Source organism: Streptomyces sp. PsTaAH-137, assembly GCF_003259365.1.
Lineage (GTDB): Bacteria > Actinomycetota > Actinomycetes > Streptomycetales > Streptomycetaceae > Streptomyces.
This window is the reverse complement of sequence record NZ_QLLY01000017.1, coordinates 167,709-214,610: the sequence shown is the minus strand read 5'-3', so window position 1 is coordinate 214,610 and position 46,902 is coordinate 167,709. Positions and strand designations below refer to the sequence as shown.

The window sequence follows — 46,902 nt, the reverse complement described above, 5'->3', positions numbered from 1 at the left end:
ACACCACGAGAGCGGAACCAGAAGAGGAATAATCTTCCGGTTCACAGCGTCCTCGCTGTGCGCCTGCCAGTCAGTGACCGGCAGGACTTTTTCAAAGGAACCTCGTCCCAGCCTGATGGCCGGAGACGGGGTATCAACATATCTGGCGTTGATTTTTGGCACGCTGTTGAGTTCTCAAGGAACGGACGCTTCCTTTGTACTCACCCTCTCGGGCTTTCCTCCGGGCGCTTCCCTTCGGTATTTCGTGTTTCCAACCTTACCAGATCCTTTTTCCGTTCCGTTTCCGGTTTCGGATTTTGTTTCCGGTGGCCGTTGGAGGGCCTTTGCCTTTCGGCGTGGTCACTACGTTAGCGGATTTCCTCGGTGACTCATAATCGAGATCCGAGGGCTTGAATTTCGACATGCAGGCACGCCGAAAAGACCCCGTCGAGGGAAATCGTAGTAGTGGTTTGGCCGCTCTCAGGTAGTGGCTGAACGCCCCACCCGGGTCAAGCGGCTCGGGCTACATTACGGATCCCGCAAGGGCGCGTCAAGTTCGTCGGCGCGGGGTATGCGGCCGATAAGGGCTCACCGTCGGGTCGTTGGGGATCCAGAAGCGCCACGGGTGGACGCCGCCGGGGCCGGAGACTCCGGTGCGCGGGCCGTTGAGTACTTGGTCGGCGGGTGTGGGGGTGCCGTGGAGCACGGTCAGGGGTGAGTCGGGGCCCGCGCAGGCGTCGGTACCGTTCAGGGAGCGGTCCACGCCCAGGGCCGTGGCCAGCCGGGCCGGGCCTTTAGCCAGCTCCTTGTCGTTGCGGGCCGAGAGCCGGCGCTCGCGGGTCAGCTCGGCGCCCTCGGTGATCTCACCGGCGCGGAGCAGCACGGCGCTCGCTCTGCCTTCCTCCCCGCAGACGAGGTTCATGCAGTGCCACATGCCGTACGTGAAGTAGACGTAGACGTGTCCGGGCTGACCGAACATCACGCTGTTGCGGGCCGTGCGGCCTCTGTAGGCGTGCGAGCCCGGATCGTTCGCGCCGTCGTACGCCTCGACCTCTGTGAGACGGAGTTCGATCGGACCGTCGGGGGTACGGCGTACCAAGGTGCGTCCGAGAAGGTCGGGAGCGACGTCCAGGACAGGGCGATCGAAGAAGTCACGGGGCAGGGGCGTACGGTCAGGGGCCGCGATCATGCCGCCCGAGGGTACTGGAGCGGTCGGGGCGGGCACTCGGACGCGGAACCGGGCACGGTTGTACCGCGTTTGTAGTCAGCAGTAACAAGCAGTGTTGTCGTCGTCTAGCGCGCTCGTTCGCGTACGGAGGGAATCGGGTCATGGGGTTCAAGCGGCTGTTGGCGAGTCTTGGTGCGGGCGGGGCGTCTGTGGAGACCGAGCTCATCGAGCCCAATGTCGTACCCGGCGGTGTCGTTCAGGGTGAGGTGCGGATCCAGGGCGGTTCCGTCGAGCAGGAGATCGAGGGGCTCTCCGTCGGGCTGCAGGCGCGGGTCGAGGTCGAGGGTGCGGACCAGGAGACCAAGCAGAACATCGAGTTCACCAAGACGCGGCTCGGCGGCGCCTTCACCCTTCAGGCCAACGCGGTGCACGCCGTGCCGTTCGGTCTGGAGATCCCGTGGGAGACGCCGGTCACCACCATCGACGGACAGCAGCTGCGCGGCATGAACATCGGGGTGACCACCGAGCTGGCGATCGCGCGGGCCGTCGACTCGGGTGACCTGGACCCGATCAGCGTGCACCCGCTGCCGTCGCAGCAGGCCATCCTGGACGCCTTCATCAGCCTCGGGTTCCGCTTCAAGAGCGCCGACATGGAGCGTGGCCACATCCGCGGCACCCGGCAGAAGCTGCCCTTCTACCAGGAGATCGAGTTCTACCCGCCGCAGCAGTACCGGGGGCTGAACCAGGTCGAGCTGAGCTTCGTCGCCGACGACCGCGAGATGGACGTCGTCCTGGAGATGGACAAGAAGCCGGGGCTGTTCAGCGAGGGCAGCGACACCTTCCGGTCGTTCGTCGTCGGGCACCACGACTTCCAGGGCACCGACTGGTCGGCGTACCTCCACCAGTGGCTGTCCGAGGTCGGCAGCAAGCGGAACTGGTTCTAGGGTTTGTCTGTCTCTGCAGACTTGTCCAACAAGGAGGTGTCGTTGTGACCGAGCAGCCCGGGCGTGCTCCGCTGCCTCACGACTTTCATCCGCAGGTGCCGTCCTTCAGCGTGGTGAGCGAGGACTTCGAGGCGGGTGGGGTACTCGACGACGCTCAGGTCTACGCGGCCGGGAACACCTCGCCGCACCTGCGGTGGGAGGGTTTCCCCGCCGGGACCAAGAGCTTCGCCGTGTCCTGCTTCGACCCGGACGCGCCGACCGGCAGCGGGTTCTGGCACTGGACCGTCTTCGACATCCCGGTCTCGGTGACCGAGCTGCCGACGGGTGCGGGCACCGAAAAGTTCGAAGGGCTTCCCGAGGGCGCCGTGCAGGTGCGCAACGACTACGGGAGCAAGGACTTCGGCGGTGCCGCGCCGCCGGCCGGGGACCCCGCCCACCGGTACGTGTTCACGGTGTACGCCGTGGACCAGGAGAAGCTGGGGCCCGACTCCGACGGTTCGCCCGCTTTCGTGGGATTCAATCTGCGGTTCCACACGCTCGCGCGTGCCCAGGTGATCGCCGAGTACGCGGCTCCCGCGGAGAGTTAGCGAGAGTCAGCGTTCACGGAACGTTTGCCCGCCTCTGGTCTTGGAATTGATCAGAGGCGGGCAGTTTTTATTGCGTTGTCCATCTCGGCGTGCACGGCCAGAGTTGACGCACGGACGCCGAGGGGTGATCCGGTGCGCACGGGAGGTGGGCAGGATGCGGGACACACTGGTGCTGAACGCGAGCTTCGAGCCGCTCTCGACGGTGACGCTCAATCGAGCGGTGGTGCTGGTACTGACGGACAAGGCCGTCGTCGAGCAGGCCCATCCCGAGCTGCGCATGCGCGGTGCCGCGATCGAGATGCCCGTACCGCGGGTGATCAGGTTGTGCAGATACGTACGGGTGCCGTTCCGAAGACGCGCGCCGTGGTCGAGGCGGGGCGTGCTCGTGCGGGACCAGCACCGGTGCGCGTACTGCGGAAAGCGGGCGACGACCGTGGACCACGTCGTGCCGCGCTCGCGGGGTGGCGCGGACTCGTGGCTCAATACCGTCGCTTCCTGCGCCGAGGACAATCACCGGAAGGCGGACCGGACGCCGGAGCAGGCCGGAATGCCGCTGCTGCGGGAGCCTTTCGAGCCGACGCCCGCCGACGCGATGCTGCTGTCGCTCGGGTCGGGTGCTGAGGTGCTGCCGGACTGGTTGAGCAGGGGGGCCGCCGCGTAGGCACTCCGTGCGGGGGCGGGTCCATCGGCCTTGGGGTCGATGGGCCCGTCTTTTGTCTTTGCGTCCGCCGCCTGGGGTGCTCGCGCAGTCCCCCGCGCCCCTAGTCGATCGGGGGTTGTTCGCGGCGTTCCTTGCTCATGGACGGGGTCGGGGCGCCCGCCATGGGGCCGAAGTTGCCGATCGCGCCCGAGAGGCCCTTCAGGGCGTCGCCGATCTCGCTGGGGACGATCCAGAGCTTGTTGGCGTCGCCCTCGGCGATCTTCGGGAGCATCTGGAGGTACTGGTACGAGAGCAGCTTCTGGTCCGGGTCACCGGCGTGGATGGACTCGAAGACCGTACGGATGGCCTGCGCCTCACCCTCGGCGCGCAGGGCCGCGGCCTTCGCCTCGCCCTCCGCGCGGAGGATGGCGGACTGCTTCTCGCCCTCGGCCGTGAGGATCTGGGACTGGCGGATGCCTTCGGCGGTGAGGATCGCGGCGCGCTTGTCACGGTCGGCGCGCATCTGCTTCTCCATCGAGTCCTGGATGGAGGTCGGCGGCTCGATCGCCTTCAGCTCGACGCGGTTGACGCGGATGCCCCACTTGCCGGTCGCCTCGTCGAGGACGCCGCGCAGGGCCGCGTTGATCTCCTCGCGGGAGGTGAGGGTCCGCTCCAGGTCCATGCCACCGATGATGTTGCGGAGCGTGGTGACCGTGAGCTGCTCGATGGCCTGGATGTAGCTGGCCACCTCGTAGGTCGCGGCGCGGGCGTCCGTCACCTGGTAGTAGATGACCGTGTCGATGTTGACCACCAGGTTGTCCTGGGTGATCACCGGCTGGGGCGGGAACGGCACGACCTGCTCGCGCAGGTCGATGCGGTTGCGGATGGAGTCGATGAAGGGGACGACGATGTTCAGCCCCGCGTTCAGCGTGCGGGTGTAGCGGCCGAAGCGCTCCACGATGGCCGCGCTGGCCTGCGGAATGACTTGGATGGTCTTGATCAGGGCGATGAAGACCAACACCACCAGAATGATCAGGACGATGATGATCGCTGACATCGCGTCTCCTGTGCCCTTCGTGCCGACTTCGTCCGGCGGCGTCCCGCCGGAAGATCATGGGATCTTGCTCGTCGAGTCTGTCAGAACAGCCCTGGTGTCGTGGCTGGTTCCGGCCACATCGCGGTGCGCTGAGACGTTCACATGACGATCGCCGTGGCCCCTTCGATGTCGACGACGTCGACCTGGCGGCCGGGTTCGAACTCGGCGTCGCTGTCGAGCGCGCGGGCCGACCAGATCTCACCGCCGAGCTTGATCCGTCCGCCGCCGCCGTCGACCCGTTCGAGGACGACGGCCTGTTTGCCCTTCAGGGCGTCCACGCCGCTGGCGAGTTCGGGCTGCTGGGCGCGGTGACGTGCGGCGACGGGACGTACGACGGCGATGAGCGCGCACGAGACGACGGCGAAGACCACGACCTGGAGAACGACACCGCCGCCCAGGCCCGCCGTCACGGCGCCGGCCACGGCGCCCACGGACAGCATGCCGAATTCGGGCATGGCGGTGAGAACGAGCGGGATTCCGAGTGCGGCCGCTGCGATCAGCCACCACACCCATGCGTCGATGTCTGCCACATGGTCATGGTAGATCCGCTGATGGCCGTGCGGACAGGGTGCGTCCGGCCCGCACGGCGGAACGGCGCGGTCAGCCGAGGGGAAGGCCGGTGGCGGTCCAGCGGTCGTTCTTCTGCTCGACGACCAGCGGGAGGCCGAAGCACTTGGAGAGATTGCGGGAGGTGAGCTCCAGCTCCAGCGGGCCCGCGGCGAGGACCTGGCCCTGGCGGATCATCAGGACGTGGGTGAAGCCGGGGGCGATCTCCTCGACGTGGTGCGTGACCATGATCATCGAGGGAGCGATCGGGTCGCGCGCGAGACGGCCGAGACGGCGGACCAGGTCCTCGCGGCCGCCGAGGTCGAGGCCCGCGGCGGGCTCGTCCAGAAGCAGCAGCTCGGGGTCGGTCATCAGGGCGCGGGCGATCAGGGTGCGCTTGCGCTCGCCCTCGGAGAGGGTGCCGAACCTGCGGTCCAGGTAGTCGCTCATGCCGAGGCGGTCGAGGAACGCGCGGGCGCGCTGCTCGTCGATGGCCTCGTACTCCTCCTGCCAGCCGGCGGTCATGCCGTACGCGGCCGTCAGGACGGTCTGCAGGACCGTCTGGCGCTTGGGGAGCTTCTCGGCGAGACCGTTGCCGGCGACGCCGATGCGCGGGCGCAGCTCGAAGACGTCGGTGCCGGGCTTGCCGAGGGTCTCGCCGAGGATCGTGGCGGAGCCGCTGCTCGGGAAGAGGTAGCTCGAGGCGATGTTCAGGAGGGTGGTCTTGCCCGCGCCGTTCGGCCCGAGGATGACCCAGCGCTCCCCCTCCTTCACCGACCAGGAGACCTGGTCCACCAGAGCCCGGCCCTCGCGGACCACGGATACGTCCTCCAGCTCCAGTACATCGCTCATGAGCGCGTTGTCTCCCATTGCAGTCTCGGCTGTCTCGTGCGTCCGCGGACGGTTCGGCTTGTTCACCACTGGACGCAGCCCCCAGATAAACCTACGCCACTGGTGCGCCGGTCCTTTCCCGCGGCTTCGGTTTTGGCGTCACGGAGGGCCTTGTGGGGCTTCTAAGGTGGTGCGCATGTTGTCGGAACCACGGTCTGGGCGCCTGGCGTCCTGGGGAAATGCCCTGTTGGGCGGATTTGTCGCACCTGATGACGCGGCGCTCGCCATTGTGGGCGAGGACGCCGTGCACCGGGTGGAGGGGATTCCCGGGGAGGCCGGTCCCGTCGGGCTGACGCTCGCCCTGGGACGGCTGCGGGCGCTTGGGGCGACCGGGCTGCGGGTCGCGCTGCCCGCTCCGGGGCATCCGCTGGGACTGAGCGGGCCGCCCGAGTTCAACGCGCGGGCGCTGGAGGCCGAGGAGGCCGTCGTCTGCCAAGGGGCCGCGCTGGGGCTCGTACCGGAGGTGTACGAGGCCGGGCCCGACGGTGATGTGCATGTCGAGGTGATGTGGCACTGCCTGCCCGTGCGGGAGGCGCCGCCGGCCGATGTGCCGTCCCTGGGCGAGGCCGAGCGGGAGCTGGCGGAGGCCCTTCGGGAGGCGACCGAGGTGCTCACGCGGCTCGACGTGGCCGGGTCGGGTCCGGTGGCCGATGCCGCGGTGGACGCGTACCGGGCGCGGGCCGAGCGGGGGCGGGAGGTGCTGGCTCCCGGGTATCCGCCGCGGGCCGTGCGCGTGCTGGAGCTGGCGCAGCGGGTCGGGCTGCTGGTCTCGGTGGCGTACGGGAGCGGGCACGGCGGGGCCGTGAGCGCCTCCGAGATGGGGGCGCGGGCGGTGGCGCTGCGGCCGGTCGAGCGAACGGCCCGGCGGGCCCAGGTGGCCGCGTACAACGCGTTCGTGGAGGAGCGGGAGCGGGGCTGAGGGCACCGGCGGCTCCGGAAGCGGGTGAGGCCCCCGCGGACCATGTCCGCGGGGGCCTCACCGTGCCTGCTGGGCGCGAGCGTCAGACGTTCGACGCGACGTTGCCGAAGGCGGGGTTCAGGACGCCGATGACGTTGGCCGAAAGGCCGGAGACGTTCACCGGGACGTGGACCGGGACCTCGGCGTGGTTGCCGGAGGCGATGCCCGGGGACATGGTGGCCGCGCCCTCGGCGTTCGCGTCGGCGAAAGCAGCTCCGGCGGACGCGCCCGAAGCGATACCGGCGACGGCGACGGCCAGAACAGCCTTCTTGGCGATGCTCATGAGAAAAATTCCTCCAGATGTACGGTCCGCCCCCGAACCGCGGAGGCGCACGCTGCGAAACGCGTGGGCCGCACGGATGACACGGGGCGGGACCGCGATGCGCCCGATCTGGTCAATAAGCAGACTGTGGGATCAGCGCATCGGTGCCGAATGGCGCGGGACGCCGTGTCAGTGGTTGACGCCGTGGTTGCCGAAGACCGGGTTCAGGACGCCGATGACGGACACGGTGTTGCCCACGACGTTGACCGGGATGTCGATCGGGGCCTGGATCACATTGCCCGAGACGACGCCCGGGGACTTCTCGGCCTTGCCGCAGGCGTGCGCACCGTCCGTGGCCGAGGCGAGGCCGGAACCGGCGGCGACGAGCCCGCCGGCGACGAGGGTGACAGCCGCGGCCTTCTTCAGGTTCTTCACTTCTAGCTCCTCATTGCGATCACCGCGGCCAGCCGCCGCAGCACGCCCTGAGAACGCGCCGGGGGCGCGCGAGGATGCGCCATTCGAATGACATCCACACGACGGTATGAATCTCATACCGGAAGGGAACCATTCGCCGGGCGGTCGGTAGGAGGCCCCGCTCGTGCGCCGGTGCGCGCGCCGTCAGCCCGCCACGCCGTGTCGTACGGCCCAGAGGGCGGCCTGGGTGCGGTCCGCGAGGTCGAGCTTCATCAGGATGTTCGACACGTGGGTCTTGACGGTCTTCTCGGAGAGGACCAGGGCGCGGGCGATCTCCCGGTTCGAACGGCCGTCGGCGATCAGGCCGAGCACCTCGCGCTCCCGCTCGGTGAGGGAACCGCCTCGGCCCTGTCCGGTGCCGGTCTCCTCCTGGGAGAGCAGGGCGCCCGCCACCTCGGGCTGGAGCAGGATGTGGCCCGCGTGGACGGAGCGGATGGCGCCGGCCAGGGCGTCGGGGTCCACGTCCTTGTACACGTAACCGGCGGCTCCGGCGCGCAGGGCGGGGACGACCGTGCGCTGCTCGGTGAAGCTGGTGACGATCAAGACCTTGGCCGGGTTGGCCAGTTCGCGCAGCTTGCGGAGGGCCTCCACGCCGTCCATGCCCGGCATCTTGACGTCCATGAGTACGACGTCGGGCCGCAGCTCCTCGGCGCGGGCGACTCCTTCCGTGCCGTCGGCCGCCTCGCCGACGACCTCGATGTCGTCCTGGATCTCCAGGAACGTGCGCAGGCCGCGCCGGACGACCTGGTGGTCGTCGACCAGCAGGACCTTGATCGCGTCAGCCACCGGGGACCTCCATCTCGATCGTGGTGCCCTTGCCGGGCTCCGATTCCACTGCGAGCCGGCCGCCGGCTCCGCTCGCCCTGTCCCGCATGGAGACCAGGCCGAGATGGCGGCCCGCGCTGCGGACCGTCCGCGGGTCGAAGCCCGAGCCGTCGTCGGTGACGCGGAGCACCGCGCCCGCGCCGCGCTTGTGGAGCGTGACCTCCACCTTTTCCGCTCCCGAGTGGCGCAGGGCGTTGTGCAGCGCCTCCTGGGCGACGCGCAGCAGCGCCTCCTCCTGGGCGGCGGGCAGGGCGCGGATGCCGCCGGTCTCAAAGGTGACGTGGGCGCCGTGGGCCCGGTCGAGGACCTGGATCTGGGTGCGGAGCGTGGCCACCAAGCCGTCCTCGTCGAGAGCGGCGGGGCGCAGCTCCACGACGGCCGCGCGCAGTTCGTCGGTCGCCTCCGCCGCCAGCTCCACGACGTGCTGAAGCTCTTCCTTGGCGCGGTCCGGGTCGCGGTCCACGAGCTTGGCCGCGGCCTGCGCGGTGAGGCGGAGCGAGAAGAGCTTCTGGCTGACCGCGTCGTGCAGTTCGTGGGCGAGGCGGGAGCGCTCCTCGGCGATGGTGAGCTCGCGGCTGCGCTCGTACAGGCGGGCGTTCGTGAGGGCGATCGCGGCGTGCTGGGCGAGGATGCCGAGCAGTTCCTCGTCCTCCTGCGTGAAGCCGCAGCCGCCCTGGGGCTTGGGGCATTTCTTGTTCGCGAGGAACAGGGCGCCGATCGTCTCGTCGCCGTCCTTGACGGGCAGGCCGAGGAAGTCGGACATGTCGGGGTGGGCCGCGGGCCAGCCCTCGAAGCGGGGGTCCTCGCGGACGTCGGCGAGGCGCTCGGTGCGGGCCTCGCGCAGCATCGCGGCGAGGATGCCGTGCTGGCGCGGCAGGGGGCCGATGGCCTTCCACTGCGCGTCGCTGACGCCGTCGACGACGAACTGGGCGAAGCCGCCGTGGTCGTCGGGCACGCCGAGCGCCGCGTACTCGGCGTCGAGCAGTTCGCGCGCCGAGGCGACGATCGTCTTGAGGACGTCGCGCACCTCGAGGTGCCTGCTCATGGCCAGAAGCGCGGCGCTCACCGCGGCCAGGCCAGTCCGTGGACCGTGACTCATGACCTCACCGTACCGGTGAGGTGTGACAGTCCGTATCGGACCGGTGGCGGGCTCCGCCTAGGGCTCCGGGCGTAGGGCGAAGGGCCCTGCGGCGTCGCGACCCGCGCCGGAGGTGCCTGGTCCCCGCCCGTTCCTAGGTTGAAGGCGTCGGAAGGCGTCGAGCTCAGGACGCGGGAACACCGGAGCAAGGGGACGGTTGTCATGGCGGTAGCGATCATCACGGGGGCGTCGCGGGGGTTCGGCCGGGCGCTGGCGGCCGGGCTGGCCGGGCGGGGCTGGGATCTCGTCCTGGACGCGCGGAACGCGGCCCCGTTGGAGGAGGCCGCGGCGCGGCTCGCCGGGCACGGCGGGAAGGTGCGGGTCGTGCCGGGCGATGTGACGGACGGCGGGCACCGGGCGGCGCTGGTCGCCGCGGCGCGGGAGCTGGGCGGGCTCGATCTGCTGGTGAACAACGCGGGGGTGCTGGGGGTGGAGCCGCTGGTGACGCTGGAGGAGCTGCCGGCCGACGCGTTCCGGCGGGCCCTGGAGGTGAATGTGGTGGCGCCGCTGGCGCTGGTCCAGGAGGCGCTGCCGCTGCTGCGGCGCGCGCCGGCCGGTGCGGTGGTGAACCTGACGTCGGACGCGGCCACGGAGGCGTACCGCACCTGGGGCGGCTACGGGGCGACGAAGGCGGCCCTCGACCAGGTGTCGGCGGTCCTCGCCGTGGAGGAGCCGGAGCTGCGGGTCTGGGCGGTCGATCCGGGTGGGATGCGTACGGAGATGCTGGCGGCGGCCGAGCCGGACGAGGATCTCAGTGAGGTGCCGCGGCCCGAGGACGTGGTGCCCGCCTTCGTGCGGCTGCTCGACGAGCGGCCCGCCAGTGGCCGGTACGCGGCGCCCGCTCTGCTGGAGGTGCGATGACTCTCGCGCTGCGGGTCCCGGAAGAACTGCTCGCGCGGGTCCCTGCCGAGCAGCGGGGGCCGGGCCTGGACAGATCGTCGGTGCGGATGCTGGTGTCGCGCGGGACCGCGGTGGCCCATCACCGGTTCACGGAGCTGTCGGACGTGCTGCGGGCCGGGGATCTGCTCGTCGTCAACACCTCCCCCACGCTGGCGGCCGCCGTGGACGGAACGCTCGGGCACGCGCGCGTGGTCGTGCACTTCTCGACGCGGGGCGACGGCGGGCGCTGGGCGGTCGAGCTGCGGGAGCCGGACGGGCGGGGCACCACGCGCCCGCGCGCGGGTGGGCCGCGGGGCTCGGTCGTGGCGCTCCCCGACGGCGTGCGCCTGGTGTACGAGGAGCCTCTGTCGGCGGACGGGGAGCGGCTGTGGTGGGTCCGGGCGAGCGGGGACGTGCCGGCTCTGCTGCGGGCGCACGGGCGGCCGATCCGCTACTCCTACACACAGCGGGACCAGCCGCTGTCGGCGTACCAGACGGTGTTCGCGCTGCACGGCCATGGATCGGACGACGGGGCGGGCAGCGCCGAGATGCCGAGTGCGGCGCGGCCGTTCACGGATCGGGTCGTGGCGGAGCTGGTGAGCCGGGGAGTGCAGTTCGCGCCGATCACGCTGCATACGGGGGTCGCGTCGGCGGAGTCGCACGAGCCTCCTTATGGGGAGCGGTTCGAGGTGCCCGAGGCGTCGGCCCGGCTGATCAACGCCGCGCGGGCCGGGGGCGGCCGGGTCGTCGCGGTGGGGACCACCGCGGTGCGCGCCGTCGAGTCGGCCGCCGGTGACGACGGAGTGGTGCGGGCGGCGCGCGGCTGGACGGAGCTGGTGGTGACGCCGGAGCGCGGGGTGCGGGTGGTGGACGGGCTGCTCACCGGGCTGCACGAGCCGGAGGCGTCCCATCTGCTGATGCTGGAGGCGATCGCGGGGCGGGAAGCCGTGAGCCGTACGTACGAGGAGGCGCTGCGGGGGCTCTACCTGTGGCACGAGTTCGGGGACGTGCACCTCATCCTTCCGGAGGAGAAGCCTGACCGTGCGCATTGCAGCAGCAACTTTGCGTGAGTCGGCAACGCTCCGGATGTGACCCCGCACATAGGGCACAGGTCACGTACGAAGGTCTTTAGTGGAACGAGGAAGGACTTAAGTCCCGAGGCGGGGCGGGGGCTGGGGGTCGGGAGCGGCCTCCCGGCCCCCGTTTTTCGCGCCCTGGTCCACTACCCGGCTTCGTACGTCACACCTTTGCCACGGTTTTTTGCGGCCGCTAAGAATGGCCACCGTCGCTCAGCGCCGCGGGGTTGTACCCGCGGCGTTCGTGTCCCAAACACGGCATCCGTATCCCGGACCGGTGGGCGGCTTCCGTTCTTCGAGAGGTCCCCGTCTCCATGTCCAGGCACCGCACCTTCGGTCATAGTCCGCTGACCCGCACCCACAAGCTCTCGGTCGCGGGTGTCGCCGCTCTCGGCGCCGCCGCCCTCGCGGCCACGCTGGTTCCGGGCCACGACACGCAGGCCTCCGCGAAGGACGAGACCGTCGCCGCCGCCCCGGTCGCCTTCACCTCGAACGCCGGTGCCCAGCAGATCAAGGCCGTGCAGGCCGGTGTCGCCCACCAGCAGGCCACCGCCGACGCGCAGGCCAAGGCCGCCGCGAAGAAGGCCGCCGAGGACAAGGCGAAGGCCGACGCCGCCGCGCAGGCCAAGGCCAAGGCCGACGCCGAGGCGAAGGCGAAGAAGGAGCGCGAGGCGAAGGCGGCCGCGAGCCGGTCCACGCAGCGCACCGCCACGGTGACGCAGGCGGCCGCTCCGACGTACGCCAACAACCTCGACGGCTGGATCCGTCAGTCCCTCGACATCATGAAGTCCAAGGGCATTCCGGGCAGCTACGACGGTCTGTACCGCAACATCATGCGGGAGTCGACGGGCAACCCGAACGCCGTGAACGGCTACGACATCAACGCGCAGAACGGCACGCCGTCGATCGGCCTGCTCCAGGTCATCCAGCCGACGTTCTCCGCGTACCACGTGTCCGGCACGTCGTCGAACATCTACGACCCGGTCGCCAACATCACGGCCGCCGCGAACTACGCGGCCGACAAGTACGGCTCGATCGACAACGTGAACAGCGCGTACTGAGACCCGTTGCCGGGACCTCCGGGTCCGGAACACGCTGACCCCCACGGCAGAGAAGGGCGGCACCCCCACGAGGGTGCCGCCCTTCTCTGTCGTTTCCGCCGCCCGGTTACTTGCGCATGACCTCGGGCTCGTGGCGGCGCAGCAGGCGCGCGACCGCGAAGCCGCAGATGACGCCGAGCACGATCAGGACCGTGAGGTCGATGCCCCACTGGGTGACCGAGTGCTCCCACAGCGGGTCGAGGTTGTTCGGGTTCTTCTCGTCCCAGGGCGGCATGACGTGCGAGAGGTCGAGCGTGGCTCCGGCGGCGCCGACCGCCCAGCGGGACGGCATCAGCCAGGCGAACTGCTCCAGGCCGATGGAACCGTAGATCTGGAACAGCACGCCGGTGAAGACGACCTGCACGATGGCGAACATCACGAGCAGCGGCATCGTCTTCTCGGAGGTCTTCACCAGCGAGGAGATGACCAGGCCGAACATCATCGAGGTGAAGCCGAGGGCGATGATCGAGACGGTCAGCTCGATCGCCGGCGGCATCAGCAGCCCCTCCTTGGGCAGCTCGCGCGGCGTGAAGGCGATGGCGCAGATGATGACGCCCTGGATGGCCGTGATGACGCCGAGGACGATCACCTTGGACATCAGGTACGCGGAGCGGGACAGGCCGGTCGCCCGTTCCCGTTCGTAGATGACGCGTTCCTTGATCAGTTCACGGACCGAGTTGGCCGCGGCCGAGAAGCACATGCCGACCGCGACGATGAGCATGATGGTGCCCGCGTCGCTGTTGAACTTCTTCGGCGGCTTGGGCGGGCCCAGGCCGAAGTCGGCCGGGATGACCACGGAGACGATGCCGAGGACCGCGGGCAGGATCACCATCAGGCCCATGAAGCCCTTGTCGGACGCGATGACCGACACATAGCGGCGGATCAGCGTGAACAGCTGGGCGCCCCAGGGCTGCGGCTTGGGCGGCCTGACGGCGGCGGGCGGCGGCATCTGTACGGACTGCGGGGCGACGGCGTCGATGTCGGCGGCGTACATCTGGTAGTGCTGCGAGCCCTTCCAGCGGCCCGCCCAGTCGTAGTCGCGGTAGTTCTCGAAGGCGGAGAAGACATCGGCCCAGGTGTCGTAGCCGAAGAAGTTGAGGGCTTCCTCCGGCGGGCCGAAGTACGCGACGGCGCCGCCCGGCGCCATCACGAGGAGCTTGTCGCACAGCGCCAGTTCGGCCACCGAGTGGGTGACGACCAGGACCGTACGGCCGTCGTCGGACAGTCCGCGCAGCAACTGCATGACATCGCGGTCCATGCCCGGGTCGAGGCCCGACGTGGGCTCGTCCAGGAAGATCAGCGACGGCTTGGTGAGCAGCTCCAGGGCCACCGAGACGCGCTTGCGCTGGCCGCCGGAGAGGGAGGTGACCTTCTTCTCCTTGTGGATGTCCAGCTTCAGCTCGCGCAGCACCTCGTCGATGCGCTGCTGGCGCTCCTGCTCGCTGGTGTCCGCGGGGAAGCGCAGCTTGGCGGCGTACTTGAGCGCCTTCTTGACGGTCAGCTCCTTGTGCAGGATGTCGTCCTGCGGGACCAGACCGATGCGCTGCCGCAACTCGGCGAACTGCTTGTACAGGTTGCGGTTGTCGTAGAGGACGTCGCCCTGGTCCGCGGGTCGGTAGCCGGTGAGCGCCTTCAGGAGCGTCGACTTGCCGGAGCCCGACGGGCCGATGACGGCTATCAGGGACTTCTCGGGGACGCCGAAGGAGACGTCCTTGAGGATCTGCTTGCCGCCGTCGACGGTGACGGTCAGGTGGCGCGCCGAGAAGGAGACGTCACCGGTGTCGACGAACTCCTCGAGGCGGTCGCCGACCAGGCGGAACGTGGAGTGGCCGACGCCGACGATGTCGTTCGGGCCGAGCAGGGCGGTGCCGCTCTTGGGGATCGGCTGGCCGTTGACGTACGTACCGTTGTGCGAGCCGAGGTCGTGGATCTCGAAGCGGCCGTCGGGCATCGCGTGGAACTCGGCGTGGTGGCGCGAGACCTGGAGGTCGGAGACGACCAGCTCGTTCTCCAGCGCGCGGCCGATGCGCATGACGCGGCCGAGGGACAGCTGGTGGAAGGTGGTGGGGCTGCGGTCGCCGTAGACCGGCGGCGCCCCCGCGACTCCGCCGGGTCCCTGCTGCTGCGGCATCCGCTGCGCCGGCGGCTGCGGCCACTGCTGATGCTGCGGCGGTGACTGCTGCTGCGACTGTTGCTGCGGAGGTGCCTGCTGCGGCGTCTGCTGTTGCCAGGCAGGCTGCTGGTACTGCTGGGGCGGTGGCTGCTGGGCGAGGCCCGCGGCCTGCTGCTGCGCCTGGTGCGGTGCGGCCTGGGCGGCTTGTTTCGCCTGCCCTGCCTGCGCCGTCTGTCCGCCCTGTGCCGAGACGGCGGCGGCCCGGGCGCTGCCCTGCACGTTCAGGCACGGCCCGTCCGTGGAGTTGCCCAGGTGCACCGACGAGCCGGGCCCGATCTCCATCTGATGGATCCGCTGCGCCTGCACGAACGTGCCGTTGGTCGAGCCGTGGTCTTCGATGACCCAACTGCGGCCGCCCCAGCTGATCGTGGCGTGCCGCCAGGACACCCGTGCGTCGTCCAGCACGATGTCACCCCCCGGATCGCGCCCGAGGGTGTACGACCGGGACGGATCGAGCGTCCAGGTCCTGCCATTCAGTTCCAGTACGAGTTCAGGCACTCCACGCCCCACTGAGTTGTCCCCCGAGTTTTCCCCCGACATGGGAAGTCTAGGGATGTCGAACATCCTGAGGAACTATTTCAGGAACGCCCCCGCGGCCGAAAGTTGGGCCTGGCACGAAGGGTGGTGAAGTCCCTTCCGCGCCTCCCGAGGAGCGCCGGTGACCGCCCCGTTGACGGGGTGCGGCCGACACCCGGAGAGTGGTGGGTGCCCACAGGGCGATGCCGTAAGGATCGGGGGGTCCTGATGGAGACCGGCCGGCAGGGGACACGAAGCGGCACCGCGCCCGCCGTGCGGTGGGGCGATGTGCTGCTGTCCGCCGTCGCCGCGGTGAGCTGGGCGTTCATCGGGATGGCGGGGGTCGCGGCGCTCGGGCTGCATCTGCTGGACGCGGACGCGGCGGGCTCGCTGGGGCCCATGACGGCGGCGGTCGTGGCGCTCGGTGTCGGCGGGCGGGTGACGCCCTCCGGGGACGTCTCGGCGTTCGGTCTGGACAGTGCGCAGGCCCACACCTCGATCGATGTCGCGCCGCTGGGCGTGGGTCTGGTGGGGGCGCTGTTGCTGAGTTGGTTCTTCCTGCGGTCCCTGCGGGCGGCGGGAGTTGAGATCTCGGCGGGCGAACTGCTCGCGCGCGTGGGTGCGGTGGTGCTGCTGTTCGTGGCGATGCTGGGCGGGCTCGCCTGGGCGGGTCACGACATCATCACGATTGACGGTTCGAAGCTGGGGCTGAACGACATTCCGGGCGCGGGGGGTCTGCCGGGCGGTATCGCGGACAAGCTTCCCGGCGGCCTCGGGGACGCGCTGCCGGACCGGCTCGGCGATCTGGTGAAGGCCGAGGCGAAGATCGGCTTCACGGTGCAGACCGGGGCGACGCTGCTCGGCGGTGCCGCCTTCGTGCTCGGGGTGCTCCTGATCGCGCTGCTCGCGTCCCGCCGCACGCCGTTGCCGCCCGCTCTGGGCGCGGTCCACCGGGTGGTGCGGCCCGCCGTGTCGGCGCTGGTGACCGTGCTCCTCGTGGCGGTTCTCGCGGGGCTGGCCGCGGCGGCGTACGCGATGACCGGCGACGACCACCCCGAGCGGATCGCGGGCGCCGCGCTGCTGGGGGCGCCGAACGGGGTGTGGATCGCCGTCCCCCTCGGCCTGTTCGTGCCGTGGGACGGCCACGCGACCGGCGCGCTGACCAAGGTGCTGCCACACCCGCTGGACGATCTGCTGCGGGTGTCGGCGGACCGGCCCGTCACGCCGGGCCGGCTCGCCGAACTCGACAGCAGGGTCTGGCTGCTGGCCGTCGCCATGGCGCTGATGATGCTGTTCGCCGGGGTGCTGACGGCGGTGCGCTCGCCGGTGGTCCGGGCTCCCTGGGGCTTCGCCGGGCGCTGCGCGCTGCGGCTCGGGGTCGTCACGGCGCTCGCGCTGCCGCTCCTGGTCTGGCTGACGGACATCTCGGCGAACGCCGCTCTGTCGGTACTGGGCTTCGACGCGTTCGGCGCGGGCCTCGATCTGCACGGCCGGCTCGGCATGGCGCTGCTGCTCGGGGCGGCCTGGGGCGCGGGGGCGGGGGCGCTCGGGGCGCTGCTCGCGTGTGCGGCCCGTGCCGCGGGCAGCCGGGTGGCGCCCCTGGCCCGGCCGACGGCGCCGGAGCGGCCGGGCGAGCCGACGGGCCCGTACTCGCCGAGCAGGCCGTACCGCCCGGCGAACCCCGACACGAACCCGTACCTGAAGAACCCCTACGACCGGCGCGCCGGGAACGGGGTGGACGCCGCCCCGACCGTGGCGAGCCCGGTGGCACCCGAGCCGCGCCCGCGCGGCCAGGGCTCCGACTGGCCGTCCCCTCCCCCGCCACCGCCGCCACCGGGCCCGGCCAGGGACCGCCGCCGGCCGCCGCCGGACCCGTCCGGCGGCTGAGCGACGGGGGCGCGGCGCAGGAGGCGTCCGGCACACACCCGGACCGCCTCGGAGACGCCCGCACCGCGCCCACCCGGAGGGCAGCCGCAGCGCAAGACCTGTCCGGCACTCGGACCACCCCCGCGCCCCCGTACAGAGGCCCGATACCGTAAGGGCATCATGAGCGCCTCGCAGCCCCAGCACCTCGCTGATGCCCCGACCGACACCCCGACCGTGCCGGCCGACGTCCCGACTCTTCTCGTCAAGATCTTCGGCAAGGACCGGCCCGGCATCACCGCCGGGCTCTTCGACACCCTCGCCGCCTACTCCGTGGACGTCGTCGACATCGAGCAGGTCGTCACCCGGGGGCGCATCGTGCTGTGCGCCCTGGTGACCGAACCGCCGGCCGGCCTCGCAGGCGACCTGCGGGCCACCGTCCACAGCTGGGCGGAGTCCATGAAGATGCAGGCGGAGATCATCTCCGGCATCGGTGACAACCGGCCGCGCGGCTCCGGCCGCTCCCTGGTCACCGTGCTCGGGCACCCGCTCACCGCGGAGTCGACAGCCGCGATCGCCGCGTCGATCACCGACACCGGCGGCAACATCGACCGTATCTTCCGGCTCGCCAAGTACCCGGTCACGGCCGTGGAGTTCGCCGTCTCCGGCACGGAGACGGAGGAGCTGCGCACGGCGCTCGCCATAGAGGCGGCGAAGCAGGGCGTGGACGTGGCCGTCGTCGCGGCCGGGCTGCACCGGCGCGCGCAGCGGCTCGTCGTGATGGACGTCGACTCGACGCTGATCCAGGACGAGGTCATCGAGCTGTTCGCGGCGCACGCGGGCTGCGAGGACAAGGTCGCCGAGGTGACGGCGGCGGCGATGCGCGGCGAGCTGGACTTCGAACAGTCGCTGCACGCGCGCGTGGCGCTGCTCGAAGGGCTCGACGCGTCGGTCGTCGACAAGGTCAGGAGCGAGGTGCGGCTCACGCCCGGCGCCCGCACCCTGATCCGTACGCTGAAGCGTCTCGGCTACCAAGTGGGCGTGGTGTCGGGCGGGTTCACGCAGGTCACTGATGATCTGCAGGAGCGGCTCGGCCTCGATTTCGCGCACGCCAACACGCTGGAGATCGTCGACGGGAAGCTGACCGGCCGGGTCACCGGCGAGATCGTGGACCGGGCGGGCAAGGCCCGGCTGCTGCGCCGGTTCGCCGAGGCGGCCGGGGTGCCGCTCGCGCAGACCGTGGCGATCGGCGACGGCGCCAACGATCTGGACATGCTGAACGCGGCGGGGCTCGGCGTCGCCTTCAACGCCAAGCCGGTGGTGCGCGAGGCGGCGCACACCGCGGTGAACGTGCCGTTCCTCGACACGGTCCTCTATCTGCTGGGCATCTCGCGCGAAGAGGTCGAGGCGGCGGACGCGCAGGGCGCGTAGCACTCGTACGCGGCACGAAGGGGGCCCGGCGCGACGCCGGGCCCCCTTTCCGTGTTCCTCGTGTCCGTGGACGTACGGGGATCTACTCGCTCGGCGCCCAGTAGTCGACGAGCGTGGCCGTACCGGGTTCCAGGCCCTTCCAGGGGCCGGAGAAGGTGAGCACGGAGAAGGCGGCGGTCGGGAAGCCGCGCTGGTCGAGCCGCTCACGCGCGTCGCCCTCGGCGTCCGCGGTGAGGATCTCGGTGAGGGCCTGCACACCGGGGTTGTGGCCGATCAGCACGATGTCGTTCACCTCGTCCGGCGTCTCGTTGAGCACGGCGATCAGCTCGCCCGGCGACGCCTCGTAGATCCGCTCCTCGTACACGGTCTTCGGGCGGTCGGGCAGCTCGGCGACGGCGAGCTTCCAGGTCTCGCGGGTGCGGGCGGCGGTCGAGCAGAGGGCCAGGTCGAAGGTGACTCCCGAGTCGGCCAGCCTGCGGCCGGCGACGGGGGCGTCCCTGCGACCGCGCTCGGCCAGCGGCCGCTCGTGGTCGGAGACCTGCGGCCAGTCCGCCTTGGCATGCCGGAAAAGGACAATCCTGCGGGGTTCTGCGACGCTCATGGGTCCCAGCTTCGCACGAAACCGGGCACGGGGCGCAGGGAGTTGACGGGCTCGCCCGGCAGGGGTGAACGGGCCTGGACACGGGCTCGGCGGTGTCCGCGGCCTACGGCAGCAGCAGGTCCTTGGCGCGGGCCAGGAGGTGGGCGACGGACGGGTCGCCGGTCGCGGCCCGGCCGTCGGCCGGGTTGAGGATCAGCAGGAGCAGCGTCACGAAGGCGATGGCCGGCAGGACGACCGCCCACCAGGGCAGCCGGATGTCGACGCCGCCCGAAGCTGCCGGGTGGGACCGGGTGTGCGAGGGGGCCGACATGAACGCCTCCGGGATCCGTGACGCCGTGCGCACGGACGACCGGCCCGGTCGCGTACGTCTTCGTCGTCTGCTGTGCCGCCGTCTCCCAGCGACACTTCGACGGTACGGATCGCGGGGCCCCGGGCCCATCCGGTGATCCACCCAGTTGACCCTGACCCTGGCCCCCTAGGGGATGGTGGAGTTAACCCCACCCTCCCCCGGCCGGCGGGTCACCCGGTCACGGTGAGGCGAGGGTGGCGATGACGGCGACGACGACGGTGACGAGCAGCATCAGGCCGAGGACTCCGAGGAGCTTCTTCTGGCCGTTCTGCGGATTGGGTTCGAGCACAGGCGACATGCGGCAAGTGTCGCACCCGTCCCCGAACGTCAGGACGCGGGGGCCAGTTCGTCCTCGACCGTCCGGTTGCGGCCCGCGAAGACGCCGATGACGATCTGCGGCACCATCAGCGCGGCCATGAGCGCGATCGGCACGCCCCAGCCGCCGCTGTGCTGGTAGAGGACGCCGACGAGGAGCGGTCCCGGGATCGAGATGAGGTACCCGGTGGACTGGGCGAACGCGGAGAGCTTGGCGACGCCGGCGCCGGTGCGGGCGCGCATGCCGACCATGGTGAGGGCCAGCGGGAAGGCGCAGTTGGAGATGCCGAGCAGGATCGCCCAGGCCCACGCGCCGGAGGCGGGGGCGAGGTAGAGCCCGGCGTATCCGGCGAGGCCGCACACGCCGAGGGCGATCACCATCGGGCCCTGGCTGGGCAGCCGGGCGGCGACGCGCGGGATGACGAAGCCGAGCGGCACGCCCATCACCATCGTGACGGCGAGCAGGATGCCCGCGGTGGACGCGGAGACCCCGGCGTCGCGGAAGATCTGCGCCATCCAACCCATCGTGATGTACGCGGCCGTGGCCTGGAGCCCGAAGAAGACGGCGAGCGCCCAGGCGGTGCGGCTGCGGGTGATGCGCAGGCCGTCCTCCGCGGCGTGGCCGGCCCGGGTCGGTGCGGCCGGCTCGGCGGGGCCTCGGTCGCGCACCAGCGGGATCCAGGCCAGCAGGGCGACGGCGCCGAGCGCGGCCCACACGGCGAGCCCGGTCTGCCAGCTGCCGCCGAGACCGTCGGTCATGGGCACGGTCGCGGCGGCGGCGAGCGAGGTGCCGGCGGCGAGTGCCATCGAGTAGAGGCCGGTCATGGAGCCGACGCGGTCGGGGAACCAGCGCTTGACGATGACGGGCATCAGGACGTTGCTGACCGCGATGCCCATGAGGGCGAGGGCGCTGGCGACCAGGAACCCGACGGTGTTGCCGGTGTAGGGGCGGATGATCAGGCCCGCGGTGATCGCGGCCATGCCGAAGCAGACGACGGCGCCCGCTCCGAACCGCTTGGCGAACCGCGGTGCCATGACGCCGAAGACGGCGAAGCAGAGCGGCGGTACGGAGGTGAGCAGTCCGGCGAGGCTGCCGCTCATGCCGAGCCCGTCGCGGACCTCTTCGAGGAGGGCGCCGAGGCTGGTGATGGCCGGCCGCAGGTTCAGGGCGGCGAGGACGATGCCGACGGTGACGAGGCGTATCGCCCACGCGCGCGGAGCCGCACCGTCGTCCTTCTGTTGAAGAACGTCCTTCCCTTGGAGATCGTCCTGTTCACGCAGGTCGCGGGAGATCGGGGAGTCGGTGCTCGGCGGCGCCATCGTCGGGGTGTCCTCACTAGCCATGAGACCCATCTTAGAATCATGGGATGATTGACTGTCCAATCGGTTCCGTCGGTTGTGCCGCCGGTTCGCTACTGTTCACAGTCCGTCCGCACGAAGGAACGCCATGCCGCTGACCTCCCCCAGGCGCTCGGCCCTCTCCGAGCAGGTCATCTCCGCCCTGCGCGCCCAGATCTCCTCGGGCGAGTGGCCGGTGGGCTCCCGGATCCCGACGGAGCCGGAGCTGGTGGAGCAGCTGGGTGTGGCGCGGAACACGGTGCGGGAGGCGGTGCGCGCCCTCGCGCACAACGGGCTGCTGGACATCCGGCAGGGCTCGGGCACGTACGTCGTGGCGACGAGCGAGCTGGCCGGGGTGATGCAGCGCCGGTTCGCCGAGGCCGATCCGCGGCACATCGCGGAGCTGCGCTCCACGCTGGAGTCCAGCGCGGCGAAGCTGGCCGCCGTGCGGCGCACGGAGCGCGATCTGAAGCAGCTGGACGCGCTGCTCGTACGCCGTGAGGAGGCGTGGGAGTCGGGCGACACGGAGGCGTTCGTGACGGCGGACGCGACGTTCCACATGGCCGTGGTGGCGGCGTCCCACAACGACGTGATGACGGCGATGTACGCGGACCTCGGCGAGGTGCTGCGGGACTGGCTGCGCGAGGACGTGGGCGAGCGGCTCACCGCGGAGAACCACATGGACCACGCGGGGCTCGTCGACGCGATCCGGGACGGCGACGCGGAGGCCGCGGCCACGGAGGCGGCGGGCTATCCGTTCCTGTGCCGCCCGGGGCGGTTCACCGCCCTGCCCTCCGGTGGCTGACCCACACGTCCCGCACCTTCTTCCAGCACCGCCCGTCGAGCCGCACCGTCTCGGCGGGGCCCACCTCCCGCGGCGCCGAGTCGGTGTCGATGTCCCACCACGGGGCGCACTCGATGTGCAGGGCGACGGCGTCGACACCGGGGTACGGGTTGTGGCAGTCGGCGCTCACGCGTGAGCCGTCGGTCTCGATACGGCACTGGGCACCGAAGAGTTCACGTTCGGGCTTGGCGGGCTGTTCGTCGGACGCGGCGTCGTACGGGAGTACGGCGATCAGGAGTACGACGGCGAGGGCTGGGGCTATGCGTCGGGGCAGGCGCACAAAGGGACCTCCTCGCACCCAGGGTGCGGTGAGGTCCCTCGTGTGTGCCCGGCCGGTGGGCCGAACGGGCTACGTGCTCGATCAGGCGCCGATGGCGTGCAGGCCGCCGTCCACGTGGACGATCTCGCCCGTGGTCTTCGGGAACCAGTCCGACAGCAGGGCCACGATGGCCTTGCCGGCCGGCTCCGGGTCGTCCAGCTTCCACTCCAGCGGGGAGCGCGAGTCCCAGACGGCGGCGAGGTCGCTGAAGCCCGGGATGGACTTGGCGGCCATCGAGCCGAGCGGGCCGGCCGACACCAGGTTGCTGCGGATGTCGTGCTTGCCGAGGTCGCGCGCCATGTAGCGGCTGGTGGCCTCCAGGGCGGCCTTGGCCGGGCCCATCCAGTCGTACTGCGGCCAGGCGAACTGGGCGTCGAAGGTGAGGCCGACGACGCTGCCGCCCTCCGTCATCAGCGGCAGCAGCGCCATCGTCAGCGACTTCAGGGAGAAGGCGGAGACGTGCATGGCGGTGGCCACGGACTCGAACGGCGTGTTCAGGAAGTTGCCGCCGAGCGCGTCCTGCGGCGCGAAGCCGATGGAGTGCACGACGCCGTCGAGACGGTCGCCGAGGTGCTCACGGACCTGGCCCTCCAGGCGGGCGAGGTGCTCGTCGTTCGAGACATCGAGCTCCAGCACCTTGACCTTGTCGGGCTGGGGCAGCTTCTTGGCGATGCGCTCGGTCAGCGTCGGCCGCGGCCAGGCGGTGAGGATGATCTCCGCGCCCTGCTCCTGCGCCAGCTTCGCGGCGTGGAAGGCGATGGAGGACTCCATCAGCACACCGGTGATGAGGATCCGCTTGCCCTCGAGGATTCCGCCAGTACTAGTCATCGTTCTCAGTGACCCATGCCCAATCCGCCGTCAACCGGGATGACGGCTCCAGTGATGTACGAGGCGTCGTCGGAGGTCAGGAACTTCACCACTCCGGCGATCTCCTCGACCTTCGCGTACCGGCCGAGCGGCACCTGCGACACGATGCCGGCGCGCTGCTCGTCGGTCAGGGCCTGGGTCATGTCGGTGTCGACAAAACCCGGGGCGACGACGTTGAAGGTGATGTTGCGCGACCCCAGCTCACGGGCGAGGGAACGCGCGAAACCGACCAGACCCGCCTTCGAGGCGGCGTAGTTCGCCTGCCCCGCGGAGCCGAGCAGGCCGACGACGGAGGAGATCAGCACGACGCGGCCCTTCTTGGCGCGCAGCATGCCGCGGTTGGCACGCTTCACGACCCGGAAGGTGCCGGTGAGGTTGGTGTCGAGGACGGACGTGAAGTCCTCCTCGGACATGCGCATGAGGAGCTGGTCCTTGGTGACGCCGGCGTTGGCGACGAGCACCTCGACGTTGCCGTGCTTCTCCTCGATCTCCTTGTAGGCCTGCTCCACCTGCTCGGTGTCGGTGATGTCGCACTTGACGGCGAGCGCCCCGGCGTCGATGAGCTCCTTGGGTGGCTCGCCCGAGCGGTAGGTGAACGCGACCTTGTCGCCTGCCTCGACGAAGGCACGGGCGATGGCGAGGCCGATGCCCCGGTTTCCTCCGGTGACGAGAACCGAGCGGCTCAACGGATCACCCTTTCGATAGCGGTGGTGGTCTTCGAAACCTATCGGTACGACCCTTGGTACGGAGAATCGACCACCGACAGTGGCGTACTCGACTCACTGTCGGGTCCCTACAGAAAGGTCTGGCCGCGCACCCCTGTCCCGCGACATGATCAGAGCCCGCCTGTGGCGAGGAAACGCGACAACCGCGATGAGCAGGGAGGCCCTGTGCCCCATACGATCGATGAAGCCTTCACGGCGCTGCCGCTGCGGGCCCTGGCCGACGCGGCGCTCGCCCGCGCCCGTGCTTTGGGCGCCGAGCACGCGGACTTCCGCTTCGAGCGGGTGCGCGGCGCCGCGGTCCGCCTGAGGGACGCCCGGCCGGCCGGGTCCTCCGACACCACCGACCTCGGGTACGCGGTGCGGGTGGTGCACGGCGGCACATGGGGCTTCGCCTCCGGGGTCGACCTGACGATGGACGCCGCGGCGAAGGTCGCCTCGCAGGCCGTGCAGATGGCCAAGCTGAGCGCGACGGTGCTGAAGGCGGCGGGCTCCGACGAGCGCGTCGAACTGGCCGCCGAGCCGGTCCACGACGACAGGACCTGGATCTCCTCGTACGAGGTCGATCCCTTCTCGGTGCCCGAGGAGGAGCGGGCCGGACTGCTCGCCGACTGGAGCGCGCGGCTGCTCGCGGCCGACGGGGTCAGCCATGTCGACGCCTCGCTGCTCGCCGTCCACGAGAACAAGTTCTACGCCGACACGGCCGGGACCGTGACGACCCAGCAGCGGGTCCGGCTGCACCCCCAGCTCACCGCGGTCGCCGTGGACGACTCCAGCGGCGAGTTCGACTCGATGCGCACCGTGGCGCCGCCGGTCGGCCGGGGCTGGGAGTACCTGACGGGGACGGGCTGGGACTGGGAGCGGGAGCTGGCCGAGATCCCGGAGCTGCTCGCCGAGAAGATGCGGGCGCCGAGTGTCAGAGCGGGCAGTTACGACCTGGTCGTGGACCCGTCCAATCTCTGGCTGACCATCCACGAGTCCATCGGGCACGCCACCGAGCTGGACCGCGCGCTCGGCTACGAGGCGGCGTACGCGGGCACCTCCTTCGCCACGTTCGACCAGCTCGGGAAGCTCAAGTACGGCTCCGAGATCATGAACGTGACGGGCGACAGGACCGCCGAGCACGGGCTCGCCACCATCGGCTACGACGACGAGGGCGTGGCCGGGCAGTCCTGGGACCTGGTGAAGGACGGGACGCTCGTCGGGTACCAGCTCGACCGCAGGATCGCGCGGCTCACCGGGTTCGACCGGTCCAACGGGTGCGCGTACGCCGACTCCCCCGGGCACGTGCCCGTACAGCGGATGGCGAACGTGTCGTTGCAGCCCGATCCCGGCGGCCTGTCGACCGAGGACCTGATCTCCGGGGTGGACAACGGGCTGTACCTGGTCGGCGACCGGTCCTGGTCGATCGACATGCAGCGGTACAACTTCCAGTTCACCGCGCAGCGGGCGTACGCGATCCGCGGCGGGCGGCTCGCCGGGCAGGTGCGGGACTTCGCCTACCAGGCGACGACGACCGACTTCTGGGGCTCCATGGCGGCGGTCGGCGGCCCGCAGACCTATGTCCTCGGCGGTGCCTTCAACTGCGGCAAGGCCCAGCCCGGCCAGGTCGCCGCCGTCTCGCACGGCTGTCCCAGCGCACTGTTCAAGGGCGTCAACATTCTCAATACGACGCAGGAGGCGGGTCGATGAGCCCTCGTAGCAGCAAGCCCCACGAGACCGTCGAGCGTGCCCTGGAGCTGTCGCGGGCCGACAGTTGCGTCGTCATCGCCGACGAGACCTCGACCGCCAATCTCCGCTGGGCGGGCAACGCGCTGACCACGAACGGCGTGACGCGCGGCCGCACCCTCACCGTCGTCGCGACCGTCGACGGCAAGGAGGGCACGGCGACGGGTGTCGTGTCCCGGTCCGCCGTGACCGCCGCCGACCTCGAACCGCTGGTCCGCGCCGCCGAGGAGGCCGCCGCCAAGGCCGGGCCCGCCGAGGACGCGCAGCCGCTGGTCGACGGCGTACCGCGGTCCTCCGGGTTCACGGAGGCCCCGGCCGAGACCTCGTCGGCCGTGTTCGAGGAGTTCGCGCCCGCGCTGGGCGAGGCGTTCGCGCGGGCCCGGGCGGGCGGGCGCGAGCTGTACGGCTTCGCCAACCACGAGCTGACCTCCAGCTACCTCGGTACGTCGACGGGGCTGCGGCTGCGCCACGACCAGCCGAACGGGACGCTGGAGCTGAACGCCAAGTCGCCGGACCGCCGGCGCTCCGCCTGGGCGGGGCGCTCCACGCGGGACTTCAAGGACGTCGACCCGGCCGCGATGGACGCCGAGCTGGCCACCCGGCTCGGCTGGGCCGAGCGCAGGATCGAGCTGCCCGCGGGCCGCTACGAGACGCTGCTGCCGCCCACCGCCGTCGCCGATCTGCTGATCTATCTGCTGTGGTCGGCGGGGGCGCGGGACGCCGCCGAGGGCAGGACCGTGTTCAGCAGGCCCGGCGGCGGCACCCGCGTCGGCGACCGGCTCAGCGAGCTGCCGCTGACGCTGCGCAGCGATCCGCACGCGCCGGGCCTGGAGTGCGCGCCGTTCGTCCTCGCCCACACCTCGGGGGACGACGCGTCCGTCTTCGACAACGGGCTGCCGGTCACCGCCACGGACTGGATCTCCGGCGGCGAGCTGAAGCACCTGACGACGACCCGGCACAGCGCCGCGCTGACCGGGCTGCCCGTCGCGCCCGCCGGGGACAACCTGATCCTGGACGGCGGCTCGGGCAGATCGCTGGAGGAGATGGTCGCCGCCACGGAGCGCGGGCTGCTGCTGACCTGCCTGTGGTACATCCGCGAGGTCGACCCGGCGACGCTGCTGCTGACCGGGCTGACCCGCGACGGCGTGTACCTGGTGGAGAACGGCGAGGTCGTGGGCGAGGTGAACAACTTCCGGTTCAACGAGTCGCCGGTCGACCTGCTGCGGCGGGCCACCGAGGCCGGGCGCACGGAAAAGACGCTGCCGCGCGAGTGGGGCGACTGGTTCACTAGGGCTGCGATGCCGGCCCTGCGGGTGCCGGACTTCAACATGAGCTCGGTCAGCCAGGGCGTCTGAGCGCTTTCCGATCGCCCATAGACTGGTCGGGCACCCATCAGAACTGTTCAAGGAGACCCGGAACCGTGACGGACATCGTCGACGAGCTGAAGTGGCGTGGGCTGTGGGCCCAGTCCACTGACGAGGACGCACTGCGCAAGGCGCTCGCGGACGGTCCGATCACGTTCTATTGCGGCTTCGACCCGACCGCGGCCTCCCTGCACGTCGGACACCTGGTGCAGGTGCTCACCATGCGCCGCCTCCAGCAGGCGGGCCTGCGCCCGCTGGCGCTGGTCGGCGGCGCCACGGGCCAGATCGGCGACCCGCGCCCGACGGCGGAGCGCACGCTGAACGACCCGGAGACCATCGCGAACTGGGTGACCCGGCTGCGCTCGCAGATCGAGCCCTTCCTCGACTTCGAGGGCGAGAACGCGGCGGTCATGGTGAACAACCTGGACTGGACCGCCGGGATGTCCGCGATCGAGTTCCTGCGCGACATCGGCAAGCACTTCCGGGTCAACAAGATGCTGACCAAGGACTCCGTGGCCCGGCGCCTGGAGTCGCAGGAGGGCATCAGCTACACGGAGTTCAGCTACCAGCTGCTCCAGGGCATGGACTTCCTGGAGCTGTACCGGCGCTACGGCTGCACGCTCCAGCAGGGCGGCTCCGACCAGTGGGGCAACCTCACGGCCGGTCTCGACCTGATCCACCGCCTGGAGCCGGAGGCGACGGCGCACTGCATCGCGACGCCGCTGATGGTGAAGGCCGACGGCACCAAGTTCGGCAAGACCGAGGGCGGCGCCGTCTGGCTGGACGCGGACATGACCACGCCGTACGCGTTCTACCAGTTCTGGCTGAACGTGGACGACCGTGACGTCTCGACGTACATGCGGATCCTGTCCTTCAAGTCCCGCGAGGAGCTGGAGGCGCTGGAGGCGCAGACCGAGGAGCGCCCGCAGGCCCGCGCGGCCCAGCGCGCGCTGGCCGAGGAGCTGACGACCCTGGTGCACGGCGCCGACCAGACGGCAGCCGTGATCTCCGCGTCGAAGGCGCTGTTCGGTCAGGGCGACGGCAATCTGGCGGATCTGGACGAGGCGACGCTCGCCGCCGCCCTGTCGGAGCTGCCGAAGGCCGAGGTCACCGAGCTCGGTCCGGTCGTCGACCTGTTCGCCGAGGTCGGCCTCGTGGCCAGCAAGTCGGCCGCGCGGCGGACCGTGAAGGAGGGCGGCGCCTACGTGAACAACGTCAAGGTCGCCGCCGAGGACCACGTACCGGCCACGGCGGATCTGCTGCACGGGCGCTGGCTGGTCCTGCGCCGCGGCAAGAAGAACCTCGCGGCCGTCGAGGTCAAGGGCGCCTAGCGTCCCAGCAGTACGGAGCAGCGCCGAGGGCGCTGTCGCTTCCGCCGGGCGGAAGGGGCAGCGCCCTCGGTCGTTCGGCGCGCGACCGGCGCTAGGCCCGTCGTTTGTTGCCCCGCAGTGCCGTCCACGCCATGTCGCCCACCGCGACGACGACGACGGCGCCGATCAGCTGGAGCAGATGGCGGATCCAGTCGATGCCCTTGGTGTCGTTGACGCCGAGGCCCGTGGCCGCCCAGTTGCCGAGAACGCTGCCGATGATGCCGAAGACCGTCGTCAGCCACAGCGGGATCTGCTGCTTGCCCGGCAGAATCGCCTTCGCGATCAGGCCCAGAACCAGACCCACGATGATCGCCCACAACCAACTCATGACATCGCCTCCTCAAGCGGCGCGGAGTGCGCGGCCTGCGCCACTCACGTGCGATCAGTCTCCGGCCGTACTCCGTACGGCGCATGTCGGGGCACCCCATACGTGGTACGGCGCAGTGGCCGCGCCCAGGTCAGGGCTGCCCCGGTCTCGTAGCGGACGCAGCCCCGGCGTAACGTGGTTGCGGTCCGGACCGGGGAGCGTCCGGCGAAGCCGGCGGGTGGTGGAATGTGATGCGGAAGCGCAGTGACAGCGGCGGAGCACAGGTTTTCCGGATCACCGGAGCCCGGCAGGGGCTCGCGGAGGACGTGCGCGGGCGGCAGCGCCGGTACGTCATCTCGATGGGGATCCGCACGCTCGCGGTGATCGCCACGGCGGTGCTGTGGGACATCGAGCGGCCCGTCGCCATCGTGACCCTGGTGCTCGGCGCCTTCCTTCCCTACGTGGCCGTGGTGATCGCCAACGCCGGCCGGGAGAACGCGCCGAACCTGCCGTCGACCTTCGTACCGGCGCCCTCGCGGCCGATGATCGCGCCGACGCCCGCGGCGGGTCCGGCGGAATCCGTCCCGGAAGACCGGGCATAGCCCTCGGCACTGTCCGCGGCCCTCTCGGGGGCGCGGTACGACTGGTCGACAAAGCTCAAGAAAAGCTCAGATCAATCATGTGGTTCCGGTGCCGGGTACGGGGTCGCGCGTGACATACTGCGTACGCGCTCCGCATCCCCCGTCGGAGCGACGGACCGACGCCGGGCAGCTCCCCCCGTGGCTGCTCGGCGTCGCCTTTTCCCGGAGCTTTTCGACGGCCTGCCCGACGGGCTTTCCTGCGGGTTTTCCGGGCCCTTTAAGGTTGAGGCGTGAATCTCGCGAACCTGTCCGGGCCGACCCCGCCCTCCCCCACGACCCCGCAGTGCTCGGCCAAGGGCTGCCGTGCCGACGCGGTGTGGGTGCTGGCGTGGAACAACCCGAAGCTGCACACGCCGGAGCGCCGCAAGACCTGGCTCGCGTGCGACGAGCACCGCGAGCACCTCTCCCAGTTCCTCGGCGTGCGCGGGTTCCTCAAGGACGTCGTGACACTGGCCGAGTGGGAGTCCGCCGAGCGGCAGGACTGACCCACCGGTCAGCAGTCGGTACTCGGCCGGTCAGCCGCCGATCGCCGACATCGGGCGGTCGGGCTGCAGGAACGTCGGGTCGTCGAGGCCCGAGCCTGCCTTCTTGCCCCACATCGCGAGCTTCCAGATGCGGGCGATGTCCTCGTCCGGCGCCTCGGAGCGCAGGGCCGCGCGCAGATCCGTCTCCTCCCGGGCGAACAGGCAGGTGCGGACCTGGCCGTCGGCGGTGAGGCGGGTGCGGTCGCAGGCCGCGCAGAAGGGGCGGGTCACCGAGGCGATGACCCCGACGCGGTGCGGCCCGCCGTCGACGGTCCAGCGCTCGGCCGGGGCGGAGCCGCGCTCCCCCGACTCCTCGGCTGTCAGCTCGAAGCGGGTGCGCAGGGAGGCCAGGATGTCACCGGCGGTGACCATGCCCTCGCGCTTCCAGCCGTGCTGGGCGTCCAGCGGCATCTGCTCGATGAACCGCAGCTCGTAGTCGTGCTCGACGGCCCAGGCGAGGAGGTCGGGCGCCTCCTCCTCGTTCAGCCCCGGCATCAGGACCGAATTGATCTTCACCGGGGTCAGGCCCGCCTCGTGCGCGGCGGCGAGTCCCTCGATGACGTCCTTGTGGCGGTCGCGGCGGGTCAGCGTCTTGAAGACGTCGGGGCGCAGCGTGTCCAGCGACACGTTCACCCGGTCCAGGCCCGCCTGCTTCAGGGCGGCGGCGGTGCGCTTCAGCCCGATGCCGTTCGTCGTCAGGGACATCTGGGGGCGGGGCTCCAGGGCGGCGACCCGCTCGACGATGCCGACCAGACCGGGCCGCAGCAGGGGCTCGCCGCCGGTGAAGCGGACCTCGGTGATGCCCAGATGCGTGACGGCGATCCGGATGAGACGGACGATCTCGTCGTCGGTCAGCAGATCCGACTTGCCCAGCCACTGCAGCCCCTCTTCGGGCATGCAGTAGGTGCACCGGAGATTGCAGCGGTCGGTCAGCGAGACCCGCAGGTCGGTGGCCACCCGGCCGTAGGTGTCGATGAGCACGTGGGCCCCCTCCCTCTTGTCGTGCGTGTAAGGCCTGACAGTCTCCGAGCCTACGTGACGGGTCCGACACGGACCCTCCGGTGATCCCACGAGCGTGCCGTGCCCCCGTCGTAGAGAGCTACCAGCTCGCTGCGACGGGGGCACGGGAGGAACCGCCGGATCAGTGGGCGCCGGTACCCGTGAGGGAGCGCACCTCCAGCTCCGCGTACTTGCCCGCGTCGGCCTTGTCCTTGGCCAGGTAGGTGCCGATGATGCCGAGCAGGAAACCGACGGGGATCGAGATGAGGCCCGGGTTCTCCAGCGGGAACCAGTCGAAGTCGGCCCCCTTGAACATCGACGTCTCCTTGCCGGAGACGACCGGCGAGAAGAGCACCAGGAAGACGGCGGTGAACAGGCCGCCGTAGATCGACCACAGCGCGCCGTTGGTGTTGAAGCGCTTCCAGAAGAGGCTGTAGAGGATCGTCGGCAGGTTCGCGGAGGCGGCCACGGCGAAGGCCAGGGCGACCAGGCCCGCCACGTTCAGGTCGCGGGAGAGCGCGCCGAGGGCGATCGAGACGATGCCGATGAAGACCGTGGCCCAGCGGGCGGCCCGCATCTCCTGCTTCTCGGTCGCCTGGCCCTTCTTGATGACGTTGGCGTAGATGTCGTGCGCGAAGGACGACGACGAGGCCAGGGTCAGGCCCGCGACGACCGCGAGGATCGTGGCGAAGGCGACGGCCGAGATGGACGCCAGCAGGATCGCGCCCCAGCTGGAGTCGACGCCGCCCAGATGGAGGGCGAGCAGCGGAGCCGCGGTGTTGCCCGCCTTGTTCGAGGCGATGATCTCGTCCGGCTTGATGAGCGCGGCGGCGCCGAAGCCGAGCGCGAGGGTCATCAGGTAGAAGACGCCGATGATGCCGATGGCCCAGTTGACCGACTTACGGGCGGCCTTGGCGGTCGGCACCGTGTAGAAGCGGATCAGGATGTGCGGCAGTCCGGCGGTGCCGAGGACGAGCGCGATGCCGAGCGACAGGAAGTCGATCTTCGAGGTGGCCGTGGCGCCGTACTTCAGGCCCGGCTCCAGGAAGGGCGAGCCCTTGCCGCTGTTCTCGGCGGCGGTGCCCAGCAGGTCCGAGATGTTGAAGTTGAACTTCAGCAGGACCAGGAAGGTGAGCAGGATGGCGCCGGCGATGAGCAGCACGGCCTTGACCATCTGCACCCAGGTGGTGCCCTTCATGCCGCCGATGGTGACGTACACGATCATCAGGACGCCGACGAGCGCGACGATGCCGACCTTGCCCGCGTCGGTGGTGATGCCGAGCAGCAGCGAGACCAGGACGCCCGCGCCCGCCATCTGCGCGAGCAGATAGAAGATGGAGACGACGATGGTGGAGGTGCCGGCGGCGGTACGGACCGGGCGCTGGCGCATCCGGTAGGCGAGCACGTCGCCCATCGTGTAGCGGCCGGAGTTGCGCAGCGGTTCGGCGACCAGGAGCAGGGCGACGAGCCATGCGACCAGGAAGCCGATGGAGTAGAGGAAGCCGTCGTAGCCGAAGAGGGCGATGGCGCCCGCGATGCCGAGGAAGGACGCGGCGGACATGTAGTCGCCGGAGACCGCGAGGCCGTTCTGGAAGGCGGTGAACTGCCGTCCGCCCGCGTAGAAGTCGGAGGCGCTCTTGGTCTGGCGGCCCGCCCATACGGTGATGACGAGGGTGGCCACGACGAAGACCGAGAACAGGGTGATGATCAGCGGACGGTGCTCGCTCGCGTCGGCGGCGGCGGCCAGCGTGAACTGAGACGTGACGGGGCTCATGCGCCGCCCTCCATACGGGACTTGATGGCGTCGGCCTTGGGGTCGAGCTTCGTCGCGGCGTGCCGCGAGTACCACCAGGCGATGAGGAACGTGGTGAGGAACTGGGCGAGGCCGAGGACGAGGGCGACGTTGATGTTGCCGACGACCTTGGTGCCCATGAAGTCGCCCGCGTAGTTGGACAGCAGGACGTACACGAGATACCAGGCGATGAACGCGATGGTGAGCGGGAAGGCGAACGAGCGGTGCGCGTGGCGCAGTTCGCCGAACTCCGCGCTCTGCTGCACCTCGGTGAACTCCTCGGTGGAGGGCAGCGCGCGGGGCTCGTCCGGACTGCCCTTCTGCGGTGGTGGTGCGTCGGTGGCCACGGAGTCTCCTCGTGGTGCGGGTGCTTTCGGGAACTGATCAGGGGGAGTTGCGGGAGTCGCGGGCGACTCTTGCTGTGCGGGCATACGTGTTCTCGGACCTCATGGTGACGTGGATCACGTGGGCCGGGTCGCGATGGTAGAGCGAGCCGACGTGATCCGACAGGGGGGTGGATCGTGCTCCTTGCCCCCTGCACAACGGCACGGCGGCGCGTACGGAGCGGTTCAACTCCCTTGATTTCTTTCGGAACTCGTTGATGACCTGCGGCGACCAGCGATACGTTCGCTCCGCACCACGCGTCATGTACCTGCCCGGGCACCACTTGTGTTCGGGCTTTCCGCATATGCCCCCAGATATGCCCCCATTCGCCCTTGAACGACGGATGATGTGGAGATCCCATGGCTCATCTTCGTGCCAGACGACGTACGGCCCTCGCACTGCCGATCGGCATCGCGCTCACGGCGTCCTTCGGCTTCCTGCCGTCCGCGGTCGCCGCGCCGGCCGACTCCCCCGTGGTGAACGCCGGTTCGGCCTCCGACAGCTCGCTCGCGTACGTCGTCAACACACGGAGCACGGACGCGCGCACGATCGCTTCCGTACGCAAGGCGATATCCGCGGCCGGTGGTTCCGTCGTGGAGACGTACGCCAGGATCGGCGTCTTCGTCGTCCACTCCGCCAACCCGGACTTCGGCAAGCTGCTCCGCGCCACGAAGGGCGTCGCCTCGGCGGGCGCCACCCGCACCACGCCGCTCACCGCGGCCGGCACCACCGACGAGGGCCGGGTCCAGAAGCTGACGGCTGCCGAGGTCAAGTCCGCCTCCGCGAAGGCGGCTTCGGGCGAGGAGCCGCTGGAGGCCAACCAGTGGGACCTCAGGGCGATCGGCGCCGACAAGGCGGCGAAGATCAACCCGGGCAGCAGAAACGTCACGGTCGGAGTGATCGACACCGGCGTCGACGACACCCACCCCGATCTCACGGCGAACTTCTCCGCCTCCCAGTCGGCCAGTTGCGTCGGCGGCAAGGCGGACACCTCGTACGGTGCCTGGCGGCCTGCGACCCCGGACCACTACCACGGCACGCATGTCGCCGGTGAGATAGCGGCCGCCCGCAACGGAGTCGGCGTCGCGGGCGTCGCGCCCGGCGTGAAGGTCGCGGGCATCCGGGTGGCCGATCCGCAGACCGAGCTGTTCTACCCGGAGAGCGTCGTCTGCGCCTTCGTCTTCGCCGCCGACCACGGCGTCGAGGTCACCAACAGCAGCTACTACGTGGACCCGTGGCTGTACAACTGCCTCGACGACCCCGACCAGCGGGCCATCGTCGACGCGGTGAACCGGGCCCAGCTCTACGCCACCCACAAGGGCACCCTGAACCTGGCCTCGGCGGGCAACTCGTCGGACGACCTCGACTCGGACGCGATCGTCGACGACTCGAGCCCCGACGACTCGACGCCGGTCACCCGCACGATCGACCCGCACAAGTGCTTCGACATCCCGACCCAGCTGCCGGGTGTCGTCACGGTCAGCGCGACCGGTGTGAACAAGGCCAAGTCGTACTACTCCAGCTACGGCAAGGGCGTCATCGACATCGCGGCGCCGGGCGGCGACAAGCTCCAGATCCCCGCCACCCCGGACGCCAACGGCCGGATCCTGTCGACGCTGCCGGGCGGCGCGTACGGCTATCTCCAGGGCACCTCGATGGCCTCCCCGCACGCGGCCGCCGTCGCCGCGCTGATCAAGTCCCGCCACCCGTGGGCGAGTCCGGCGCAGGTGCAGGCGCTGCTCAAGGCGCAGGCGGACCCGCAGGCCTGCCCGGCCTCGTACGACCCCGACGGCACCGGCACGTACAAGGCGACCTGCACCGGCAGTGTGCGGAACAACAGCTTCTACGGCCACGGCATCGTCGACGCGCTCGATGCGGTCAAGTAGCCGCTCGCGGGCCCTGGTCGCCGCACCCATGACGTACGTACTCGGCTCGACCACCGACCGAACGGAGACTTCATGACGCCGCCCCACTCCCGTCCGCGTCCGCGCGGCGCCCGCCGCCCGCTGGCCCTGCCGCTCGGCATCGCGGCGGTCACCGCGCTGGCCTTCCTGCCGAACGCGACCGCGTCGGCGGCCGACACGGAGGGCAGCACCCACGCGAGCGCGCCCGTCGCCACCGACGGACCCGACCTCAGCTATGTCGTCAACGTCCGCCCGGGCAAGGGCGATCCCGCGGTGAAGAAGGCCATCGGCAAGGCCGGCGGCACCGTCGTCATCGCGTACGACAAGATCGGCGTCATCGTCGCCCACTCCAAGAACCCGGACTTCGCGCGGACGATCCGCACCGCGCGCGGGGTCCAGTCGGCCGGGGCCACGCGCACCGCGCCGCTGGCCGCGCAGTCCAGCGACGACCTCGCCACCCGGCAGACGCTGACCGCGGCGGAGGCGAAGAAGGCGGCCGCCTCGGCCACGGCGGACCAGGACCCGCTGGAGCCGTTGCAGTGGGACCTGCCCGCGATGAAGGCGGACCAGGCCCACAAGGTGTCCCTCGGCAGCCCCGAGGTGACGGTCGGCGTGCTCGACTCCGGCATCGACGACACCCACCCGGACCTGGCCCCCAACTTCGACAGGAAGGCGTCGGCCAACTGCCTGGGCGGGGTGCCCGTGCAGAAGGACAACGCGTGGCGCCCGGTCGAGGGCGAGTCCGGGCACGGCACGCACGTGGCCGGTGAGATCGCCGCCGCCAAGAACGGCGTCGGCGTCACCGGGGTCGCACCGGGCGTGAAGGTCGCGAGCCTGAAGGTGGCCGAGCCCGCCACCGGCATGTACTACACGGAGGCCGTCGTCTGCGGCTTCGTGTGGGCGGCCGACCACGGGGTGGACGTCACCAACTCCAGCTACTACACCGATCCCTGGCTGTTCAACTGCGTGACGGACGCCGACCAGAAGGCGCTCGTCACGGCCGTCACCCGCGCCTCGCAGTACGCCGAGCGCAAGGGCGCGGTGAACGTCGCGGCGGCCGGCAACGCGGCCACCGATCTCGCCCAGGACGAGATCGTCGACGACTCCTCGCCGGACGACTCGACGCCGACGCACCGGGTGATCAGGACCAAGGACTGCTTCGACATCCCGTCGCAGCTGCCCGGCGTGGTCACCGTCGCGGCGACCGGCGCCAAGGGCCTCAAGTCCTCGTTCTCGAACTACGGCAAGGGCGTCATCGACATCGCCGCCCCCGGCGGCGACAGCACGGCGTACCAGACGCCCGCTCCCCCGGCAACCAGCGGACTGATCCTGTCCACGGTGCCGGGCGGCAAGTGGCAGTACATGGCCGGTACGTCGATGGCGTCGCCGCATGTCGCGGGTGTCGCCGCGCTCATCAAGTCGACGCACCCGAAGGCCTCGGCGGCGCAGGTGAAGGCGCTGCTGTACAAGGAGGCCGACGCGACGGCGTGCACCGATCCGTACGACATCGACGGTGACGGCACGGTCGACGCGGTGTGCGTGGGCGGCAAGAACAAGAACAGTTTCTACGGTGCCGGTGCGGCGGACGCGCTGGACGCCGTGACCAAGTAACGCCACTCAGAAGGCCGGAAGGGTGGGGGCGGGGCCCGGTCGGGTCCCGCCCCCACCGCTGCGGCACACTGCCCGTATGACCCACGCGACCGGCCCCTCCCCGGCCACCGCCGCCGCCTGGGACGCGCTCGGCGGCGACCCCGCCCTGCTGTCCCGTATCGCGCACCTCACGCGCGCGGGCGCGCTGCCCGCCCGTCTCCCGGTGCGTGAACTGGCCGCCGCCTGCGTCGGCGTGTGCTCCCTCGCGGCCGCCGAACTGGCCGCCACGCGCGCGGGGCGCGCCGTGGGCGCCGTACAGGTCGACGACGGCGCGGTGGCGACGGCCTTCACCAGTGAGCGGCACCTGCTCGTCGACGGGCGCGCCCCGGTCAACTTCGCCCCGCTGTCGCGCTTCTGGCGCACCCGGGACGGCCGGCTGCGCACCCACGCGAACTATCCGCACCACCGGGCCCGGCTGCGCGCGGCGCTCGGGGCCGGTGCGGACGCCGACGTCGCGGAGGTGGCGGCGCTGCTCGCCGAGCGGTCGGCGTACGAGGTCGAGGAGACCGTGTACGCGGCCGGCGGTCTGGCCGTCGCGCTGCGCACCCCGGACCAGTGGGCCGCGCATCCGCAGGGCGCCGAGGTGGCCGCCCGCCCGCTGCTGACGCGGGAACGGCTCGACGCCGCGCCACCGCGCGACCTGCGCCGCCCGCTCCGGGTCCTCGATCTCACCCGGGTCATCGCGGGCCCGGTCGCCACCCGCACCCTGGCGCTGCTCGGCGCGGACGTGCTGCGGGTGGACGCGCCGCAGTTGCCGGAGGACCCGGACGCGCACGCCGACACCGGCTTCGGCAAGCGCTCGACACGGCTCGACCTGGGCGCGGGGGCGGACCGACGCGTCTTCGAGGAGCTGCTGACCGGCGCGGACGTGGTGGTCACGGGGTACCGGCCGGGCGCGCTCGACCGGTTCGGGCTCGCTCCCGAAGCCCTGGCGGAGCGGCACCCCGGCCTGGTGGTCGCCTCACTGTCGGCGTGGGGCGCGTACGGGCCGTGGGGCGGCCGGCGCGGCTTCGACAGCCTCGTCCAGGTCGCCACGGGGATCGCGGCGATCGAGGGCGACACGGGTGAAGAGGGCAGTCCCGGGGCGCTGCCCGCGCAGGCGCTCGACCACGGCACGGGCTATCTGCTGGCGGCGGCCGTACTGCGCTCGCTCACCGAGCAGGCGGCGGAGGGCGGTTCGCGGGTGGTCCGGCTCGCGCTCGCGCAGACGGCGCACTGGCTGGTGCACGGGGTGCGGCCGGAGCCCGCCGAGACCGGCGGGGCGCCGGACCCGGCCGCCCGGCTCGCGGAGACGGACAGCCCGCTGGGCCGGCTGCGGTACGCGCTGCCCCCGGTGTCGTTCGACGGCGGTCCCACCGACTGGCGGCGGCCACCCGGGTCCCTGGGCGCGGACGCGCCGGAGTGGCCGGCACCGTGACGCACCGGCGGCCGCGGCGAACCGGGGCCGCCTCCGGTGCGTCTTCCTGGCCATGGGTGACCGTGTCCACCGGCCGCACCTGGACTTGCCCGCGCGCCGAACCGCTGGTCAAGATCGCTGGGTGAGTTCCATGCCGCCGACCACCGAACTGTCCGCTCCGGCGGACGCGCCCGTCCGCAGACCCTCCGGTGCCGGGCGCGCCGTCGCCGTCGTCGTGCTCGTCGCCGCGGCGGCCCTGATCCCGATGTTCGGGCCACGGGCCGCCCTCGACGGCACGGGTGAGGCCGCCGCGCCCGGCACCGGAGGGATCGCGCTGCTGCGGACCGTGCTGTTCGCCGCGCTGTGCGTCCAGGCCGGGGAGATCTTCGCCGGTCTCCTCGCCCGCCGGGTGGCGCCCGCCGCGCCGTCGCCGCGCCGCTGGTCGGCGTACGCGCCGTGGGCGGGGTTCGTGGCGGCCCTGGGGCTCGCCTCCGTGGTGGCCTCCGGGAATCTGGTCCCCGACAGTCTCGCGGCGCTCGACATCGGCGGCCTGTACGGGACGCGGGACGGCACCCTGGCCCTCGTCGAGGTGAATGCCTTCCTGGTGGCGGCCCTGTGCGCGCGGACCCGGCGGCCCGGTACGGCGCTGCTGCCGCTGGCCGCGGTGGCGGTCGCGGAGGCGCTGCGCGCCCATCCGCCGGCCGAGGACTCCGCGCTCGTCGGCTCGGGGCTGACCCTGGTCCACGTCACGGCTGCGGCGCTGTGGGTGGGCGGCCTGCTGTACGTTCTGCGCACCACGCACGCGTGGCGGACGCTCGCTCCCGAGGCGGGCGCGGCGCTTCTGGGCCTCTACGCGCGCGTGGCGGCGGTGCTGCTCGCCGCGATCACCGCGACCGGCGTGTGCAGCACGCTGCGCCGGATGCCGTCGAGCACGGTGCTCGACCAGTTGACCTCGACGGCGTACGGGCGCACGCTGCTCGCGAAGGTGCCGCTCGTGGTGGTCGTCGCCGTGCTGGCCCTGGTGGCGCGGCTGCGGCTGTCCCGCGCGCGGGACCGTACGCGGGCGTACGTTCCCGCGCGCGCGGAGGTCGTGGTGCTGGGGATCGTGGTCGTGGTGTCGGCGGTCCTGACGGCGCTGCCGCTGCCGATCCGCTGGAGCTGATCCCCGGGCGTCAGTTGGTGACGAGCACCTTCAGGGCGGTGCGCTCGTCCATCGCCTTGTAGCCGCCCGGCACGCCCTCGATGTCGACGGTCATGTCGAAGACGGGCGAGGGGTCGATCGTGCCGTCCAGGACGTCGGGCAGCAGGTCGGGGATGTAGCTGCGGACGGGGGCGACCCCGCCGCGCAGCGCGATGTTCCGGTTGAACATGTCGCTCAGGTCGAGGCCGGTGCCGCTGCCGTGCGGGACGCCGACGAAGCCGATGGCGCCGCCGTCGCGGGTGATGTTCACCGCGGTCCGCATGGACTGCTCGGTGCCGACGGCCTCGATCACGGCGTGCGCGCCCTGGCCGCCGGTGAGCTCGCGGACGGCCGCGACGGCCGCGTCGCCGCGCTCGGCGACGACGTCGGTGGCGCCGAAGGTGCGGGCGATGTCGGTACGGACCTCGTGGCGCCCGAGCGCGATGATCCGCTCGGCGCCGAGCCGCTTGGCCGCGAGGACACCGCACAGGCCGACCGCGCCGTCGCCGACGACGGCGACCGTGGCGCCCTTGCGGACGCCCGCGCCGAGGGCCGCGTGGTGGCCGGTGCCCATGACGTCGGAGAGGGTCAGGAGGGCGGAGAGCAGGTGGTCGTCGGAGGCGGCGTCCGACGGCAGCCGGACGAGGGTGCCGTCGGCGTACGGGACGCGGACGGCCTCGCCCTGTCCGCCGTCGTAGCCGACCGAGCCCCAGAAGCCGCCGTGCTCGCACGAGGTGGTCAGGCCCTCGCGGCAGTAGTCGCACACGCCGTCGGACCACATGAAGGGCGCGACCACCAGGTCACCGCGCCGGACGCCCGCCACCTCGCCGCCGGTCTCCTCGACGATGCCGAGGAACTCGTGCCCGATGCGCTGTCCCGGCTGCCGGGCGGCCTCGCCGCGGTAGGCCCACAGGTCGCTGCCGCAGATGCAGGCGCGCAGGACGCGTACGACGGCGTCCGTGGGCAGCACGACGACGGGCTCGGGGACGTCCTCCACACGCATGTCGTACGGGGCGTGGATGGTGGTGGCGCGCATAGGGGGGTGTTCCTTTGTGCAGGTCAGTGAGGGGTGCGCCGGGTCACGGCGCTCTCTTCACGGTACGCCGCACGGGGCGCGGGCCGCGCATCGAGGACTCCCTGGGCCAGCAGGAACTGGGCGGCCACGTAGGTGAGCATGATCCAGAAGTCGGGGCGCGGCAGGGCCGGCCAGTCGGCGAGGCCCATGGCGATGAGCGAGTCGGACAGCAGGAACAGGGCGCCGCCGACGCCCGCCGTCACGCCGAGCCGCGAGGCGCCGTAGGCCATCGCGGTCAGCAGCAGGCTGTATCCGGCGACGGGTCCGCGCAGGCCGGCCGGCAGGTCGGGCCAGAGCGCGACGACGGTGACGGCCAGGACGACGCCGTATCCGGCCGCGAGCAGCCCACTGCGCGCGCGTGCCGTTCCGTGCTGCTTGAAGAGCAGCAGATAGCAGACGTGTCCCGCGGCGAAGCAGCCCATCCCGGCGAGGAACGCGGCGTCCGCGTCGAACAGCAGCAGGACGTCGCCGCCCCACCCGAACAGCAGCGCGCCCCACAGCAGCCGGGGTCCGCCGCGCGCGACGACGTACGCGAGCAGGGCAGGTATGAGCAGCGGCTTGAGGACGACGTGGACGGTGTGCGCCCCGGCGAGGAGCGCGACGAGATCGGCGGCGCACACCGCGAGGAAACCGGTGCGCAGGGCCACGGGCAGGGTCACGCGGCGCCCTCGACGGGCTGCGGGGCGGCGGCGGGCTCCGGCTGGGCCGGTGGCGCGGGCTGCCAGCCCGGGCCGCCGAACACGCGTCCGGCCCGCTCGCGCCAGCCGGTGGCCGCCTTCAGGTCCCGGGCGATGGCGGCGTACTCGTGGGTGGCCACGCGCAGCGGGTTGTGCGTGCTGATGTTCTTGGTGAGCCCGAAGACGGGCCGCTCGACCTCCGCCACCCACGAGCCGAAGAGGCGGTCCCAGACGATGAGGATGCCGCCGAAGTTGCGGTCCAGGTAGCCGCCCTGGGAGGCGTGGTGCACGCGGTGGTGGGAGGGCGTGTTGAAGAGGAACTCGAAGGGGCGCCACATCTTGTCGATGCGTTCGGTGTGGATCCAGAACTGGTAGACGAGGTTGACCGACGAGCAGAACGCGAGCGCCGCCGGGTGCACACCGCAGGCGATGAGCGGCAGGTAGAACGGCCACGAGGTGACGCTGGTCCACGGCTGGCGCAGCGCCGTCGTGAGGTTGAACTTGCGGCTGGAGTGGTGCACGACGTGGCACGCCCACAGGATGCGGATGACGTGGTGGCCCCGGTGCGACCAGTAGTAGAAGAAGTCCTGGGCGAGCAGCATCAGCGGGATCGTCCACCAGAGGACGGGCACGCGCAGCGGCGTCAGTTCGTACACCGCTGTGTAGATCGCGACGATCGGGATCTTCCACAGGAAGTCGAAGACGAGGCTGCCGAGCCCCATGGTGACGCTGGTGGTCGCGTCCTTGGTGTCGTATCCGGCCGCGGCCCCGTCCTCGTCCGGATGGAGCCGTACGCTCACGATCTCCACGATCGTGAGCAGCACGAAGGCGGGGATCGACCACAGCACGACATCGGGCAGGTTGGGCGTCGACATGCGTGCACCGTACGGGCGGTGACCTGGCCTCGGCTAGAGGTTGTTACCGACAAGTATTACCGGGGGTAGGGCGTCAGACCCCGGTGGCTCCCAACAACGACCCCGCCGCATAGGTCACCGCCATGGCCAGCGCGCCCCCGCCCACGTTGCGCACGATGGCCCGTCCGACCGCCGCGTTGCCCGTGCGGGCGCTGCTGTAGCCGGTGAGGGCGAGGGCCGCGAGGACCGACAGGACCGTGACGGGCAGGCGCCAGGCGGAGGGCGGGAGGACGATGGCGAGCAGCGGGAGCAGGGCGCCCACGGTGAACGCGAGGAAGCTGGCCCAGGCCGCGTGCCAGGGGTTGGTGAGGTCGTCGGGGTCGATGCCCAGCTCCACGCTCGCGTGAGCGCGCAGCGCGTCCCGCTCGGTGAGCTGTTCGGCGGCCTCGCGGGCCACCTCTCGGCTGAGGCCGCGCTCCGCCAACAGGTCGGTCAGCTCCTGGAGTTCGGCCTCCGGCTGTTCCTTCAGCTCGCGCTTCTCCATGTCCAGCGCGGCTTTCTCGGAGTCGCGCTGGGTGGAGACGGAGACGTACTCGCCGGCCGCCATGGACATCGATCCGGCGAGCAGCCCGGCGAGTCCGGCCGTGAGCAGGGCGGAGCGGTCGTCGGTGGCGCCGGCGACGCCGACGACGAGTCCCGCCGTGGAGACCACGCCGTCGTTGGCGCCGAGGACGGCGGCGCGCAGCCAGTTGAGCCGCGAGCCGAGCGCGCCGCCGTGGGCCTCGTCATGGCCTGTCGTTGCCTCTTGTTCCGTCACGGGGTGAGCATGACACCCCGTGCCGTCACCACACCCGGACCGACGCTCCGGGCGCGAAGACCGGGCTCGTGGCGTCGGCCGGGGGCTCCTTGAGCGGTTCGTCGATCTCGGCGACGGTGGGGCCCACGCGCGCCGCGATCGGGTCTAGGAGGCCGAGGTCGAAGCCGTAGACGCGGGCGGTGTTGCCGCCGACCATGGCGGCGATCTCGTCGCGCGGCAGTCCCGCGTAGGCGATCCGCAGCCCTTCGCGTGTGTACGGGTAGGTGCCCTCGTCGTGCGGGTAGTCGCTGCCCCACATGATCTTGTCGAGGCCGATGCGGTCGCGCAGCGGGACCTCGTGGGGGCGCATGAAACTCGCGCCCACGAAGCAGTTCTCCCGCCACACGGTGGAGGGGCCCTTGCCCATCGAATCGGCAAGGCCCGCGCCGAACTTGGACTCGGCGGTGTTCGCCTTCGTCGCGGCCCGCACGAGGCGCGCGTGGTAGTAGTCCAGCATGTCGAGGACGCCGGGGATCCAGCCGGAGCCCTGCTCGGTGAGGACGAGCCTCAGGTCGGGGTGTTTGCGGAAGGCGCCGCCGAAGACGAGGTGCCACAGGGCGCGGTGCGAGAACCAGGTCGTCTCGACCATGAACACGGCGCGGGCGGCGGGTTCGTCGCCGAGCGGCGGGGAGGCCGAGCCCGCGTGGTGGTTGACCGGGACGCCGAGTTCGGCGCAGGTCCGCCAGATCGGGTCGTACGCCGACGAGTACAGCTCGGGGAGGCCGGAGCCCGGCGGGGTGCCGGGCAGCAGCAGGCCGCCCTTGAGGCCCGCTCCGGCCGCCCAGCGGATCTCCTTGACGGCCTCCTCCACGTCGTTGAGGAGGATCTGGAAGACGCCCGCGCGGCGGCCGGGGGCGGCGGCGCAGAAGTCCGCGAGCCAGCGGTTGTGGGCGCGCAGTCCTGCCCAGCGCTGCTCGAACTCCTCGCGCGTGGGCGCGGGGGCCATGAGCGAGGCGGACGGGAAGAACGGCGGGATGGTGTTCGGGAAGACGACCTCGGCGACGATGCCGTCCCGCTCCAGCTCCTCGATGCGGCGCTCGGAGTTCCAGTTGCGGTCGGCGGTGTCGGCGAGCAGGTCCGCGTAGGGGTTGACGTAGGTGGCGGCCCACGCGTCGAACGCGTCGTGGTGCCGGGACTCCAGGTAGGGCCGGTAGTCGAGGAGGTCGGCGCCCGCGTGGCAGTCCGCCGAGATCACCGTGTAGCGGTCGGTGGGTCCGGTCACGGGTTCACCCCCAGGGTCGGGAAGTCGTGGTCGGTCAGCCAGTGGCGGCCCACGTCGCGCGAGCGGGCCCAGGACGCCTCGACGGCCGCCTGGTCGGTGTCCTGCCCGAGGTCGGCGGGGGTCGGGCCGATGCGGCGGGCGAGCGGTGCCAGCTTCTCGGTGTCGAAGCCGAACACCTCGGCGGCGGCCAGGCCGAGCATGCGTCGGGTCTCGGCGACCGGGATGTCGTGGAAGGTCTTCTTCAGCCACGCGCGCGTGTCGGGCCAGGTGCCCTCGGGGTGCGGGAAGTCGCTGCCCCACAGGATGTTGTCGACGCCGATCTCGTAGCGCTGGGCGAGTTCGCGGCGCTTGGTGTTGGTGGCGCAGATGAAGACCTGCCGGTCGAGGTACTCGTGCGGCGGGCGCTTCAGTTCGGCGAACGGCGAGAGTTTCTTGCCGCCGTGGGCGCCCAGGTAGAGGCGGTCCATGAACCACAGCAGATTGGGCAGCCACCAGCAGCCCGACTCGGCGATGCCGAACTTCAGGCCCGGGTGCCGCTCGAAGACGCCGGACCACAGCAGGAACCAGAGCGGGCGGGCCGGCCACCAGGTCACCTCGCTCACGTAGATGCCGAGGTGGTCGCCGTACTCGTGGCGCGGCGCGGCCCCCGAGTGCGTCACGACCGGCATCCGGCACTCGGCCGCCGCCGCCCACACGGGGTCGTAGCGCCTCGCGTGGTACGGGTCCTTGTCGACCCACATGGACGGGATCATCAGGGCGCCGAGCCCCGACTCCTTCGCCCGGTGCACCTCGGCGACGACCTTGTCCGGATCGGCCGTGATGGGCAACAGGGCGACACCGCAGTGCCGTTCGGGATTCTGGCCCACGAACTCGGCGAGCCAGCGGTTGTGCGCCTGGGCGCCCGCCATGCCGAGTTCGGGGTCCTGGTCGCCGGAGAGGCCGAGCCCGACACCGAAGGGGGCCGCCGTCTGGCTGTCCACGGCGTCCGCGTCGGGGAAGACGACCTCGGCGGCCACCCCGTCGCCGTCGAGCTCTTTGAGACGCTGCGCGGCGTCCCAACCGCCGCGCAGCCCCTCCTCGTTGTCGGCGAACCACTTCGCCGCGAACGCGTCGTTGCGGATGCCGAGCCGGGTCGCCTCCGCGCGGCGGGCGTCGCGCTCGCCGAGGAAGTCGTCGAAGGCGCGGTGGAACCGGGTGTCCAGATAGGGCCGGTACTCCTCGGTGGGCAGCCCGGCGTGGCAGTCGGAGGAGATGATCAGGTAGGGGTCGTCCTGGTGGCTCATCGTGCGTCCCTCCTCGGAGGATCAGTCGAGAATGAAGCTCTCCAGATACGCCGGGTTCGCCCGGTCCAGCATCGACTGCGAGCGGGCCCGGATCTGCCGGTCGCTGTGCTCGCTCTCGGGCAGCAGCCAGAAGCGGCCCGCCGCGATGCCCTCCGCGACGAGGTCGGCCACCTCCTCGACGGGCGTGAACGCGACCTCCTTGCCCGCCGCCTTCATGGCCGCCTCCCACTGGTCGAGGCTTCGGTACGGCGTCCTGCGCGGGCGCTCCTTGGCGAACCGGTCGGGCCGGTTGCGGTGCGATTCCCACAGCCCGGTGCGCAGCATGTGGGGGCCGGGGAAGAGCACCGACGCGCCCACGCGCGCGTGCTCCGCCTTCAGATGCGCGTACAGGGACTCGGTGAGCGTCACGACGGCGGCCTTCGTGACCGCGTAGACGGAGGCCGTCGGCAGCGGGGCGATGCCGCCGTCGCCGGACGAGGTGTTGACCACGTGTCCCGGCTCGCCGCCCGCGATCATGCGGGGCAGGAACGCCTGGATGCCGTGGAAGACACCCCACACATTGACGTTGAACGCCCACTTCCAGTCGTTGGGTTCGTGCTCCCACATGCGGCCCTCGGCGCCCGAGCCGACGCCCGCGTTGTTGCACAGCACATGGCAGGCGCCGAACGTGGCGTACGTGTCCTCGGCGAGCGCCACGACCTGCTCGCGCTCCCCGACGTCGACCACGCGCGCGTGCACGACCGCGCCGTCCTCGCGGAGCGTGTCGGCCGCCGCTTCCAGGGCGCCCTTCTCGACGTCGGCGAGGACCACCTTCAGGCCGTCCGCCGCGAACCGCCGGGCCATCGCGAGCCCGATGCCGCTCGCCGCGCCCGTGACGACGGCGACCTGTCCCTCCCGCAGCTCCATGTCAGACGCTCCCCTCGGGCGGGCCGTCGAGGATCTGCTGGGGGTCGTCGTAGCGCTGGTGGATGTACGGGAGCAGGGCCTGGGCGCTGACCCGCTCGACGACCTTGCCCCGCTGGTCGGTGGTCTTCTCGCCGATGGTGATCTCGACCAGGGCGCGGACGGGGAGGTCGGCGACGGGGTCGTACATGGACTCGCGCAGGACGACGTCGCCGGTGATCCGCTCCAGCTTCCTGACCTTCTCGTTGCGCAGGCAGTGCACGAGCACCGGGTCCGCGTCGAAGCCCGAACCGTCCACCGCGGGCAGGAACTTGAAGTAGAAGTCCGTCTTCTGCGACGGCTCGGGGACCGGCAGGGTGCCGCTGACCGCGCCGCGCACCTCCACGAACGCGATGCCGTGCCGGGCGAGCGCGGCCCGCACCACCAGGCCGTCGCGCTCCACGGTGACCTCGCCGAGCTTCTTGGGTTCGCCGAAGACCTCGCGGCCCCCGATGAGGGCCCGCTCGTGCGTCATCGGCATGACGAGCGGATACCAGCCCTGTACGCCCCCGTGCTCGGCGGCGACGGCGACCGAGCCCGCGCCGAGCGGATAGCCCGGCAGGTCGACCTTGCTGATGTTGGCCCGCACCAGGGGCCGCTCGGCGGGCTTGAGCGGCGGCGGAAGCACCGCGGCCACCGCGTCCGGATCGGACTCCCAGACGGCGACCACGCCGGTGGACCAGATGTCGGGGAGCTTGCTGCTCGCGGTGCGCGCGGCGGCGATCTCCGCCTCGGTGCGCGCTCCGTACCGTACGCGTGCCATGTCGTACCGCCCTTCGTCCGTGACGTGTCGGGGGTCGTGCGCTCGGCGCCTGTAACACAGTTACACCGGCGGCGATGAAGGGTAAAGACA

General features: G+C 71.2%; 47 protein-coding genes. 19 read left to right on the top strand and 28 right to left on the bottom strand.

Annotation, left to right across the window (positions count from 1 at the left end):
* Nucleotides 1-529: 529 nt before the first annotated feature.
* Nucleotides 530-1,168, bottom strand: a complete 639-nt coding sequence (locus K377_RS32000; protein WP_111667070.1) for a DNA-3-methyladenine glycosylase — start codon at nt 1,166-1,168, stop codon at nt 530-532.
* 140 nt (nt 1,169-1,308) lie between these two features.
* Between K377_RS32000 and K377_RS31995 the strand changes: the two genes are divergently transcribed.
* The 3 genes from K377_RS31995 (at nt 1,309) to K377_RS31985 (ending at nt 3,339) form a co-directional block, all read left to right on the top strand.
* Nucleotides 1,309-2,091, top strand: coding sequence for a sporulation protein (locus tag K377_RS31995; protein WP_111667069.1), 783 nt, complete (start codon nt 1,309-1,311; stop codon nt 2,089-2,091).
* 44 nt (nt 2,092-2,135) lie between these two features.
* Entirely contained in the window at nt 2,136-2,678 is a 543-nt protein-coding gene (locus K377_RS31990; protein WP_111667068.1) for a YbhB/YbcL family Raf kinase inhibitor-like protein, read from the top strand.
* A gap of 154 nt (nt 2,679-2,832) precedes the next feature.
* Nucleotides 2,833-3,339 carry an HNH endonuclease gene (locus K377_RS31985; protein WP_111667067.1) on the top strand — a complete coding sequence of 169 codons (507 nt, stop codon included), beginning with the start codon at nt 2,833-2,835 and terminating at the stop codon, nt 3,337-3,339.
* A 100-nt stretch (nt 3,340-3,439) separates the two neighbouring features.
* On the opposite strand, the gene K377_RS31980 is transcribed toward K377_RS31985, so the two are convergent.
* From K377_RS31980 to K377_RS31970, 3 genes are all read right to left on the bottom strand, one after another.
* A complete protein-coding gene (locus K377_RS31980) occupies nt 3,440-4,375 on the bottom strand; it encodes an SPFH domain-containing protein (RefSeq protein WP_111667066.1) in 936 nt (311 codons plus the stop codon).
* Between the two features lie 137 nt (nt 4,376-4,512).
* Nucleotides 4,513-4,944 (bottom strand): NfeD family protein, encoded by a 432-nt coding sequence (locus tag K377_RS31975; protein WP_111667065.1) that lies wholly within the window; start codon nt 4,942-4,944, stop codon nt 4,513-4,515.
* A gap of 70 nt (nt 4,945-5,014) precedes the next feature.
* Nucleotides 5,015-5,812, bottom strand: a complete 798-nt coding sequence (locus K377_RS31970) for an ABC transporter ATP-binding protein (protein ID WP_111667091.1) — start codon at nt 5,810-5,812, stop codon at nt 5,015-5,017.
* A 175-nt stretch (nt 5,813-5,987) separates the two neighbouring features.
* Between K377_RS31970 and K377_RS31965 the strand changes: the two genes are divergently transcribed.
* Entirely contained in the window at nt 5,988-6,770 is a 783-nt protein-coding gene (locus tag K377_RS31965) for a hypothetical protein (RefSeq protein WP_111667064.1), read from the top strand.
* An 82-nt stretch (nt 6,771-6,852) separates the two neighbouring features.
* Here K377_RS31965 and K377_RS31960 read toward each other — a convergent pair whose 3' ends face one another.
* The 4 genes from K377_RS31960 to K377_RS31945 all read right to left on the bottom strand — a co-directional run bounded on the left by K377_RS31960 (nt 6,853) and on the right by K377_RS31945 (nt 9,469).
* On the bottom strand, nt 6,853-7,092 hold the full coding sequence (locus K377_RS31960) for a chaplin (RefSeq protein WP_111667063.1): 240 nt from the start codon (nt 7,090-7,092) through the stop codon (nt 6,853-6,855).
* 168 nt (nt 7,093-7,260) lie between these two features.
* Nucleotides 7,261-7,506: a chaplin gene (locus K377_RS31955; protein WP_111667062.1), complete on the bottom strand. Its 246-nt coding sequence runs from the start codon at nt 7,504-7,506 to the stop codon at nt 7,261-7,263.
* A 183-nt stretch (nt 7,507-7,689) separates the two neighbouring features.
* The gene (locus tag K377_RS31950) at nt 7,690-8,331 is read right to left on the bottom strand and encodes a response regulator transcription factor (RefSeq protein WP_111667061.1); all 642 of its coding nucleotides are present in this window, start codon (nt 8,329-8,331) and stop codon (nt 7,690-7,692) included.
* Nucleotides 8,324-9,469: a GAF domain-containing sensor histidine kinase gene (locus K377_RS31945; protein ID WP_111667060.1), complete on the bottom strand. Its 1,146-nt coding sequence runs from the start codon at nt 9,467-9,469 to the stop codon at nt 8,324-8,326. The genes K377_RS31950 and K377_RS31945 overlap by 8 nt, the downstream gene beginning before the upstream one ends.
* A 201-nt stretch (nt 9,470-9,670) precedes the next feature.
* On the opposite strand from K377_RS31945, the gene K377_RS31940 reads away from it, so the two are divergent.
* The 3 genes from K377_RS31940 to K377_RS31930 all read left to right on the top strand — a co-directional run bounded on the left by K377_RS31940 (nt 9,671) and on the right by K377_RS31930 (nt 12,524).
* The gene (locus tag K377_RS31940; RefSeq protein ID WP_111667059.1) at nt 9,671-10,369 is read left to right on the top strand and encodes an SDR family oxidoreductase; all 699 of its coding nucleotides are present in this window, start codon (nt 9,671-9,673) and stop codon (nt 10,367-10,369) included.
* The gene (locus K377_RS31935) at nt 10,366-11,457 is read left to right on the top strand and encodes an S-adenosylmethionine:tRNA ribosyltransferase-isomerase (protein WP_111667058.1); all 1,092 of its coding nucleotides are present in this window, start codon (nt 10,366-10,368) and stop codon (nt 11,455-11,457) included. Before K377_RS31940 ends, K377_RS31935 begins: the two co-directional genes overlap by 4 nt.
* Before the next feature lie 320 nt (nt 11,458-11,777).
* A complete protein-coding gene (locus tag K377_RS31930; RefSeq protein WP_111667057.1) occupies nt 11,778-12,524 on the top strand; it encodes a transglycosylase SLT domain-containing protein in 747 nt (248 codons plus the stop codon).
* 106 nt (nt 12,525-12,630) lie between these two features.
* Here K377_RS31930 and K377_RS31925 read toward each other — a convergent pair whose 3' ends face one another.
* The gene (locus K377_RS31925; RefSeq protein WP_202455131.1) at nt 12,631-15,276 is read right to left on the bottom strand and encodes an FHA domain-containing protein; all 2,646 of its coding nucleotides are present in this window, start codon (nt 15,274-15,276) and stop codon (nt 12,631-12,633) included.
* Nucleotides 15,277-15,480: 204 nt separating this feature from the next.
* Between K377_RS31925 and K377_RS31920 the strand changes: the two genes are divergently transcribed.
* Nucleotides 15,481-17,139 (top strand): streptophobe family protein, encoded by a 1,659-nt coding sequence (locus K377_RS31920; RefSeq protein ID WP_111667055.1) that lies wholly within the window; start codon nt 15,481-15,483, stop codon nt 17,137-17,139.
* A gap of 159 nt (nt 17,140-17,298) precedes the next feature.
* Nucleotides 17,299-18,546, top strand: coding sequence for a phosphoserine phosphatase SerB (gene serB, locus K377_RS31915; RefSeq protein WP_111667054.1), 1,248 nt, complete (start codon nt 17,299-17,301; stop codon nt 18,544-18,546).
* Nucleotides 18,547-18,628: 82 nt separating this feature from the next.
* On the opposite strand, the gene K377_RS31910 is transcribed toward serB, so the two are convergent.
* From K377_RS31910 to K377_RS31900, 4 genes are all read right to left on the bottom strand, one after another.
* A complete protein-coding gene (locus tag K377_RS31910) occupies nt 18,629-19,147 on the bottom strand; it encodes a histidine phosphatase family protein (protein ID WP_111667053.1) in 519 nt (172 codons plus the stop codon).
* 103 nt (nt 19,148-19,250) lie between these two features.
* On the bottom strand, nt 19,251-19,457 hold the full coding sequence (locus tag K377_RS31905; RefSeq protein WP_111667052.1) for a hypothetical protein: 207 nt from the start codon (nt 19,455-19,457) through the stop codon (nt 19,251-19,253).
* 217 nt (nt 19,458-19,674) lie between these two features.
* Nucleotides 19,675-19,794 carry an SGM_5486 family transporter-associated protein gene (locus tag K377_RS42490; RefSeq protein WP_258395194.1) on the bottom strand — a complete coding sequence of 40 codons (120 nt, stop codon included), beginning with the start codon at nt 19,792-19,794 and terminating at the stop codon, nt 19,675-19,677.
* A gap of 29 nt (nt 19,795-19,823) precedes the next feature.
* Nucleotides 19,824-21,155, bottom strand: coding sequence for an MFS transporter (locus K377_RS31900; RefSeq protein WP_181512689.1), 1,332 nt, complete (start codon nt 21,153-21,155; stop codon nt 19,824-19,826).
* A gap of 103 nt (nt 21,156-21,258) precedes the next feature.
* On the opposite strand from K377_RS31900, the gene K377_RS31895 reads away from it, so the two are divergent.
* Nucleotides 21,259-21,954 carry a FadR/GntR family transcriptional regulator gene (locus K377_RS31895; protein ID WP_111667050.1) on the top strand — a complete coding sequence of 232 codons (696 nt, stop codon included), beginning with the start codon at nt 21,259-21,261 and terminating at the stop codon, nt 21,952-21,954.
* On the opposite strand, the gene K377_RS31890 is transcribed toward K377_RS31895, so the two are convergent.
* The 3 genes from K377_RS31890 to fabG all read right to left on the bottom strand — a co-directional run bounded on the left by K377_RS31890 (nt 21,929) and on the right by fabG (nt 23,865).
* Complete coding sequence (locus tag K377_RS31890; protein ID WP_111667049.1) at nt 21,929-22,273, bottom strand: hypothetical protein; 345 nt, start codon at nt 22,271-22,273, stop codon at nt 21,929-21,931. The genes K377_RS31895 and K377_RS31890 overlap by 26 nt on opposite strands.
* A gap of 81 nt (nt 22,274-22,354) precedes the next feature.
* A complete protein-coding gene (fabI, locus tag K377_RS31885) occupies nt 22,355-23,140 on the bottom strand; it encodes an enoyl-ACP reductase FabI (protein ID WP_111667048.1) in 786 nt (261 codons plus the stop codon).
* A 5-nt stretch (nt 23,141-23,145) separates the two neighbouring features.
* Nucleotides 23,146-23,865, bottom strand: coding sequence for a 3-oxoacyl-[acyl-carrier-protein] reductase (gene fabG, locus K377_RS31880; protein WP_111667047.1), 720 nt, complete (start codon nt 23,863-23,865; stop codon nt 23,146-23,148).
* Nucleotides 23,866-24,069: 204 nt separating this feature from the next.
* On the opposite strand from fabG, the gene K377_RS31875 reads away from it, so the two are divergent.
* The 3 genes from K377_RS31875 to tyrS all read left to right on the top strand — a co-directional run bounded on the left by K377_RS31875 (nt 24,070) and on the right by tyrS (nt 28,324).
* A complete protein-coding gene (locus K377_RS31875) occupies nt 24,070-25,593 on the top strand; it encodes a TldD/PmbA family protein (protein WP_111667046.1) in 1,524 nt (507 codons plus the stop codon).
* Nucleotides 25,590-26,984, top strand: coding sequence for a metallopeptidase TldD-related protein (locus K377_RS31870; RefSeq protein ID WP_111667045.1), 1,395 nt, complete (start codon nt 25,590-25,592; stop codon nt 26,982-26,984). The genes K377_RS31875 and K377_RS31870 overlap by 4 nt, the downstream gene beginning before the upstream one ends.
* A gap of 65 nt (nt 26,985-27,049) precedes the next feature.
* Nucleotides 27,050-28,324, top strand: a complete 1,275-nt coding sequence (tyrS, locus tag K377_RS31865) for a tyrosine--tRNA ligase (protein ID WP_111667044.1) — start codon at nt 27,050-27,052, stop codon at nt 28,322-28,324.
* A gap of 91 nt (nt 28,325-28,415) precedes the next feature.
* Here the strand turns inward: tyrS and K377_RS31860 are convergent, their stop codons facing one another.
* Nucleotides 28,416-28,691, bottom strand: a complete 276-nt coding sequence (locus K377_RS31860) for a GlsB/YeaQ/YmgE family stress response membrane protein (RefSeq protein WP_111667043.1) — start codon at nt 28,689-28,691, stop codon at nt 28,416-28,418.
* Between the two features lie 230 nt (nt 28,692-28,921).
* Between K377_RS31860 and K377_RS31855 the strand changes: the two genes are divergently transcribed.
* Together K377_RS31855 and K377_RS31850 are read left to right on the top strand one after the other, a co-directional pair.
* Nucleotides 28,922-29,272, top strand: coding sequence for a DUF3099 domain-containing protein (locus K377_RS31855; RefSeq protein WP_111667042.1), 351 nt, complete (start codon nt 28,922-28,924; stop codon nt 29,270-29,272).
* Nucleotides 29,273-29,541: 269 nt separating this feature from the next.
* Nucleotides 29,542-29,796, top strand: a complete 255-nt coding sequence (locus K377_RS31850) for a hypothetical protein (RefSeq protein ID WP_111667041.1) — start codon at nt 29,542-29,544, stop codon at nt 29,794-29,796.
* 30 nt (nt 29,797-29,826) lie between these two features.
* Here the strand turns inward: K377_RS31850 and moaA are convergent, their stop codons facing one another.
* The 3 genes from moaA to K377_RS31835 all read right to left on the bottom strand — a co-directional run bounded on the left by moaA (nt 29,827) and on the right by K377_RS31835 (nt 32,973).
* Nucleotides 29,827-30,816: a GTP 3',8-cyclase MoaA gene (gene moaA / locus K377_RS31845; RefSeq protein WP_111667040.1), complete on the bottom strand. Its 990-nt coding sequence runs from the start codon at nt 30,814-30,816 to the stop codon at nt 29,827-29,829.
* Between the two features lie 160 nt (nt 30,817-30,976).
* Nucleotides 30,977-32,608: a cation acetate symporter gene (locus K377_RS31840; protein ID WP_111667039.1), complete on the bottom strand. Its 1,632-nt coding sequence runs from the start codon at nt 32,606-32,608 to the stop codon at nt 30,977-30,979.
* Entirely contained in the window at nt 32,605-32,973 is a 369-nt protein-coding gene (locus K377_RS31835; protein WP_111667038.1) for a DUF485 domain-containing protein, read from the bottom strand. The genes K377_RS31840 and K377_RS31835 overlap by 4 nt, the downstream gene beginning before the upstream one ends.
* A 396-nt stretch (nt 32,974-33,369) precedes the next feature.
* On the opposite strand from K377_RS31835, the gene K377_RS31830 reads away from it, so the two are divergent.
* From K377_RS31830 to K377_RS31815, 4 genes are all read left to right on the top strand, one after another.
* Complete coding sequence (locus K377_RS31830) at nt 33,370-34,896, top strand: S8 family serine peptidase (RefSeq protein WP_111667037.1); 1,527 nt, start codon at nt 33,370-33,372, stop codon at nt 34,894-34,896.
* Nucleotides 34,897-34,968: 72 nt separating this feature from the next.
* Nucleotides 34,969-36,525, top strand: coding sequence for a S8 family serine peptidase (locus tag K377_RS31825; protein WP_111667036.1), 1,557 nt, complete (start codon nt 34,969-34,971; stop codon nt 36,523-36,525).
* A gap of 76 nt (nt 36,526-36,601) precedes the next feature.
* The gene (locus tag K377_RS31820) at nt 36,602-37,981 is read left to right on the top strand and encodes a CoA transferase (RefSeq protein ID WP_111667035.1); all 1,380 of its coding nucleotides are present in this window, start codon (nt 36,602-36,604) and stop codon (nt 37,979-37,981) included.
* 130 nt (nt 37,982-38,111) lie between these two features.
* Nucleotides 38,112-39,122 carry a CopD family protein gene (locus K377_RS31815; RefSeq protein ID WP_111667034.1) on the top strand — a complete coding sequence of 337 codons (1,011 nt, stop codon included), beginning with the start codon at nt 38,112-38,114 and terminating at the stop codon, nt 39,120-39,122.
* A 10-nt stretch (nt 39,123-39,132) separates the two neighbouring features.
* Here K377_RS31815 and K377_RS31810 read toward each other — a convergent pair whose 3' ends face one another.
* From K377_RS31810 to K377_RS31775, 8 genes are all read right to left on the bottom strand, one after another.
* Nucleotides 39,133-40,176, bottom strand: a complete 1,044-nt coding sequence (locus tag K377_RS31810) for a zinc-dependent alcohol dehydrogenase family protein (RefSeq protein WP_111667033.1) — start codon at nt 40,174-40,176, stop codon at nt 39,133-39,135.
* Nucleotides 40,177-40,199: 23 nt separating this feature from the next.
* Nucleotides 40,200-40,874, bottom strand: a complete 675-nt coding sequence (locus K377_RS31805; RefSeq protein WP_111667032.1) for a lysoplasmalogenase — start codon at nt 40,872-40,874, stop codon at nt 40,200-40,202.
* Nucleotides 40,871-41,767 (bottom strand): sterol desaturase family protein, encoded by an 897-nt coding sequence (locus tag K377_RS31800; RefSeq protein WP_111667031.1) that lies wholly within the window; start codon nt 41,765-41,767, stop codon nt 40,871-40,873. The genes K377_RS31805 and K377_RS31800 overlap by 4 nt, the downstream gene beginning before the upstream one ends.
* Before the next feature lie 73 nt (nt 41,768-41,840).
* Complete coding sequence (locus K377_RS31795; protein WP_111667030.1) at nt 41,841-42,563, bottom strand: VIT family protein; 723 nt, start codon at nt 42,561-42,563, stop codon at nt 41,841-41,843.
* A 25-nt stretch (nt 42,564-42,588) separates the two neighbouring features.
* On the bottom strand, nt 42,589-43,824 hold the full coding sequence (locus tag K377_RS31790; RefSeq protein ID WP_111667029.1) for an amidohydrolase family protein: 1,236 nt from the start codon (nt 43,822-43,824) through the stop codon (nt 42,589-42,591).
* Nucleotides 43,821-45,107 carry an amidohydrolase family protein gene (locus tag K377_RS31785; RefSeq protein WP_111667028.1) on the bottom strand — a complete coding sequence of 429 codons (1,287 nt, stop codon included), beginning with the start codon at nt 45,105-45,107 and terminating at the stop codon, nt 43,821-43,823. The genes K377_RS31790 and K377_RS31785 overlap by 4 nt, the downstream gene beginning before the upstream one ends.
* A 21-nt stretch (nt 45,108-45,128) precedes the next feature.
* On the bottom strand, nt 45,129-46,013 hold the full coding sequence (locus tag K377_RS31780; RefSeq protein ID WP_111667027.1) for an SDR family NAD(P)-dependent oxidoreductase: 885 nt from the start codon (nt 46,011-46,013) through the stop codon (nt 45,129-45,131).
* A 1-nt stretch (nt 46,014) separates the two neighbouring features.
* A complete protein-coding gene (locus K377_RS31775) occupies nt 46,015-46,812 on the bottom strand; it encodes an acetoacetate decarboxylase family protein (RefSeq protein WP_111667026.1) in 798 nt (265 codons plus the stop codon).
* Between the last annotated feature and the right edge of the window lie 90 nt (nt 46,813-46,902).

Bases quoted from the DNA above. Each gene is read 5' to 3' on its own strand.
- K377_RS31830 (WP_111667037.1), top strand. From the start codon at position 33,370: ATGGCTCATCTTCGTGCCAGACGACGTACGGCCCTCGCACTGCCGATC.
- K377_RS31775 (WP_111667026.1), bottom strand. From the start codon at position 46,812: ATGGCACGCGTACGGTACGGAGCGCGCACCGAGGCGGAGATCGCCGCC.
- K377_RS31780 (WP_111667027.1), bottom strand. From the start codon at position 46,013: ATGGAGCTGCGGGAGGGACAGGTCGCCGTCGTCACGGGCGCGGCGAGC.
- K377_RS31925 (WP_202455131.1), bottom strand. From the start codon at position 15,276: ATGTCGGGGGAAAACTCGGGGGACAACTCAGTGGGGCGTGGAGTGCCT.
- K377_RS31825 (WP_111667036.1), top strand. From the start codon at position 34,969: ATGACGCCGCCCCACTCCCGTCCGCGTCCGCGCGGCGCCCGCCGCCCG.
- K377_RS31985 (WP_111667067.1), top strand. From the start codon at position 2,833: ATGCGGGACACACTGGTGCTGAACGCGAGCTTCGAGCCGCTCTCGACG.
- K377_RS31905 (WP_111667052.1), bottom strand. From the start codon at position 19,457: ATGTCGGCCCCCTCGCACACCCGGTCCCACCCGGCAGCTTCGGGCGGC.
- K377_RS31870 (WP_111667045.1), top strand. From the start codon at position 25,590: ATGAGCCCTCGTAGCAGCAAGCCCCACGAGACCGTCGAGCGTGCCCTG.
- K377_RS31840 (WP_111667039.1), bottom strand. From the start codon at position 32,608: ATGAGCCCCGTCACGTCTCAGTTCACGCTGGCCGCCGCCGCCGACGCG.
- K377_RS31980 (WP_111667066.1), bottom strand. From the start codon at position 4,375: ATGTCAGCGATCATCATCGTCCTGATCATTCTGGTGGTGTTGGTCTTC.
- K377_RS32000 (WP_111667070.1), bottom strand. From the start codon at position 1,168: ATGATCGCGGCCCCTGACCGTACGCCCCTGCCCCGTGACTTCTTCGAT.
- serB (WP_111667054.1), top strand. From the start codon at position 17,299: ATGAGCGCCTCGCAGCCCCAGCACCTCGCTGATGCCCCGACCGACACC.
- K377_RS31970 (WP_111667091.1), bottom strand. From the start codon at position 5,812: ATGAGCGATGTACTGGAGCTGGAGGACGTATCCGTGGTCCGCGAGGGC.
- K377_RS31895 (WP_111667050.1), top strand. From the start codon at position 21,259: ATGCCGCTGACCTCCCCCAGGCGCTCGGCCCTCTCCGAGCAGGTCATC.
- K377_RS31960 (WP_111667063.1), bottom strand. From the start codon at position 7,092: ATGAGCATCGCCAAGAAGGCTGTTCTGGCCGTCGCCGTCGCCGGTATC.
- K377_RS31995 (WP_111667069.1), top strand. From the start codon at position 1,309: ATGGGGTTCAAGCGGCTGTTGGCGAGTCTTGGTGCGGGCGGGGCGTCT.
- K377_RS31815 (WP_111667034.1), top strand. From the start codon at position 38,112: ATGCCGCCGACCACCGAACTGTCCGCTCCGGCGGACGCGCCCGTCCGC.
- fabI (WP_111667048.1), bottom strand. From the start codon at position 23,140: ATGACTAGTACTGGCGGAATCCTCGAGGGCAAGCGGATCCTCATCACC.
- K377_RS31810 (WP_111667033.1), bottom strand. From the start codon at position 40,176: ATGCGCGCCACCACCATCCACGCCCCGTACGACATGCGTGTGGAGGAC.
- K377_RS31935 (WP_111667058.1), top strand. From the start codon at position 10,366: ATGACTCTCGCGCTGCGGGTCCCGGAAGAACTGCTCGCGCGGGTCCCT.
- K377_RS31930 (WP_111667057.1), top strand. From the start codon at position 11,778: ATGTCCAGGCACCGCACCTTCGGTCATAGTCCGCTGACCCGCACCCAC.
- K377_RS31785 (WP_111667028.1), bottom strand. From the start codon at position 45,107: ATGAGCCACCAGGACGACCCCTACCTGATCATCTCCTCCGACTGCCAC.
- K377_RS31910 (WP_111667053.1), bottom strand. From the start codon at position 19,147: ATGAGCGTCGCAGAACCCCGCAGGATTGTCCTTTTCCGGCATGCCAAG.
- K377_RS31800 (WP_111667031.1), bottom strand. From the start codon at position 41,767: ATGTCGACGCCCAACCTGCCCGATGTCGTGCTGTGGTCGATCCCCGCC.
- K377_RS31920 (WP_111667055.1), top strand. From the start codon at position 15,481: ATGGAGACCGGCCGGCAGGGGACACGAAGCGGCACCGCGCCCGCCGTG.
- K377_RS31965 (WP_111667064.1), top strand. From the start codon at position 5,988: ATGTTGTCGGAACCACGGTCTGGGCGCCTGGCGTCCTGGGGAAATGCC.
- K377_RS31820 (WP_111667035.1), top strand. From the start codon at position 36,602: ATGACCCACGCGACCGGCCCCTCCCCGGCCACCGCCGCCGCCTGGGAC.
- K377_RS31940 (WP_111667059.1), top strand. From the start codon at position 9,671: ATGGCGGTAGCGATCATCACGGGGGCGTCGCGGGGGTTCGGCCGGGCG.
- K377_RS31855 (WP_111667042.1), top strand. From the start codon at position 28,922: ATGCGGAAGCGCAGTGACAGCGGCGGAGCACAGGTTTTCCGGATCACC.
- K377_RS42490 (WP_258395194.1), bottom strand. From the start codon at position 19,794: ATGTCGCCTGTGCTCGAACCCAATCCGCAGAACGGCCAGAAGAAGCTC.
- K377_RS31860 (WP_111667043.1), bottom strand. From the start codon at position 28,691: ATGAGTTGGTTGTGGGCGATCATCGTGGGTCTGGTTCTGGGCCTGATC.
- K377_RS31945 (WP_111667060.1), bottom strand. From the start codon at position 9,469: ATGAGTCACGGTCCACGGACTGGCCTGGCCGCGGTGAGCGCCGCGCTT.
- K377_RS31900 (WP_181512689.1), bottom strand. From the start codon at position 21,155: ATGGCTAGTGAGGACACCCCGACGATGGCGCCGCCGAGCACCGACTCC.